The 57,671-nt window shown below is 47.1% G+C and carries 47 protein-coding genes, 1 tRNA gene, 1 rRNA gene and 2 other annotated features; of the genes, 47 read left to right on the top strand and 2 right to left on the bottom strand.

The features are described 5' to 3' along the window. Nucleotides 1-38 precede the first annotated feature (38 nt). The gene (locus tag BUA17_RS25690; RefSeq protein WP_072735423.1) at nucleotides 39-4,028 is read left to right on the top strand and encodes a S8 family serine peptidase; all 3,990 of its coding nucleotides are present in this window, start codon (nucleotides 39-41) and stop codon (nucleotides 4,026-4,028) included. A 239-nt stretch (nucleotides 4,029-4,267) separates the two neighbouring features. Here BUA17_RS25690 and BUA17_RS25685 read toward each other — a convergent pair whose 3' ends face one another. Both BUA17_RS25685 and BUA17_RS25680 read right to left on the bottom strand, forming a co-directional pair. Further along, a complete protein-coding gene (locus BUA17_RS25685) occupies nucleotides 4,268-5,500 on the bottom strand; it encodes a CynX/NimT family MFS transporter (protein ID WP_072735422.1) in 1,233 nt (410 codons plus the stop codon). A gap of 293 nt (nucleotides 5,501-5,793) precedes the next feature. Next, nucleotides 5,794-5,867: transfer RNA gene (locus BUA17_RS25680), tRNA-Arg, on the bottom strand. A gap of 325 nt (nucleotides 5,868-6,192) precedes the next feature. Here BUA17_RS25680 and BUA17_RS25675 point away from each other — a divergent pair. From BUA17_RS25675 to BUA17_RS25450, 46 genes are all read left to right on the top strand, one after another. Next, nucleotides 6,193-7,035: a hypothetical protein gene (locus BUA17_RS25675; protein WP_063566739.1), complete on the top strand. Its 843-nt coding sequence runs from the start codon at nucleotides 6,193-6,195 to the stop codon at nucleotides 7,033-7,035. 135 nt (nucleotides 7,036-7,170) lie between these two features. After that, a complete protein-coding gene (gene tig, locus BUA17_RS25670; protein WP_063566712.1) occupies nucleotides 7,171-8,511 on the top strand; it encodes a trigger factor in 1,341 nt (446 codons plus the stop codon). Nucleotides 8,512-8,888: 377 nt separating this feature from the next. Further along, nucleotides 8,889-9,479, top strand: coding sequence for an ATP-dependent Clp endopeptidase proteolytic subunit ClpP (gene clpP / locus BUA17_RS25665; RefSeq protein WP_024633993.1), 591 nt, complete (start codon nucleotides 8,889-8,891; stop codon nucleotides 9,477-9,479). Between the two features lie 12 nt (nucleotides 9,480-9,491). After that, entirely contained in the window at nucleotides 9,492-10,745 is a 1,254-nt protein-coding gene (gene clpX, locus BUA17_RS25660) for an ATP-dependent protease ATP-binding subunit ClpX (protein WP_063566713.1), read from the top strand. 123 nt (nucleotides 10,746-10,868) lie between these two features. After that, entirely contained in the window at nucleotides 10,869-11,966 is a 1,098-nt protein-coding gene (gene ispG, locus BUA17_RS25655) for a flavodoxin-dependent (E)-4-hydroxy-3-methylbut-2-enyl-diphosphate synthase (RefSeq protein WP_063566714.1), read from the top strand. Between the two features lie 169 nt (nucleotides 11,967-12,135). Next, nucleotides 12,136-13,890: an ATP-dependent protease LonB gene (lonB, locus tag BUA17_RS25650; protein WP_063566715.1), complete on the top strand. Its 1,755-nt coding sequence runs from the start codon at nucleotides 12,136-12,138 to the stop codon at nucleotides 13,888-13,890. 86 nt (nucleotides 13,891-13,976) lie between these two features. Continuing rightward, entirely contained in the window at nucleotides 13,977-16,316 is a 2,340-nt protein-coding gene (gene lon / locus BUA17_RS25645) for an endopeptidase La (RefSeq protein WP_072735421.1), read from the top strand. A 155-nt stretch (nucleotides 16,317-16,471) separates the two neighbouring features. Then, nucleotides 16,472-17,125, top strand: coding sequence for a ribosome biogenesis GTP-binding protein YihA/YsxC (yihA, locus tag BUA17_RS25640; RefSeq protein WP_063566717.1), 654 nt, complete (start codon nucleotides 16,472-16,474; stop codon nucleotides 17,123-17,125). 273 nt (nucleotides 17,126-17,398) lie between these two features. Then, nucleotides 17,399-17,989 carry a hypothetical protein gene (locus tag BUA17_RS25635; RefSeq protein WP_063566718.1) on the top strand — a complete coding sequence of 197 codons (591 nt, stop codon included), beginning with the start codon at nucleotides 17,399-17,401 and terminating at the stop codon, nucleotides 17,987-17,989. A gap of 570 nt (nucleotides 17,990-18,559) precedes the next feature. Then, a complete protein-coding gene (gene hemA, locus BUA17_RS25630; RefSeq protein WP_063566719.1) occupies nucleotides 18,560-19,948 on the top strand; it encodes a glutamyl-tRNA reductase in 1,389 nt (462 codons plus the stop codon). A 53-nt stretch (nucleotides 19,949-20,001) separates the two neighbouring features. After that, complete coding sequence (ccsA, locus tag BUA17_RS25625; RefSeq protein WP_063566740.1) at nucleotides 20,002-20,790, top strand: cytochrome c biogenesis protein CcsA; 789 nt, start codon at nucleotides 20,002-20,004, stop codon at nucleotides 20,788-20,790. A gap of 4 nt (nucleotides 20,791-20,794) precedes the next feature. After that, nucleotides 20,795-21,445, top strand: coding sequence for a precorrin-2 dehydrogenase/sirohydrochlorin ferrochelatase family protein (locus BUA17_RS25620; RefSeq protein ID WP_072735420.1), 651 nt, complete (start codon nucleotides 20,795-20,797; stop codon nucleotides 21,443-21,445). 2 nt (nucleotides 21,446-21,447) lie between these two features. Next, the gene (gene hemC, locus BUA17_RS25615; protein ID WP_072735419.1) at nucleotides 21,448-22,404 is read left to right on the top strand and encodes a hydroxymethylbilane synthase; all 957 of its coding nucleotides are present in this window, start codon (nucleotides 21,448-21,450) and stop codon (nucleotides 22,402-22,404) included. A 4-nt stretch (nucleotides 22,405-22,408) separates the two neighbouring features. Next, complete coding sequence (cobA, locus tag BUA17_RS25610) at nucleotides 22,409-23,971, top strand: uroporphyrinogen-III C-methyltransferase (RefSeq protein WP_072735418.1); 1,563 nt, start codon at nucleotides 22,409-22,411, stop codon at nucleotides 23,969-23,971. A 107-nt stretch (nucleotides 23,972-24,078) separates the two neighbouring features. Continuing rightward, a complete protein-coding gene (gene hemB, locus BUA17_RS25605) occupies nucleotides 24,079-25,080 on the top strand; it encodes a porphobilinogen synthase (protein ID WP_072735417.1) in 1,002 nt (333 codons plus the stop codon). Between the two features lie 22 nt (nucleotides 25,081-25,102). Continuing rightward, nucleotides 25,103-26,407 carry a glutamate-1-semialdehyde 2,1-aminomutase gene (hemL, locus tag BUA17_RS25600; RefSeq protein WP_072735416.1) on the top strand — a complete coding sequence of 435 codons (1,305 nt, stop codon included), beginning with the start codon at nucleotides 25,103-25,105 and terminating at the stop codon, nucleotides 26,405-26,407. After that, nucleotides 26,404-27,312, top strand: coding sequence for an RluA family pseudouridine synthase (locus BUA17_RS25595; RefSeq protein ID WP_072735415.1), 909 nt, complete (start codon nucleotides 26,404-26,406; stop codon nucleotides 27,310-27,312). The genes hemL and BUA17_RS25595 overlap by 4 nt, the downstream gene beginning before the upstream one ends. A 136-nt stretch (nucleotides 27,313-27,448) precedes the next feature. Next, nucleotides 27,449-28,921 carry a LysM peptidoglycan-binding domain-containing protein gene (locus tag BUA17_RS25590; RefSeq protein ID WP_072735414.1) on the top strand — a complete coding sequence of 491 codons (1,473 nt, stop codon included), beginning with the start codon at nucleotides 27,449-27,451 and terminating at the stop codon, nucleotides 28,919-28,921. 158 nt (nucleotides 28,922-29,079) lie between these two features. Beyond that, nucleotides 29,080-29,359 (top strand) — a binding site (T-box leader). Nucleotides 29,360-29,417: 58 nt separating this feature from the next. Further along, nucleotides 29,418-32,084, top strand: coding sequence for a valine--tRNA ligase (locus tag BUA17_RS25585; protein WP_063568110.1), 2,667 nt, complete (start codon nucleotides 29,418-29,420; stop codon nucleotides 32,082-32,084). Nucleotides 32,085-32,161: 77 nt separating this feature from the next. Beyond that, nucleotides 32,162-33,538: a bifunctional folylpolyglutamate synthase/dihydrofolate synthase gene (locus BUA17_RS25580; protein WP_072735413.1), complete on the top strand. Its 1,377-nt coding sequence runs from the start codon at nucleotides 32,162-32,164 to the stop codon at nucleotides 33,536-33,538. A gap of 56 nt (nucleotides 33,539-33,594) precedes the next feature. After that, nucleotides 33,595-34,914 (top strand): UDP-N-acetylmuramate--L-alanine ligase, encoded by a 1,320-nt coding sequence (gene murC, locus BUA17_RS25575; protein ID WP_244552233.1) that lies wholly within the window; start codon nucleotides 33,595-33,597, stop codon nucleotides 34,912-34,914. Between the two features lie 120 nt (nucleotides 34,915-35,034). Then, a complete protein-coding gene (locus BUA17_RS25570; protein ID WP_072735411.1) occupies nucleotides 35,035-36,234 on the top strand; it encodes an SPOR domain-containing protein in 1,200 nt (399 codons plus the stop codon). Nucleotides 36,235-36,379: 145 nt separating this feature from the next. Beyond that, nucleotides 36,380-36,622, top strand: coding sequence for a DUF4321 domain-containing protein (locus BUA17_RS25565; protein ID WP_024633972.1), 243 nt, complete (start codon nucleotides 36,380-36,382; stop codon nucleotides 36,620-36,622). A 93-nt stretch (nucleotides 36,623-36,715) separates the two neighbouring features. After that, entirely contained in the window at nucleotides 36,716-37,327 is a 612-nt protein-coding gene (locus tag BUA17_RS25560; protein WP_063568114.1) for a Maf family protein, read from the top strand. 35 nt (nucleotides 37,328-37,362) lie between these two features. Further along, the gene (gene radC, locus BUA17_RS25555; protein WP_063568115.1) at nucleotides 37,363-38,052 is read left to right on the top strand and encodes a RadC family protein; all 690 of its coding nucleotides are present in this window, start codon (nucleotides 37,363-37,365) and stop codon (nucleotides 38,050-38,052) included. A 194-nt stretch (nucleotides 38,053-38,246) separates the two neighbouring features. After that, nucleotides 38,247-39,281, top strand: coding sequence for a rod shape-determining protein (locus BUA17_RS25550; protein WP_063568116.1), 1,035 nt, complete (start codon nucleotides 38,247-38,249; stop codon nucleotides 39,279-39,281). 188 nt (nucleotides 39,282-39,469) lie between these two features. Further along, on the top strand, nucleotides 39,470-40,342 hold the full coding sequence (mreC, locus tag BUA17_RS25545; protein WP_072735410.1) for a rod shape-determining protein MreC: 873 nt from the start codon (nucleotides 39,470-39,472) through the stop codon (nucleotides 40,340-40,342). Next, on the top strand, nucleotides 40,342-40,875 hold the full coding sequence (gene mreD / locus BUA17_RS25540) for a rod shape-determining protein MreD (protein WP_063568118.1): 534 nt from the start codon (nucleotides 40,342-40,344) through the stop codon (nucleotides 40,873-40,875). The genes mreC and mreD overlap by 1 nt, the downstream gene beginning before the upstream one ends. A 74-nt stretch (nucleotides 40,876-40,949) precedes the next feature. Next, nucleotides 40,950-41,612 carry a septum site-determining protein MinC gene (gene minC, locus BUA17_RS25535; protein WP_063568119.1) on the top strand — a complete coding sequence of 221 codons (663 nt, stop codon included), beginning with the start codon at nucleotides 40,950-40,952 and terminating at the stop codon, nucleotides 41,610-41,612. Between the two features lie 3 nt (nucleotides 41,613-41,615). Continuing rightward, nucleotides 41,616-42,410, top strand: coding sequence for a septum site-determining protein MinD (gene minD, locus BUA17_RS25530; RefSeq protein ID WP_063568120.1), 795 nt, complete (start codon nucleotides 41,616-41,618; stop codon nucleotides 42,408-42,410). A 226-nt stretch (nucleotides 42,411-42,636) separates the two neighbouring features. Continuing rightward, complete coding sequence (locus BUA17_RS25525; RefSeq protein ID WP_072735409.1) at nucleotides 42,637-43,521, top strand: M23 family metallopeptidase; 885 nt, start codon at nucleotides 42,637-42,639, stop codon at nucleotides 43,519-43,521. Beyond that, nucleotides 43,514-44,374 carry a M50 family metallopeptidase gene (locus tag BUA17_RS25520; RefSeq protein ID WP_072735408.1) on the top strand — a complete coding sequence of 287 codons (861 nt, stop codon included), beginning with the start codon at nucleotides 43,514-43,516 and terminating at the stop codon, nucleotides 44,372-44,374. The genes BUA17_RS25525 and BUA17_RS25520 overlap by 8 nt, the downstream gene beginning before the upstream one ends. A 104-nt stretch (nucleotides 44,375-44,478) precedes the next feature. Continuing rightward, a complete protein-coding gene (locus tag BUA17_RS25515; RefSeq protein ID WP_072735407.1) occupies nucleotides 44,479-45,729 on the top strand; it encodes an Rne/Rng family ribonuclease in 1,251 nt (416 codons plus the stop codon). Nucleotides 45,730-45,785: 56 nt separating this feature from the next. Continuing rightward, nucleotides 45,786-45,870, top strand: a sequence feature (ribosomal protein L21 leader region). A 14-nt stretch (nucleotides 45,871-45,884) separates the two neighbouring features. Then, nucleotides 45,885-46,196: a 50S ribosomal protein L21 gene (gene rplU / locus BUA17_RS25510; protein WP_062328098.1), complete on the top strand. Its 312-nt coding sequence runs from the start codon at nucleotides 45,885-45,887 to the stop codon at nucleotides 46,194-46,196. A 13-nt stretch (nucleotides 46,197-46,209) separates the two neighbouring features. Beyond that, complete coding sequence (locus BUA17_RS25505; RefSeq protein ID WP_063568124.1) at nucleotides 46,210-46,539, top strand: ribosomal-processing cysteine protease Prp; 330 nt, start codon at nucleotides 46,210-46,212, stop codon at nucleotides 46,537-46,539. A 23-nt stretch (nucleotides 46,540-46,562) separates the two neighbouring features. Beyond that, nucleotides 46,563-46,874: a 50S ribosomal protein L27 gene (gene rpmA, locus BUA17_RS25500; protein WP_024633959.1), complete on the top strand. Its 312-nt coding sequence runs from the start codon at nucleotides 46,563-46,565 to the stop codon at nucleotides 46,872-46,874. A gap of 151 nt (nucleotides 46,875-47,025) precedes the next feature. Further along, entirely contained in the window at nucleotides 47,026-47,763 is a 738-nt protein-coding gene (locus BUA17_RS25495) for a Spo0B domain-containing protein (RefSeq protein WP_063568125.1), read from the top strand. Nucleotides 47,764-47,780: 17 nt separating this feature from the next. After that, nucleotides 47,781-49,091: a GTPase ObgE gene (gene obgE / locus BUA17_RS25490; protein WP_072735406.1), complete on the top strand. Its 1,311-nt coding sequence runs from the start codon at nucleotides 47,781-47,783 to the stop codon at nucleotides 49,089-49,091. Between the two features lie 229 nt (nucleotides 49,092-49,320). Continuing rightward, entirely contained in the window at nucleotides 49,321-49,758 is a 438-nt protein-coding gene (locus BUA17_RS25485) for an ACT domain-containing protein (RefSeq protein ID WP_024633956.1), read from the top strand. 93 nt (nucleotides 49,759-49,851) lie between these two features. Continuing rightward, a complete protein-coding gene (locus BUA17_RS25480; RefSeq protein WP_064635831.1) occupies nucleotides 49,852-51,138 on the top strand; it encodes a homoserine dehydrogenase in 1,287 nt (428 codons plus the stop codon). 119 nt (nucleotides 51,139-51,257) lie between these two features. Beyond that, a complete protein-coding gene (thrC, locus tag BUA17_RS25475) occupies nucleotides 51,258-52,328 on the top strand; it encodes a threonine synthase (protein WP_064635832.1) in 1,071 nt (356 codons plus the stop codon). Then, nucleotides 52,325-53,293, top strand: coding sequence for a homoserine kinase (gene thrB / locus BUA17_RS25470; protein WP_072735405.1), 969 nt, complete (start codon nucleotides 52,325-52,327; stop codon nucleotides 53,291-53,293). The genes thrC and thrB overlap by 4 nt, the downstream gene beginning before the upstream one ends. Further along, complete coding sequence (gene pheA, locus BUA17_RS25465) at nucleotides 53,290-54,171, top strand: prephenate dehydratase (protein ID WP_072735404.1); 882 nt, start codon at nucleotides 53,290-53,292, stop codon at nucleotides 54,169-54,171. Before thrB ends, pheA begins: the two co-directional genes overlap by 4 nt. 138 nt (nucleotides 54,172-54,309) lie before the next feature. Then, nucleotides 54,310-55,194 carry a branched-chain-amino-acid transaminase gene (ilvE, locus tag BUA17_RS25460; RefSeq protein WP_072735522.1) on the top strand — a complete coding sequence of 295 codons (885 nt, stop codon included), beginning with the start codon at nucleotides 54,310-54,312 and terminating at the stop codon, nucleotides 55,192-55,194. Between the two features lie 194 nt (nucleotides 55,195-55,388). After that, entirely contained in the window at nucleotides 55,389-57,014 is a 1,626-nt protein-coding gene (locus BUA17_RS25455) for a LysM peptidoglycan-binding domain-containing protein (RefSeq protein ID WP_072735403.1), read from the top strand. Between the two features lie 502 nt (nucleotides 57,015-57,516). Then, nucleotides 57,517-57,671: ribosomal RNA gene (locus tag BUA17_RS25450) — 16S ribosomal RNA — on the top strand; the annotation flags it as partial.

Genomic DNA, 57,671 nt, shown 5'->3' with positions numbered 1-57,671 from the left:
GGTGAGGTACTTTCATATTGAGAAGGAGGGGCATAGCCTTGAATAAACGATTGATATCCATATTGTTAAGTATCCTAATGACTTTTTCTATCATCATGCCAGCGGCCGGAGCCGCTCCTGTAGGTGTTCAGCTTGAGAACTCGCTAAGCAAGGGCGAAGCCACACAATGGAGAGAGATTCTTGCCCAGCGGGAAGGAAAGATTGCAGCAGATCCATTTTTGGACAAGAGCCTAGAAGGTCTTGGGGGAGAGAAAACAAGAGTAATTGTTGAGCTCTCCAATAAACCAGTTGCTGTTGCGCAAGGCGAATCTACCCTCTCAGGAAAATCTTTTACCTCCTCTATGGAAACAAAGGCTGTGACTCAAGTCGAGCAACAACAACAGTCATTTGTACATAGCCTCACTCAGAATAAAATCAAACACGAAGTATTGGAAAACTACGCATATGCCCTGAATGGTGTAGCCATTGAACTTAAGGGTAACCAATTGGGACAGTTGCTTCGCATACCGGGCGTTGTCAGTGTATACCCTGACCTTGAAATTACCATATCCCCGGAAACAGATGAAGTGAATCCTTATATGAAAGATACCGCACCATTTATTGGCGCCCCTGAAGTATGGAATCTGGGATACAAAGGAAAAGGTGTCAAAGTTGGTGTTATTGATACAGGAATCGATTATGAGCATCCTAATTTGCAAGACGCCTACAAAGGTGGATGGGATTTCGTAGGAAATGACAATGATCCTTACGAAACAACACATGAAGAATGGAAAGTGTCTGGGGCACCTGAGTTTAATGCCAATGGAAGCGCCTATTACACATCCCACGGTACTCACGTAGCCGGTACCATTGCTGCTCGAGAAGCAGGGGACTACGGCATTGTCGGCGTTGCACCCGAAGCTGATATCTATGCCTATCGTGTTCTTGGACCCTATGGTAGTGGACAAACCTCATGGGTATTAGGGGGAATTGATCGTTCCGTTGCCGATGGTATGGACGTAATCAATCTCTCGTTGGGTAACGCTGCCAATGATCCAAGTTACATTACTTCGGTTGCTCTTAACAATGCCATGCTGTCTGGCGTGACTGCAGTTGTGGCAAGTGGTAATGATGGCCCGAATCGTTATACATTAGGTTCTCCAGGAGCATCGGCTATGGCAATCACTGTAGGTAACTCCACAGGGCCTAGCCAAAGCATTACAGCCAACACTCATTTCTGGATTGGTGAGGAAGGTAAAGGTACGCTTCCAGAAGAACAGCCTGTCCCTGAAGTTGAGCCATCTCCTGAACTGGGAACAGCACCGGGAACGGAAACTCCTGAAGTTCCGGCTCAAGGTGAACCATCAACAACACCGGAAGGTGCAACAGGCGAAGAAGCTTCATCAACAAACGAAGCGGCATTATCTGGAACAGCGTCTGCTGATGTTACAGCTCTAGATGTGGAAGCGAGCCAATCCGAAGAGGGTGTTCAGCCAGCCTCGCCTTCGGCACCAGTCGAAACCTCTCCAGAGGTTGCACCTGTGAAAGAAGAGCCTGCGATTGCTCCAACTGAAACGGAGCAAAATCCATTGGCTGTTACTGAGTCGGTGTACCGACTTGATGTAATGGGCTGGAGCCTCTCAGCAGATCCGGAATCTGTTTTGACGAATCAATATGATCTTTTATTCGCAGGGTTGGGTAAACCGACCGACTTTGAAGGCAAGGATTTTACAGGCAAAGTGGCTTTTGTACAGCGCGGTGAGCTGGCATTTGTAGAGAAAGTAGCCAATGCCAAAGCTGCTGGTGCAGTTGCTATTATCGTATATAACAATATTCCAGGCCCGATCGGGGTGAGTTTGGGAGATAATTTTGAACTTATTCCAACCTTGAGCATGTCGAAGGAAGATGGAGAAAGTATCAAGGCTGAGCTGGATGCCGGTCAAAGCGTTGAAGTGAGCTTTAGTGACTTCGTTAAAGGTCAAACGGCTGGCGATGAAATGAATCCATCCAGCTCCCGCGGACCAGCCAAGGTGACTCTGGATATCAAACCGGATATAGTTGCACCGGGTACCAGCATTCTGTCTACTGTTCCTGCCTATGGCAAGGACGAACCTGGAGCTGATTATTCACAGGCTTACGATCGTAAATCAGGTACAAGTATGGCCACACCTCATGTTGCCGGACTGGTTGCCCTGTTGATTGAGAAGCACAGTGACTGGACACCATTTGATATTAAAGTTGCACTCATGAACAATGGTAAAGTGCTCGACACGACCAAATACGATGTGTTTGATCAAGGTGCAGGTCGTATTCAAGCGGTGAAAACGATTGATCCTGCTGCATTTGTTAAAGTATTGGATGTAACGAAATACACAGAGAATGGCGTGGCTGTCGAGAAACCAAATGTTACAGGTAGTGTGAATTTTGGTAACTTCCTCAGCACGGACGAAAAAACCGTCAGCAAAACGATCAAAGTGGAGTCGCTGAATGGCAGCGGTGGAAACTACACTGTAAGCGTGAATCCAACTCGTACAATTCCTGGTGTATCCGTTGCGGTGGATAAGAGCTCTTTTACACTGAATGGTGAGGAAGAGTTACAGGTTACTATTACAGTTCCAAAAGGTGTTACTGCGGTAACAGAAGCGCAAGGCTACCTTCAGTTGTCTAATGGAACGGACACATTTAGTGTTCCATATGTCGCACATTTCAACCTTACATTGGCAGGCGTTAAATACATTGAGACTGTGAAAGGTACAGAGAAGAACCCGTTCCATTATCCATTGAAGCCTGATGGTACGCTGGATACACTCAATGTAGCTATGGAATTCTACAATCCCATGAATTTTGCCCTTATTGAGATCTTCGATGGCCTTAACCCGGATGGGGGCTATTATGGAGATGGATATATTGGATCTATTTTTGGAAACTACTATAGTTTCGCTGCCAACACAAGATATACTCTGGCTTGGGATGGACAGTATGCAGACTACACTACCGACGAGGTAACGACTATTCCAGATGGTCTTTACACGGTTGATATCACTGCAATCGGTGTTGATGGAAAAACGTATATCGAAGATACTTCTCCATTTTTGGTGAAAAAAGCAGCTCCGGTTGTAACAGCACCAGAAAATCTGGAATTCAAGCAAGATGAATCTGCTGTCATTAACGGCAGCGTGGATGATTTATACTTCCGTGTCGCTCCTGCACTTAAAGAGAACTGGAGCATTGAGTTTGACCCGGCTGCTGCCTTGAAAGCAACATACGTTCTGAAAAAAGAGGATGGTTCGACTTACAAGGAGGGTGTATTTGAAGTAAAACCTGATGGTAGCTTCACTCTTCCTTTAGAAGGCATCCAAGCGGGTGAATATGCCGTTGAACTTACGGTAAAAGACCAACAAGGGCTTTCTGGTAAAGCCACTACGGCACTGAGTCTGAAATCCAAGGAGACTGAGCCGGAAACTCCAGCTGTCAAAGCGCCTGGAACACCTGTGTTGTCTCATAATAATTGGGTTGGTAATGGTCTGAGCGAAGGCTCATACGTCGTTACCATGAACCTGTGGTGGGGCGAAAACGCCACCAGCTACAAGCTTTATGAGGACGGGGTTTTGATCGATACGCAGAAGTTGACCTACAATGCGCCTCTGGCACAGTTTGCCCAAACGAAGATCACAGGCAAAGCCAATGGCACGTATACGTACGTAGCCGAGCTGACGAACGACAAAGGAACCACGCGGAGTCAGACACTGACAGTTAAGGTTACTAACGCATCGCCAGGCAAAGCAGTTCTCTCTCAAGATAACTGGGACGGCGACGGCAATTATAAAGTTACTATGAACTTATGGTGGGGAACCAATGCCACTGAGTACCGCCTCTACGAAAATGATAAGTTGATCGACACCCAAGCACTCAATGCGGTTACGCCTAATGCGCAAAGCGCTGTTACTTCGCTGACTGGACGCACTTCGGGCACGTATACGTACCGGGCTGAGTTAATCAACGCAGCTGGTGTAACCAGTACTGACAAGATCACGGTAAAAGTGAAATAAACACTTCAGCACTTATTTATTGAAGCATTTGTTTTTCGCATAAGCGGTCTTCATCCTGATCTCGCGGGATGGAGGCCGTTTTATTTTGTTTTTTCTCTGCTGCGTGAATGGATAACTACTCGTTGTCCTGTTAGTTGTAAATTGAATATAGTTCGCATGAAAGTCTGTTAATAATAAAATGCTCCCCTCATGGGGACAGGTTTTGTTAGCCTGTCACTCATGAGGGGAGTTTAATTAATCTAACCGATCACTCGGTTCTTGCTGGCATTTATACCTGCGATCAGTAATACAATGGCAAGGAGAACCTGTACCAGCAATGGAAGAGTCCATCCTTGTGTCCAATCATGAAGCACACCGAACAGCAACGGTCCGACGGCTGCCAGCATATACCCAAAGGATTGAGCCATACCCGAAAGTCCCGCAGCCTGTCTTGCATCGGATGTACGCAGTACAAAAAACATGGTTACAAGTCCGAACGAAGCCCCGGCTCCAACGCCAGCCAAAGCAACACCGACGGTTACGAGAGAGGAAATACCACTTAAAAGGAATGCGTATCCCAGAATCAGACATGAACCTGTAATTGCTGTCAGCCAACGTTGATCTTTCATTCGTCCAGCCAGAATGGGGACGATGAACGTTACCGGAACACTAACCATTTGCATCAAAGACAACATCCAGCCGGCTGAAGAGGAACTGAAACCCTGATCAGATAGAACCTCTGGCAGCCAGGTAATTGTAGTGTAAAAAATTAAAGATTGCAGTCCCATGAACAATGTGACATACCAGGCTAAGGGAGATGTAATAAGACGAACGGGCTTCGCTTCCGTTCTCGAAGCCACGTAAACTTCGCCGCGACGTCCAGAACGGACGTGAGGCAGCCAGAGAATCAGGGCTAGAATGGACAGTATAGCCCACATGCCCAGTGAAGCATGCCAACCCATGGAGGTTAAGCCTGCCGTGGGAACGCTGATTCCTGAGGCGATAGCGCCCCATATATTCATGGACACGGAATAGAGACCGGTAACGAGACCCACTCGCAATGGGAAATCCCTTTTGATCAGACTGGGCAGCAATACGTTGCTCAGGGCAATACCACATCCAAGGATTGCTGTTCCTGTAAAAAGAACGGGAACAGAGGGCATAAACCGGAGGGATACGCCTATGGTCACAAGAATTATGGCAGTTAACAGAGCGGTTTCTAGTCCGAATCTTCGCGCCAATTGTGGAGCGAACGGAGAGATTGCTGCGAAGGCAAGCAAAGGAAGAGAGGTAAGCAAGCCTGCCAATGTATGACTTATTCCTGTATCTGTACGAATCAGTTCCACAATCGGACCTGTTGCCGTAATAGGTGAACGCATTGTTGCAGCGATAACGATAATGCCTGCCAGCAAGAGTCCAAGTTTCATGGATGCTGACGATGAATTATCGACTGCAGAATGGTCAGGTGAGTTTTGATGTAAAGAGGATGGCATGGTAAATCTCCTATAGTTTATTTGTCTAATATGTATACTTTGATACATACATATACATAAACAAGCATAACATCCCGTGTCAACATCAGCCGATTAACGTATTCAATCATCCCCAGAACGCAAAAAAAAGCTTCCCGAAGGAAACTTTTCTTTATTACGTCCCAGGAGGGATACTCTCCTTGCAGTCGAGACTGCGAAGTAATCCTACCGAAGCTTATGCTCCGACGAACCATTGGGGTTCTCATCCCCAGAACGCAAAAAAAAGCTTCCCGAAGGAAACTTTTCTTTAATTACGTCCCAGGAGGGATTCGAACCCCCGACCGACGCCTTAGAAGGGCGTTGCTCTATCCAGCTGAGCTACTGAGACATGAAATTTTTCAAGCAAAATTGATTTTATCATAAATAATGATGAATATCAAACATTTTATTATAATATATTTTTCGTATATGATATTTGGCGGCAGTAACGTTTTTTTCATTATAATTAAGGTTATGTTAGAATATCAGAAGAACTCAAAAAATAGATCGACTTTCGTTTAATATACATCTATTTATGGTTGATTGCGACTGGAGATTCAGGATACAGAGGAGGTGCTCCTATTAAGGAATCCACGACCCCGGAAACCGAGCACAGTAACAATATTGTGCTGTTTCCTAAGACGCTGGACTATTACCAGATTCAATTGACGGTTATGCTAGAAAATGAACGATATGGTGAAGCGATGGACCTGCTTCGCTTTTTGCTGCAATGCCAAGGGCAGGAAGAACGGCATTACGACGAATGGCGAGCCTTGCTCGAATGGCTTGAAGCTGCGTTTCCTCATTACGGGGAAGATTTACCCGAGGTTCGTGAAGAGCGTGAGGAAGAGGAAATTAGTGAAGAGGACATGGCACGCCAACATGCCCGATCCAAGCTTGAGCAGGATGATGGCTATGCGGATAAACTTCTTCGTACCGTAATGGAGGAGCCTTTATCTGAACAAACAATGCTGGCGCTGGAGCAGCTTGCTTATCTCGATCGGCCAGAAATTGATGATTCGCTTATCGGTTGGCTCAAAGACAAGACGCTGCATCCTTTACTTCAGTTCCGCGTGCTTCAGACATTACGTCGCCGAGGTGTTCAAGGCATTATTGCGTTTACTCGTGGGGAAGAACCAGTTGAAGTGGAGATTGATACCGTTCCGCTTAGACCTGAGGATTTCCCGATTCAGATCGTTCAGATTCTTGAAAGAGTGGCAGATCAGACGGAGGTTCATGAACCTACGCTCTTTTATTTTGCACAAGAACTGTGGATTCAATATGTCATGGCTGTGTACGGAACCCGTGATTACATGTCCATGCTGGAAGAAAATGATTCCATGACAGATATATGGGGAGCTGCTCTACATATGACCGTTGCAGACAGTCTGGGCGGTTCGCATGACGAGGAAGATACTCGCTCAATGTATGCTGTGACAGGGGCGATGCGCTTTCGTCTGGAGCAAGCATATCGATCAATGAAGCAGTTTGTTTCTGCCGGTTTGGATGGTCAATAGGACCCGGAAACGTTTTCCTCAAACCGTATCAAGGGATTCCCCTTGAAAAAGAATCTAATCTTGTTTATACTAAAATGGTTATTTTGTACGTGATTGCCTACGTGAACATGCGAATTTTGGAGGGGAAAGTATACAATGAAAGCAACTTGGGAAAAGATAGAGAAGAACCTTGGGGTTCTTGAGGTTGAAGTGGGTGCAGATCGTGTAACTGCAGCACTCGACAAAGCTTTTAATAAAGTAGTTAAACAAGCAAATGTACCTGGATTCCGTAAAGGTAAAGTTCCACGTTCGATCTTTGAAGCTCGTTTCGGTGTAGAAAGCCTGTATCAAGAAGCAATTGATATTTTGCTTCCTGAAGCTTACACAGAAGCAATCGACCAAACGGATATCTTCCCGGTTGATCGTCCTGACGTAGATGTCGAGCAATTCGCTAAAGGACAAGTATTCAAGTTCAAAGCGAAAGTAACAGTTAAACCTGAAGTTACACTGGGTGACTACAAAGGCGTTGAAGTTGCTGTAGCCAAACATGAAGTAACGGATGTAGAAGTGACTGAAGAGCTCGAGCGTCTTCAACAACGTCACGCAGAACTCGTTGTTATCGACGAAGGTTCCGCACAAAACGGCGACGTTGCTGTAATCGACTTTGACGGTTCCGTTGATGGTGTACCGTTCGAAGGTGGACAAGCTGAGGGGTATTCCCTGGAACTTGGTTCCAACACATTCATCCCAGGATTTGAAGAGCAGGTTGTGGGTCTTTCCACAGGCGACTTCAAAGACGTTGAAGTAACTTTCCCTGAGAGCTACCATGCAGCTGAACTGGCTGGCAAAAAAGCGGTATTTAAAGTGAAAGTACATGAAATCAAACGTAAACAACTTCCTGAACTGGATGACGAGTTTGCAAAAGATGTTAGCGAATTCGATACGCTTGAAGAGTACAAAGCTGATCTGAAAACGCAATTGGAATCCCGCAAAGCAGATGAAGCCAAAGCAGCTCAAGAAAATGCTGTTGTAGAAAAAGTGGCTGAAAATGCTGAAGTGGATATTCCTGCTGCGATGGTTGAGAGCGAAGTACAAAACATGATGCGTGATTTCGACAACCGTCTGCGCAACCAAGGTATGAACCTGGAAATGTTCCTGAGCTTCTCTGGTCAAACACAAGCTGACCTGAGAGGACAAATGCAGGAAGATGCTTCCAAACGTGTTCGCAACAACTTGGTTCTTGAAGCCGTTGGTAAAGCGGAAAACATCGAAGTGTCTGACGAAGAAGTTAACCAAGAACTCGAAAAAATGGCTGAGTCTTACAAGCGTCCTGCTGAAGAGATTCGTGGCATTCTCGAGGGTAATGGTTCCCTGGACAGCCTTCGTGACGAAGTGAAACTGCGTAAAACGATCGATGTTCTCGTTGAGAACAGCAAAGTCGTTGAAGCTGTTGAAGCTCCAGCTGAAGAAGTTGCTGCAGAAGCTGACGAAAAATAAGACAAGCTGTTACGTAATGAACAGCTGAATAAACGATAAGGCACGTGAATCATTGCGTGCCTTATTTTTAAATTATGGCATCCATTTTATAGAGGATTCAGTAATAATATGGATGGAATTCGTTGTGGCATTGGTTATGCACAATCAACGTCCTATGGTTCTCCTGCAAATAAAAAAAAGGTGAAACGGCATAGGATTGCTCCGATTTGCACATACATAGAAAACATGGTTAAATATGATCAGGCAAAAAAGTAAACTTACTCCGTCTTTACACCACTTGTGAAAAATGACATTGTCACAGGAACGTGTTAGAATGAATTTGGGTTTGCTTTACAGGTAGCCTATGTCTAATTACATGTAGAAAAGAGGTTGGTCTCATGAGTCTGGTGCCAATGGTTGTTGAACAAACCAATCGAGGCGAGCGGTCTTACGATATATATTCGCGTTTGCTGAAGGATCGCATTATCTTTTTAACCAGTGCGATTGATGACGATGTAGCCAATCTTGTCATAGCGCAGCTTTTGTTTTTGGCAGCCGACGATCCTGAGAAGGATATAAGTTTGTACATTAATTCACCTGGTGGTTCTGTCACCGCAGGGATGGGTATATACGATACGATGCAATATATCAAGCCGGATGTATCGACCATTTGCGTAGGTATGGCAGCAAGCATGGGCTCGTTATTGCTGACAGCCGGAGCTCCTGGTAAACGATATGCGCTGACTAACAGCGAAGTGATGATTCATCAGCCGCTTGGCGGCGTTCAAGGACAGGCTGCGGATATCAAAATTCACGCAGAATGGATTATTAAAACACGTCAGAAACTGAATCAAATATACGTCGATCGTACAGGTCAACCCCTTGAGAAAATCGAGCGGGACACAGACCGTGACTTTTTCATGAGTGCTGAAGAAGCCAAAACGTACGGCATTATTGACCAGGTGCTCAGCAGACCGATCAATTCCTAAAGGGGTGGTTTCATGTTTAAATTTAACGATGAGAAAGGGCAGTTGAAATGCTCTTTTTGCGGTAAATCTCAGGAACAGGTGCGCAAGCTGGTCGCTGGACCGGGCGTTTACATTTGTGATGAATGTATCGAACTGTGCACTGAAATCGTAGAGGAAGAGCTCGGTCATGACGAAGAACTGGACCTCAAAGATATTCCAAAACCGAAAGAAATCCGCGACATTCTTGACCAGTACGTCATTGGTCAGGATCAGGCGAAGAAATCTTTGTCTGTAGCGGTTTACAATCACTATAAACGGATCAACACACAAAGTAAGATTGAGGATGTTGAATTGCAAAAAAGTAATATTTTGCTGTTAGGACCTACGGGTTCTGGTAAAACGTTGCTTGCGCAAACGATGGCCAAAATCCTTAATGTTCCTTTTGCTATTGCTGATGCAACTTCATTGACGGAAGCAGGTTATGTCGGCGAAGATGTAGAGAACATTCTGCTCAAGCTGATTCAAGCTGCTGATTATGATGTGGAAAAAGCAGAGCGCGGCATTATTTATATCGATGAAATTGATAAAGTAGCGCGTAAATCCGAGAACCCATCCATTACTCGTGATGTATCGGGTGAAGGTGTTCAACAAGCGCTCTTGAAAATCCTGGAAGGAACTGTAGCTTCTGTACCACCACAAGGTGGTCGTAAGCATCCACATCAGGAATTCATCCAGATTGATACCACCAACATCTTGTTCATTTGTGGCGGTGCCTTTGATGGTCTCGAGCAAATGATTAAACGCCGGATCGGTAAAAAAGTCATCGGCTTTAATACCGTTGCGGAACAAAAAGATCTTAAACCAGGTGAATATCTGGGTATGGTATTGCCGGAAGACTTGCTGAAATTCGGTCTGATTCCGGAATTTGTAGGCCGTTTGCCAGTTATCTCCACTTTGGAGCCGCTGGACGAAGACACATTGGTACGGATTCTTTCCGAGCCAAAAAATGCGCTTACGAAACAGTACCAAAAACTGCTTGAGCTGGATAATGTGAATCTGGTGTTCGAACCAGGAGCATTGCTGGCGATTGCGAAGGAAGCCATTAAACGTAACACGGGTGCACGTGGACTACGTGCAATCATCGAGGGCATTATGCTTGAGATTATGTACGAAGTGCCTTCCCGTGATGATGTTACGAACTGTGTCATTACCGAAGAGGTCGTTGAGAAGAGAGTCGTGCCTGAACTGAGCCAATCCAAGGACGACAAGCAGGAAGAAAGTGCCTAACTAAAGGCGAATATTCCGTTTCAACACTGAAATATAGACTTGTCAGTTCTCCACTCCTGGCAGAAGGCGAATTCATGTCTCTGTCAGGGTGGAGCTTTGACGTTGTGGGGAGAGAAATCACTCATGTTTTTAAGACAAGATACACGACCCGTAAAAGTGGGTAACTTAACGATTGGTGGCAGCAACGAAGTCATCATCCAGAGCATGTGTACAACGAAAACGGCAGACGTTGAGGCAACCGTGGCAGAGATTTTGCGTTTGGAAGAAGCAGGCTGCCAAGTGGTGCGTGTAACGGTGAACAATGAGGAAGCTGCAGCAGCCATCAAGGAAATCAAAAAACGGATTAATATTCCGCTCGTAGCGGATATCCATTTTAATTATAAACTGGCGCTCCTTGCGATTGAGAATGGCATCGATAAAGTACGGATTAATCCCGGCAATATCGGTAAACGTTCCAAAGTAGAGGAAGTCGTCAAAGCTTGTAAAGAGAAGGGTATTCCGATTCGGATCGGGGTAAACGCAGGTTCTCTGGAGAACCATTTGCTCGAAAAATATGGTTATCCAACAGCTGATGCTATGGTAGAAAGTGCACTTTATCACATTGGCATTCTAGAAGAATTGGATTTTCACGATATTATCGTGTCTCTCAAAGCATCGGATGTGCCGATGGCGATTGAGGCTTATTCCAAAGCGGCTGAGATCATCAAGTATCCGTTGCATTTGGGCATTACCGAGGCGGGTACATTGTTCTCTGGTACAATCAAAAGTTCTGCCGGTATGGGTGCCTTGTTATCCATGGGCATTGGTTCGACGATGCGGATATCGCTTAGTGCGGACCCGGTTGAAGAGATTAAGGTTGCTCGTGACCTGCTCAAAACCTTTGGTCTGATTTCAAATGCAGCTACGCTGATTTCCTGTCCTACCTGTGGCCGTTTGGATATCGATCTGTTCTCCATTGCGAATGAAGTGGAAGAGTATATCTCCAAACTTAAGGTGCCGATCAAAGTATCGGTGCTGGGTTGTGCTGTTAACGGTCCGGGTGAAGCCAAGGAAGCGGATATCGGTATTGCCGGTGCACGCGGAGAAGGCTTGTTATTCCGTCATGGTAAAATGATCCGTAAAGTGCCAGAAGAGATCATGGTTGAGGAATTGAAAAAAGAGATCGACAAAATCGTGGAGTCTTATGAAGCGACAGGCGTTATTCCTGGCCGCTCGCACTGATTGATTTATATATCGTTTTGTAACAGTCCGTCAGCATTGACGGGCTGTTTTTTGTTCTCAAACATACAATTTCCTGATCACCCGTTTACGTCTCGGTGAAAAGGCTATACTACCAAGTATTAGCATGATCTCGTATGAGAATAGGGATAGAACAGGAGGATGTTGAGACATGGAATTTGGTATGGTCATAATGATGATTCAGTTATTTTTTGGTGTGGTGATCGGTTTGTATTTCTGGAATTTACTTCGAGGGCAGAAAACGAATCGCGGTGCGGTGGAGCGTGAATCCCGCAAGGAACTGGAGAAGCTGCGGAAGTTGCGCTCCATTTCACTCACCAAGCCCCTATCAGAGAAGACACGTCCGGCAACCATTAATGACATTGTAGGGCAAAAAGACGGACTTCGCGCCCTTAAAGCCGCGCTATGCAGTGCTAACCCACAGCATGTCATTATATATGGACCTCCAGGGGTAGGTAAAACAGCTGCTGCAAGGGTGGTTTTGGAAGAAGCCAAAAAGAATCCGTCATCTCCCTTCAAGGCCGATGCCAAATTCACGGAACTTGACGCCACGACGGCGCGTTTTGATGAACGGGGTATTGCTGACCCTTTGATTGGTTCAGTGCATGATCCGATCTATCAGGGAGCAGGAGCGATGGGCGTAGCAGGCATTCCACAGCCGAAACCCGGTGCCGTTACCAAAGCGCATGGAGGGATGCTTTTTATTGATGAGATCGGTGAACTGCATTCCATTCAGATGAATAAACTGCTGAAAGTATTGGAGGACCGCAAGGTGTTTTTGGAAAGTGCGTACTATAACTCGGAAGACACGCATACTCCTGCTTATATCCACGATATTTTTCAAAATGGTCTGCCAGCCGATTTTCGTCTTGTCGGAGCGACGACTCGATCGTCCCATGAACTGCCTCCAGCCTTGCGCTCGCGGTGCATGGAGGTCTATTTCCGTCCATTGCTGCCGGAAGAAATCGGGCAAATTGCGGAAGACGCTGTACAGAAAATCGGATTCAGTCCATGTCCAGAGGCAGTTGATGTGGTTAAGCGCTATGCAACCAATGGCCGTGAAGCGGTCAATATCATTCAACTCGCTGCTGGGCTGGCTTTGACTGAAAAACGTGAAACGCTGCAGGCGTCGGATGTGGAATGGGTCGCTGGCAGCAGCCAGATTCAGCCCCGGCCAGATCGCAAGGTGCCTATGCGGCCACAGATCGGTTTTGTGAATGGCTTGGCCGTATATGGACCGAATATGGGCACCATTCTGGAGATCGAAGTATCCGCTGTTCCGACTCTTCGAGATCAGGGACGAATTAACATCACGGGAGTTGTGGATGAAGAAGAGATTGGAGGCGGTTCGCGCACACTCCGGCGAAAAAGCATGGCTAGAGGCTCGGTTGAAAATGTGATAACCGTATTAAAGGCCATGGGCATTCGTCCTAACGACTATGATTTACACGTCAACTTCCCAGGTGGAACACCAATTGATGGCCCATCTGCGGGGATTGCCATGGCGACAGCCATTACATCAGCCATCCAGGGGCGTCCGATTGACCATGAGACAGCGATGACTGGCGAGATCAGTATTCATGGCCGGGTAAAACCGATCGGCGGTGTACTCGCCAAAGTGGAGGCTGCATTCCAGGCGGGCGCCAAAACGGTCATTATTCCGGCAGAGAACTGGCAGTCCATCTTTGAAAATCTGGATGGCTTACGAGTTATCCCGGTCGATACCGTTGAAGACGTATTCCGAGAAGTATTTGACTGGGTGCCTAATGAGGAGCAAGCCAAACAAATCAACCTTGCGGAGGAGACAGCAACACCTGCACCGGAGATTTTCCCGCCGGCATCCGCATCCTATTTACGTGCTGACTTGCCCCGTCCAGGACAGGTTACAGATTCGGGAAGCTGCTAAGCGCTTCCCTTCATTGGTTTTTTATGTGAACATTTGATAGAATAATGAATGACTACAACCTGAGAGCCATTGGAGGTGCGAAAGCGATGGGACCGAGCAAAGCGAAAGGTCGTCGTTTTCCTTTACTGCCTTTAAGAGGACTTCTCGTCTACCCGAGTATGGTACTGCATCTCGATGTGGGCCGGGAGAAATCGGTCAAGGCTTTAGAAAAAGCGATGGTAGAAGAACATTTGATTCTCCTATGTTCCCAAGCCGAGGTAAATATTGAAGAACCAACACAAGAGGATATTTTCAGAATCGGAACGGTTGCCAAGGTCAGACAGATGCTGAAGCTTCCAAACGGGACGATTCGTGTACTTGTGGAAGGCTTGGAACGGGCTGAAATCATTGAATATACGGACAACGAGGAATACTATGAGGTTCTGGCACAAGAGCTTCCTGAAGAGGAGAACAGTCATCCGGAAACAGATGCGCTGATGCGTACAGTTCTGAACCAGTTCGAAAATTATATTAATCTGTCCAAAAAGGTTACACCTGAGACACTTGCGGCTGTGTCTGATATTGAAGAACCAGGTCGCTTGGCCGATGTCATCACCAGTCACCTGTCTTTGAAGATCAAGGACAAACAGGAGATTTTGGAGACCATCGACGTTCGTGAACGGCTGGAGAAGTTGCTGGACATCCTGAACAATGAGCGGGAAGTACTGGAGCTTGAACGCAAAATCAGCCAGCGCGTGAAGAAACAGATGGAGAAAACCCAGAAAGAGTACTATCTGCGTGAGCAGATGAAGGCGATTCAAAAAGAGCTGGGTGAGAAAGAAGGCCGTGCCGGGGAGGTTGAGGAACTCCGAAATCAAATGGAGGCTCTTGGCTTGCCGGACAAGGTGAAGGAAAAGGTTGAGAAAGAAATTGATCGGCTGGAGAAAATGCCATCAAGTTCTGCCGAAGGTGGCGTTATCCGCAACTATGTGGATTGGCTGCTGGGACTGCCTTGGACGCAGCTGACAGCTGACGATCTGGATATTCAAAAGGCTGAAGATGTGTTAAATGCAGATCACTACGGTTTGGAAAAACCGAAAGAACGTGTGCTTGAATATCTGGCTGTTCAGAAGCTGGTGAAAAAGCTTAAAGGACCGATCCTCTGTCTGGTTGGACCTCCAGGGGTCGGGAAAACGTCGCTTGCCCGCTCTATCGCCAGATCCCTTGGACGTGAATTCGTCAGAATATCGTTGGGTGGCGTGCGAGATGAAGCGGAAATTCGCGGTCATCGACGTACCTATGTGGGTGCAATGCCAGGTCGTATCATTCAGGGCATGAAGACAGCGGGTTCACTCAATCCGGTATTCCTGCTGGACGAGATCGATAAAATGGCTTCAGACTTCCGCGGAGACCCTTCCGCAGCGTTGCTCGAAGTACTTGATCCTGAACAGAACAACACATTCAGTGATCACTTTGTAGAGTTGCCGTTTGACTTATCTAACGTTATGTTTATTACAACTGCCAACACAGTGCATAACATTCCACGTCCGCTTCTGGACCGGATGGAGATGCTCAATATTCCGGGGTATACCGAGCTGGAGAAGCTGCAAATTGCCAAAAACTATTTGCTGCCGAAACAGAAACAGGATCATGGTCTGGAAGAAGATCAGCTGAATATCGGGGATGACAGCATGTTGCGTGTCATTCGTGAATATACACGAGAGTCCGGCGTGCGGAATCTGGAACAGCAGATGGCTTCGTTGTGTCGGAAAGCGGCCAAAAACATCGTGTCTGGTGTGGAAGGTCAGATTAACATTACAGCAGATGAAGTGAAGGATTACCTTGGTCCGGGTAAATTCCGCTACGGTATGGCCGAACTGGAAGATCAGATTGGTACTGTGACGGGACTGGCGTGGACTGAAGTGGGTGGAGATACCCTCGTGATCGAGGTTACCGTTGTACCTGGTACAGGCAAGCTGACGCTGACAGGTAAACTGGGCGATGTCATGAAGGAATCGGCTCAGGCGGCATTCAGCTACACCCGATCCAAAGCTGCACAGCTTGGTATTCCGTCTGACTTCCATGAGAAGAACGATATCCATATCCACGTTCCAGAAGGTGCCATTCCGAAGGATGGACCATCTGCTGGGATTACGATGGCGACTGCGTTGATCTCTGCTCTGACGAACAAACATGTCTCCAAGGACATTGCTATGACGGGCGAAATAACGCTTCGTGGCCGTGTGTTGCCGATCGGCGGACTTAAGGAAAAATCACTGGCGGCCCACCGTGCCGGTTACAAAAAAATATTATTGCCCAAGGATAACGAACGGGACCTGCGGGATATTCCGGACAGCATCAAAGAAGATGTGGAATTTGTTCCTGTAGCCCATATGGATCAGGTGCTGCAACATGCGCTTGTGGAACAGGCAGGAATACACCTGTAGTCCGTTAAACGAGGGATCGTATGAAGAGTAAACCGTTCTGCGGAAGCTTTGGCGTCCGCTGGAACGGTTTTTTTGGTATGATAGAACAATCCATGGCATAATACCAACAGCAGCTCTAATTAAGAGCACAGGATTCAAGAGAGGACAGATACATTATGAAAGTAAATCAATCCGAATTTATTATCAGTGCCGTTCGGCCTGAACAATACCCCGAGGACGGCCTGCCCGAGATTGCCTTGGCGGGACGATCAAATGTAGGGAAATCATCTTTGATCAACCGTTTGATTAATCGTAAAAACTTGGCACGGACGAGTTCTACCCCTGGTAAGACACAGCAACTGAACTATTATAAGATCAATCAGGATCTCTACTTCGTCGATTTCCCGGGATATGGCTACGCTAAAGTTTCCAAAGAGCAACGCTTTGCCTGGGGCAAAATGATGGAGAAGTACTTGTTGGGACGCGAAGAATTGAAACTGGTCATGCAGATGGTGGATATGAGACATGAACCGTCCAAGGATGACATGATGATGAATGAGTGGCTCCGCCATCATGGCTTGCCTCTGGTAGTTGTTGCGACGAAGATGGACAAGATTCCAAAAACGCGTAGAGCCAAACATATTAAAGTCATCAAGGAAGCTTTGGATCTTCGCCCGGGTGATCTGTTTGTACCGTTTTCATCGGAAGAAGGTTTAGGAAAAGAAGAATTATGGGAGATCATTACCCGCTTTGCCGGAATCGGTCAAGCTTCAGCGGAAGAAGAGTCACAGGCTGAGGAAAATCACGCAGACCACGAAATTAACGGATAACCGGGGATTACGCCATTTTGATGCAGGAAAGCGAGCAACTGGGGTGGATCTTTGATCTTTGATGCAATCAAGGATTAATCCATATTTTATGGATTTTCGTGAACATTCATTGTTTTATTTTGGGGCGAAATAGCTATACGGTAGTGTATAATGAGTATAGGTGCATTTGCGCCAACAGTACCAAAGTAGCGGCCTTGCCGACCTGAAGAATTTTGAGATCACTGCCACATGTGCAGGAAGACAAAACAATCGGGAAAGAATTGAGGAGATTTTATGGCTCAGCGATTAGCCACAGAGTATGTTAAAGCCACTTTGAAATTGTCAGAACCCCAGATGCATCAGTTTTTACGCATGACAGAAGATGGCCGGATTCATCAACGAGTGAAGGTGATGGAGAATGGCTGCCAGGAAATTGTGCTCGTAGATGTGAGTGGAGAAGAAGTTCATTTCCCTTTTGATCGTAGGGAAGGGTTTTACATCTGTGAGTTATCTTGCCGCCTGGTAAACCATTATCTGACGAACGTAGTCCGGAAGCTCTTTATGACTTTTAAGGGTGATGGCGTTGTTCATCGCATTTATGAGGAGTTTACCATGACGTATGTTTATACGCAGGGCGTTGTCCGTAAAATTGTGGAGCAGATCGGCGAGAATACCCGTGTCATCTACGAATACAAAAATACGTTGCTTGAATTGCAGCGTGTGTTTCAGGCTCGAGATATTGAACGCGAGATAAACCGGTTATACGCCGAGGTTGATTCGTTACTTGATACAAGAATGGATGCTTCTACTTCTGATCAACTCCAGCAGATTGATAAAAAGCTTGCGCGCCACCAGAAACGGCTGTTTGAGCTTGAAGCCTACTGACCCAAAAGAGTGAATTATACAAGTATTTAACTAACCATCCCCTAATGCTCTGATCTGGTACATTCCAGGTAGAAGCGAAAGGGGATTTCTTGATTTCGGGAGTTTGATGGATACGAATCTTTTATTTTTTGATCTTCCTAAAGGGGTTGCATTCCCTTTGGATAGATGTTATTTTTAATCTCATTGAAATGAAAAGAATAAAGGAACCAAGTACGCAAAGAAACGCGATTGAATAACGACAGCATGAATAATGTTCACATATCGGGATGGAACGAAGATCATCCCAAACCTGAATAGTCATGGAGCCATCCATGGCTATTTGTTTTATATGGGATTTTCATGAATCTTTATCATTAAAACAAGTATTTAACGCATAACGGTGAAGATTGGTGAGACACTACAATAAATGACAATGCATAAGATGATTTACATGGGGATTTCATAAACATTTCATAAAAATGGCCCGGTCATACTATGGATGTGTGATATAATTAACCATGTCAATCATAAATGGATGAACATATGTAGAAAACACTTTGATTGGAAATTTATTAGGCAGGTGAACTTGCAATGCACATCGTTGTCGTTGGTTTGAATTATCGCACGGCGCCTGTAGAGGTTAGGGAACGATTCACATTTGCAGAAAAGGACTTGTCTGAAGCGCTGCAGCAGCTCAAGCTGACCAAGAGTGTATTGGAAGGTGTAATCGTAGCCACATGTAACCGTACCGAGTTGTATGTTGTGGTAGACCGTCTTCACATGTGTGGTTATTTTATTCGGACGTTCATGGAACAATGGTTTAATGTTCCGCGGGAAGAATTTACGCAACACTTATATATATATGAAGATGATCAAGCCATGCGCCATTTGTTCCGTGTCATTTGTGGGCTGGATTCCATGGTTATTGGTGAGACTCAGATTCTTGGACAGGTGAAACAGGCTTTCTTCAAAGCACAGGAAGAGAAAGCTACTGGGACCTGGTTTAACATGCTGTTCAAACAGGCTGTTACATTGGGCAAACGGGCACATTCAGAGACTTCGATCGGAGAGAGTGCGGTATCTGTAAGTTATGCTGCTGTAGAACTAGGCAAGCGTATCTTTGGTATGTTCACGGATAAGAAGGTGCTGATTCTGGGTGCCGGCAAAATGAGTGAACTTACAGTAAAACATCTGTATACCAATGGAGCCTCCGAAGTCATTGTGGCGAATCGGACACTTGCGCGAGCTGAGGAATTGGCAGCGAAGTTTCGGGGGACCCCTTGTACGATGGAACAGGCACTAGAGCGACTGAACGAGGTTGATATTGTCATTAGTTCGACGGGGGCCGAAAGATATGTACTGGATGCCACTGTGGTTCGAGAGAGCATGAAGCGTCGTCAATCGCGTCCACTGTTCCTGATTGATATTGCTGTTCCGCGGGATATCGATCCGGCGATCGGCGAGTTATCCAATGTATTCCTTTATGATATTGATGATTTGGAAGGAATCGTGGAGAGCAATCTGGAGATGCGTAAGGTGGAAGCTGCCAAGATCGAGAAAATGATTGAACTTGAGATGGAAGATTATTATCAATGGCTCAAAACCTTGGGCGTTCGTCCTGTCATTCGGGCATTGCAGGAAAAAGGTGCTTCCATTCATGAAGAAACGATGGATAGTCTGTTTAATAAATTGCCTGAACTGGATGAACATCAGCGTAAAGTTATCCGCCGTCTGACGAAAAGCATCGTGAATCAAATGACGACAGATCCGATTAACCGGATTAAGGAAATGGCTGGTACCAAGCATGGTGATGAAGCGCTGCGCATGTTTACTCAGATCTTTGCTCTGGAGGATGCCGTAGAGGGGGCCGCTGAGAAAGTAAATCAGAGCGATGCCACGGCTCTGCGCAAACCGGATGCCGTTCATCTTAACGATTCCCGGCAAGACCCTGTGCCGGCTTATGCTCCGGCAGGCGTATAAGGCGGGTGGGCAGCTTGACCCTAGCTGAACAAATCTATGAAGCTTTAATCTATATGTATGCCCTGAGCCTACTGTTCTATTTCTCGGACTGCATTCGACGCAATGCGGGGGCGAAGCGGACAGGCACAGGGTTTCTTGTTGTTGTATGGGCACTTCAGGTGTTCCATGTCATTTTACGTATGTTAACCGAAGGGCATTTTCCAATCTACACGACGTTTGATTTTTTGTTTATATTTTCATTTAGCATCGTACTAATGTCTCTAGTGATGACTCGTATCCAACGTTCCGAATTTGTCATTTTGTTGCTGAACGTGGTTGGTTTCTCGGTTACAGTGTTGAACCGGTTGTGGTTTACAGCAGGTGAGATATCTCTGCATAACTGGCAGACAGTGCATGGATTGCTTATTATGCATATCACCTTGGCCAATCTTGGTTTTGCGGCTTTGACGGTGGGTGCTGTATTTGCCATGTTATATCTGTTTTTGCACCGCAAGCTGAAGAATAAGAAATGGAACGATACCGTACGTCGTCTGCCGAGTCTCGAAGTGATCGGCAAATATATGGATGGGGCTACACTGATTGGCACACCTCTCCTTGGTGTTTCTATCATGCTCGCGGTATTGTCCATTGTAGCCGAAACGCGCTGGAGCCTGCTCTTGGATCTCAAGGTTATTGCAACGGGGCTTGCCATAGCGATCTATGTGGGGTACTTCGTCTTTAAGAGAAGAAAACAGTTCTCCACAGTTATTATGGCGAGATGGACGCTGATCGGATACGGCTTTGTCATTATCAGTTTTTTATCCAATGCGTATTCAGCGTTTCATCGTTGGACGGGAGAGTGAAGGGATGGAACGGTACACGCCAATATTTGTGGATATATCAGGGAAATCCTGCTGCGTGGTTGGAGGCGGACGTGTTGCTGAACGTAAAATAAAAGGTTTGCTTCATGCGGAAGCGCAAATTAAGGTGATTAGTCCGGAAGTTACGCCAACGTTACAACAATTGCATCATGATTCCCGAATTCAATGGCTGGCCCGGTCCTACCGCAATGGAGATTTGCGGGGGGCCTTTCTCGTATATGCAGCAACGGACCATAGTGAAGTGAACACAGCTGTTGTCCAAGAAGCTGAAGATGCGGGTATACTGGTTAATGACGCCATATCTTCTGAGCGAAGTACCTTTATTACACCAAGTGTGGTCAGGCGTGGAAGACTGAGCATTGCGATATCGACCGCTGGAGCAGGGCCTGTGGCCGCAGCAGAAATTCGTGACACATTGGAACAGCAATTCGGAGATGAGTACGAGACATATATTGAATTTTTGTATCAGATGAGGATGGAAGTAAAGGCACGTGTATCTTCACCAGGTGTCAGAGCTAAATTACTCCGTTGTTTAACCGAAATGAATGTACTGGAAAAGATCCGTGCAGGTCAGTTTAAGTGGTGGACCGAAGAACAAATTGGGGACTGGATATCCCATAATCAGGAGGACATGTAGACATGCGGACAATTAAAGTGGGAAGCAGACAAAGCGCACTTGCTTTGACCCAGACAGGCCATGTAATTCAAGATTTACGTGATATTTGTGAACGGGAAGGATTAGCTTTTGATTTTGAATTACATAAAATTGTTACAAAAGGAGATTTAATTCTCGATGTAACCCTGTCCAAAGTCGGAGGCAAAGGACTGTTTGTCAAAGAGATTGAACAGGCGATGATGGATCGTACGATTGATATGGCTGTTCATAGCATGAAGGATATGCCTTCCGAGTTGCCCGAAGGGTTGACGAACGGTGCTGTTCCGCGCCGTGCGGATCCACGTGATGCACTAATTTCGAATGGTGGACTCACATTGGATCAATTGCCAGAAGGTGCAAGAGTGGGGACGAGCAGTCTGCGTCGATCCAGTCAACTGAAAGCATACCGTCCGGATTTACAACTCGAATCGCTTCGTGGCAATATTGATTCCCGTCTGCGCAAGCTGGAGACAGAGGGTTTGGATGCTATTATTTTGGCTGCCGCTGGACTGTATCGAATGGGCTGGCAGGATCGGATTACGGAATATCTGTCAGAGGAAGCTTGTCTTCCCGCAGTAGGTCAGGGTGCGCTTGGCATTGAATGCCGTGAAGACGATGCGGAACTGCTCCATCTGTTGCAGTTGTACAACGATCCGGAAACCGCATTTCCTGTGTTGGCTGAACGTCGCTTCCTTAGTGTATTAAATGGGGGCTGTCAGGTTCCGATTGGAGCTCATGCCGTATGGGTGAAACAGCAAGATGCAGATTCCCCGAATGGACAAAACACGTTACAATTAACAGGTATGGTCGGTACGCCGGACGGTGGACTGATTCTTAAAGAAGCAATGACGGGCAAAGATCCGGTTCGTCTTGGGGAAGAAGTGGCTTGGAGATTGATTGAACGGGGAGCAGAGCAGATACTGGCAGAAGTTAGGGGATGAAGACATGGTGGGGAAGGTCTTTTTGGTTGGTGCAGGTCCAGGGGACGCCAAGCTGATTACGGTAAAAGGCTGGGAATCGATCGGTCGAGCGGATGCTGTTGTTTACGATCGGTTGGCTAGTCCAAGATTACTCAAACAAATGAAGCCCGGCGCGGTTAAGATATATGTGGGTAAACGGCCGGATCGACATACGATGAAGCAGGAAGAAATCAACCAGCTGTTGGTTGATCTCGCACTGGAAGGCAAGGTTGTGGTCCGGCTTAAAGGGGGAGACCCGACGATATTCGGACGCGTAGGTGAAGAGGCTGATCTGCTGCGCAAAAACGACGTTCCTTTTGAAATCGTACCTGGTGTAACCTCAGCAATAAGTGTACCTGCTTACGCTGGAATACCTGTGACCCACCGCGACTATGCTTCCTCTATTTCCATCATTACGGGGCATGAGAGTCCGGACAAGCTTGATCGCAGTATTCATTGGGATAAAGTGACGAATGCAACAGGCACACTGGTATTTATGATGGGAGTCTCCAAAATTGGATATATCAGCGAACAGTTGATTCGCCACGGACGCCCTGCGCAAACACCAGTGGCATTGATTCGATGGGGAACAAGAGCAGAGCAGGATACGATCACAGGTACGCTTGAAGATATTGAAGCAAAAGTCATCGCTGCGAATTTTCAACCACCCGCTGTCATTGTTGTTGGTGAGGTGGTGAACCAGCGCGAACAATTGAAATGGGCGGAAGCACTGCCGCTGTTTGGCAAACGCATTTTGGTGACGCGAGCACGCAGTCAGGCTAGTGAATTGGTCAACCGGATCGAGGAACTTGGCGGTGAACCTTATGAATTTCCGGTAATTGAGACCGTGATGCCATCAGGGGAGTCGGCACAGGAAAGTGTCAAACGGGCGTTTGGTGCGTTAAATACGTTTGACTGGGTATTTTTCACGAGTGTAAACGGGGTGGAATTCTTTTTCCGTCATTTGCAGCAGCAGGGAAAAGATATTCGCTCCATTCATCAAGCGAGAATTGCGGCGGTAGGGCCTTCCACTGGGGAAGCTTTGCGTAGGTATGGCATCGTGGCGGAAGTCATCCAAGGACCATTTCAGGCCGAAGGTATGCTTGAAGCTTTTGAAAGTGAACTGAAGGAAGGGCAGAGGGTTCTTTTACCGCATGGAGATCTCGCACGCTCCTGGTTGCCTGAACAGTTGAGGGAGCGGGGACTTCTGGTCACCGAGGCGATTATCTATGACACCATTCTGGCTGGCGAGGATGACGATGAACTGCTGAAGCTGCTTGAAGAGGGCGGCATTCATGCGATGACCTTCACGAGTTCTTCCACAGTCACCAATTTCATGAGTATTCTGAAACGAATGGGATTGCAGGACCCCTTATCTTTTTTGGAAAATGTAGAGGTTGCATGTATCGGGCCTGTTACAGCGAAGACGGCAGAAGCAGCAGGCTTGAAGGTCACAATGATGGCTGAAGAAGCAACCATTGAGAGTCTGATTTCTGTGTTGTCTGAGTGGAAACGAAAGCCTGCTACAGAAGCTGTATTTCCCCGTTAAACCTATAAATTGAACCGCAATCGATAGATGAAGCGTGCTGAATTCGTTACGATACCGGCGCGCTTCGCTTTTTGCTCCACATTACTATTCAGGGAGGTTTCACACGTATGAGTTTTCCAATTGTGCGGCATCGCCGTTTACGTCAATCCACAGGTATTCGCAATATGGTGAGAGAGACCCATTTGACTGTGGATGACTTTATCCAACCCATCTATGTTACTTATGGTGAAAATGTAAAATCCGAAATCAAATCCATGCCGGGCGTATTCCGCTTCTCGCTGGATCGTCTGCAGGAAGAAGTGAAGGAGATTGCCGATCTGGGTATTCCGGCTGTGCTCTTATTCGGTATTCCTGAAACCAAAGACAGTGTTGGTTCGTCTGGATTTGCTGAAGATGGCATTGTACAGGAAGCAACGAAGCTGATTAAGTCCTTGTATCCTGAGCTGCTGGTTGTTGCTGATACCTGTCTGTGCGAATTCACCGATCATGGTCATTGTGGCATGGTGCACACCGTGGAAGTGGACGGTCACATTTGCGGAGATGTTCTCAATGACGAATCATTGGAGCTGCTCGTGAAAACAGCGGTATCCCAGGCTAAAGCTGGAGCGGACATCATTGCACCATCCAACATGATGGATGGATTTGTCCAAGCGATTCGTGCCGGACTGGATGAGAATGGCTTCAGTCACATTCCAATCATGTCCTACTCCGTAAAATATGCTTCAGCATTCTATGGTCCATTCCGCGAAGCTGCGGATTCCACGCCACAATTCGGAGATCGAAAGTCGTATCAGATGGACCCGGCAAACGCGCGTGAAGCATTGCGTGAAGCCGAAACCGATGTGCTCGAAGGCGCGGATATGTTGATGGTGAAACCTTCATTGTCCTATCTGGATGTCATGCGTACAATCAAGGACAATTTTGATCTGCCACTGGTTGCTTACAACGTAAGTGGAGAGTATGCCATGGTGAAGGCAGCGGCGATTCAAGGGTGGATTGATGAGAAGAAAGTGGCCATGGAAATTCTGCTGAGTATGAAACGTGCGGGGGCAGATATGATTATTACGTACTACGGAAAAGACGCTTCACGCTGGTTGGCCGAGAAATAAATTTATATTAAGGAGGATGTTCATGACTGCACAACAAGGAACTCGTCGCAATGATGAGCGCTCACGCAGCGCATTTGAAGAAGCCAAGCAGTACATACCTGGGGGTGTGAACAGTCCCGTTCGGGCGTTCAAATCGGTGGGGCTTACCCCGATCTATGCAGAGCGCGGAGAAGGCTCCAAAATCTATGATATTGATGGCAATGTTTTTATTGATTATGTGGGATCCTGGGGTCCGCTTATTATGGGACATGCGCATCCTGACGTTGTGGAAGCTTTGCGTGAGACAGCCCTTAAAGGAACAAGCTTTGGTGCGCCAACACTGCTGGAGACCGAGATGGCAAAACTCGTCTGTGACCGTGTGCCTTCGATCGATATCGTACGAATGGTGAATTCCGGTACGGAAGCAACCATGAGTGCAATTCGGCTGGCACGTGGTGTAACCGGACGCAGTAAAATTTTGAAGTTTGAAGGATCATATCACGGGCATGCCGATAGCTTGCTGATCAAAGCAGGATCTGGTGTAGCAACACTGGGTCTGCCTGACAGCCCTGGTGTTCCTGAAGGTGTGGCTATGAATACGATTACGGTTCCATACAATGACCTGGAGTCAGTGAAGCTTGCTTTTGAACGTTATGGTGAAGAACTGGCCGCCGTCATTGTGGAACCTGTTGCAGGTAATATGGGAGTTGTGCCACCCGTTTCAGGTTTCCTTGAAGGCCTGCGCAATTTGACGTCTCAATACGGCAGTCTGCTCATTTTTGACGAAGTCATGACCGGTTTCCGTGTAGGGTTGAACTGTGCACAGGGACGATATGGCGTTACACCTGACCTGACTTGTCTGGGTAAAGTAATCGGTGGCGGGCTTCCGGTGGGCGCTTATGGCGGCAGACGTGATCTGATGGAACAGATTGCTCCGACCGGACCGATCTATCAGGCAGGTACACTGAGCGGTAATCCACTGGCTATGGTAGCAGGTTATACGACACTCAAATTGTTGACACCGGAGGTCTATGATCGTCTGGAGACACTGTCTGCACGCTTGCAGGCTGGGTTTGAGAAGAATGCAGCAGAGACGGGTGTAGCCATAACGATTAACCGTGTTGGTTCGATGGTATGTCCATTTTTCAGTGCTGTTCCGGTTACGAATTATGATATTGCTAAAGAAAGCAATCTCGATCAATTCCGTCGTTACTTTGCGGCCATGATTGATCAGGGTGTAAGTGTTGCACCTTCCCAATACGAAGGCATGTTTGTTTCTGGCATGCATACGGAGCAGGATATTGACGATACGATCGAGGCAAACCGTAAGGCTCTTCAATCATTATGACCATTAAAAGTTGGAGACGTCGTGGGGAATGGCTTGAGCTAATGCCAGGCAAAGCGGTGACAGGCAGTTCAGACAGGCAAACGGCTGCAGAGCAATGGCTCTTGTCTGAGCTTCAGTTACCAGAGAAAATGTTGCGTCAGCTAAAGACGAACCAAGGCATACAACTCGCAGGGGACCGGCTTCGGCTGGCCCTTTTTGCGTCTCAGCCGATCGATGTTGAACCGCGTTGGGCGGATATCGATGTTCTGTATGAGGATGACTTCTGTCTGGTCGTGCATAAACCGGCCGGAATGAAGCTTCATCCCGATGGGAGCCGGGCGGATCAAGCGATTACACTGGATCATGCGGTTGCGTCTTATTACGAAATGAATGGAATTCAGACGAATGTACGCCATGTTCACCGTCTGGACGAGGACACAACTGGACCTGTTTTATATGCCAAAAATGCTTTTGCCCTCGCGAAACTGGATGAAGCGATGCGCCGTAAAGACATTGGACGCCATTACGTCGCCATTGCAGGCGGTCAGATATCCATGGAGCTGAATACAATTGATGCTCCGATTGGGAAGGACAGGCATCACAAGCAACGCAGACGTATCTCTGAAGGTGGGCAGGACGCTGTAACTCACGTGGAGATCGTGGAGGTATGGGATAGGGCGACCCTTGTCCGGCTGACACTGGATACAGGACGCACACACCAGATTCGGGTGCATTTAAGTTATGCAGGACATCCCCTCGTTGGAGATGAGTTATATGAAGGCAGAAGGGATTCTATTGGTCGACAAGCGCTTCATGGTGAGACACTGAGTTTTGCTCATCCACTAACAGGTGCACGAATTGAAGTGGCAGACCCTTGGCCGCAGGATTTTGAACAACTGGCACAACGGGAAGGCAAGGACCAATAAACTGGGAAGGTTTACACAAAAGGTGGCATGCTCATCTCATTCAAGGCATATAGATGGGGTAACGAAGGATTTGGACCATGGATCAGTCCCATGAGAAGGATCATGGTGAACATATGCCGAAAGGAGGACGCCACCTTTGTTGAATCAACCTTATGGTTTACGGTTCGATATTTATGAGCGCGTTCATTTGTCAGAGGGAGTTCCTGCAATTGAGGAACTGGAGGAAATTGAGTTATATCCCCGCATTCAGGTGATAGGTCAGGATGATCATGCAACATTGCGAGGCCATCTTTTGCTAACAGGTGCGTATCGGGGAGAGAACGAGATCTCGGAGGAACTCAAACATTTTATTCCGGTGGAGATCACGGTACCCCTGAACCGGGTAAGATCGCTTGAGGATATTTCCATTGAGATCGAAAATTTTGATGTCGATTTGTTATCCAACCGAAGTCTGAACATTACTGGCGTATTGTCGCTTCGCGGTATCGAGGGCTTTCCGGTGGAGGAACCGCAGGTCTGGTCAGCAGATGAGTTTACCGTTGTACATTCGCCCGACCCTAAGCAGGGCGACCGTTCTGCTGAAACAGAGCAGATAGGCAGCTATCCCAATGTGTTTGCTCAGGAGTATCTGCTTCAACGGAGCGAAGAGGAGTTACAGCAGGAACATCTATTTCAAGCTGCTTCCGAACCGTTTCAATCCTGGCAGCAAGGGGATGGGAATGCGGAGCAAAGCAAAATAGCTGAAAACGAAGAGTCCTCGTCCTTGAGGGACAAGGAGGATGAAGCGCAAGCGGATGTGTTGTCCGATACGCCTTCTCCCGTTTCGTCTTTTTTAGCGGAGACAGCCGACAGGTTGGCTTCTTACCCTGAATCTGAGCCTTTGCTTCCTCTGGCTGAAGAGTCGTCTGTCTGGTCCGAGCCTTCCGTCGAGACCTTACATACGAACCTAAGGAATTCGGAGCAGACCGATTCCAAACTGGATCTGCAGCCTTCGGATGAACAGGCAGCGCCGGACGTATGGCATTTTGAATCTGCCCGATCTGAACCAAAGCAGGAGGATCAGACGGTTGCAAATGTTCCGGCAGGTTCGCAGTCAGAGAACTGGCAGGATGTCTTCGCAGCATCTGAACCGGAAATTTCGGAGGAAAACACACCTCCTCTTGAAGCGGTGGAGACGAATGAGCCTGCTGAAAAAGAATCTTTTATCCCTGAACCTGTGGCTGAGACGGAAGACAAGCCGGAGCTTAAGGTTGCTTTTGGCAGCAAGAGAGAATCCGCACCCAAACAGGAAGAGGGCGTAGGCATCTCCTCCTTGTTATCCTCTGGCAGGGTGACACGGGAGGCGGAGGCTGAACGGGAGCAAGAGGCACTTGCTGGAGTCCAGCAGCAAGAAGCATACCCGCCTGATGATGTAGAGTGGAAGAACCTGTTTCTCGGCACCATTGTCGATCAGACCCCGTTCCGTAAGGTGAAGTTATGCATTGTACAGCGTGAAGAGACGCTCGATACCATTGCAGACCGATATCAGTTAAGTACCCGAGAGCTCCAGTTGTATAATCGTTTGTCCGAACAGGTTGTGGAAGAAGGACAGATTCTATATATCCCTTAACCTGTAGGCTGGTTTAATGACCATTTCGACCCGTGATCCCTTGAGGATGGCGGGTTTTTGCTTTGTCAGCCCTCAACCTGCATTGCAGCGCGCTTTTTCCGCTGTTGTCAGGTTGACTATCGGGCACGGGCAGGGTATGATGTGTTTAGGTTTTTTGAAGAACAACGTGGATCGGGAGTAGTAGACAGTATGACCTTTCAGAGAGCGGGATTGTAGCGCTGGGAAATTCCGTAGGAACCAACTGATCGAAGTCGCCCGGGAGTTGCCTGTTTGAATACAAGGGATGAGTAACTTTAGTATCATTCATTCCTAAGGTAGGATGGGCCGGTCGCAGCCGTTATCTGCTTGAAGTGTCACGTAAGTTCAGAGGGGGTAGTCTACCTTTCTATCTGCGTGAAACAAAGGTGGTACCGCGAAAGCTAACCTTTCGTCCTTTGATGGATGAAAGGTTTTTTTGTTTTTTGGCGATGATGAATAAGTAACGGAGGAATGACACATGTCTGAACAAAAAAATTCAGCTGCAACAGAAATGCCAACCACATATGATCCGAAAGCTGCGGAACAAAAATGGTATTCCACTTGGATGGAAAATGGATATTTCAAAGCAGGCCAGCGTAAAGATGCTGAACCTTATACGATTGTAATCCCACCCCCGAACGTAACCGGAATGCTCCATATCGGGCATGCGCTCGATTTCACACTGCAGGACATTCTGATTCGTACCAAGCGGATGCAGGGCTATGATGCACTGTGGCTGCCGGGTTCTGACCATGCAGGTATTGCTACCCAAACCAAAGTAGAGCAGAAATTGCGTGAAGAAGGTCAGACTCGTTATGATCTGGGACGCGAAAAGTTCTTGGAGAAGGTATGGGACTGGAAAGAGCAATACGCAACGACCATTCGTCAGCAATGGGGCAAGATGGGCTTGTCGCTCGATTACTCGCGTGAACGTTTTACACTGGATGAAGGTCTATCCCAGGCTGTGCGTAAAGTGTTTGTTCAACTGTATGAAAAAGGCCTCATTTATCGAGGCAAACGAATTATTAACTGGGACCCGGTGAATCGGACTGCACTGTCCGACATCGAGGTTGAATATAAAGAAGTTCAGGGTCACTTGTACCATCTGCGTTATCCGCTCAAAGACGGAAGTGGGTATGTCACAGTAGCGACTACTCGCCCGGAAACGATGTTGGGAGATACGGCAGTTGCAGTTCATCCTAAGGATGAGCGTTACGCAGACATGATTGGCAAGGTGCTTGTTCTGCCTATTATCGGACGGGAAATTCCGGTTATTGCAGATGAGTACGTAGATAAAGATTTCGGAAGCGGCGCCGTGAAAATAACGCCTGCTCATGATCCGAATGACTTCGAAGTGGGCCTTCGTCATGATCTGCCACAGATTACGGTGATGGATGAGACGGGTACGATGAATGCCGAAGCAGGCAAATATCAGGGACTGGATCGCAGTGACTGCCGTAAGCAGATTGTTGCAGACCTGCAAGAACAGGGCGTATTGATCAACATCGAGGATCATACGCATCAGGTTGGACACAGCGAACGTACAGGAGCTGTTGTTGAGCCGTATTTGTCCACACAGTGGTTTGTTGAGATGAAGCCGCTCGCGGAGAAAGCGATTGAGAAGCAACAAAGCGGTGAAGGGGTTCATTTTGTTCCGGATCGTTTTGAGAAAACGTATCTGAACTGGATCGAGAATGTTCGTGACTGGTGTATCTCTCGTCAATTGTGGTGGGGTCATCGTATTCCTGCCTGGTACGACGAGGAGACTGGAGAAGTTATTGTATCTGCTGAAGATCCGACAACATTGCCAGAATACGCTGGACGCAAGCTGAGACAGGATGAAGATGTTCTGGATACATGGTTCAGCTCCGCATTATGGCCGTTCTCTACTTTAGGCTGGCCGGAAGACACGGAAGATCTGAAACGTTATTACCCGACAAGTGTACTCGTAACAGGGTATGACATTATTTATTTCTGGGTGGCGCGTATGATCTTTACCGCTCTGGAGTTCACGGAAGAGGTTCCGTTCAAGGATGTGCTGATGCACGGTCTTGTTCGTGATGCAGACGGACGCAAGATGTCCAAATCGCTAGGCAATGGTGTTGATCCGTTGGATGTGATTGAGAAATATGGTGCGGATGCAATGCGTTACATGATCTCTACAAGTAGTACTCCGGGTCAGGATCTCCGTTTCCGCTGGGAGCGGGTTGAACAGGCTCGTAACTTTGCCAATAAAATCTGGAATGCATCGCGCTTCGCTTTGATGAATCTGGAAGGGTTCACCTATGAAGATCGTGATATTAGTGGAGACCTTGGAACAGCGGATTACTGGATTTTGCACCGCCTGAACGAAACTTCTCGTGATATTACGCGTCTAATCGAAGCATATGAATTTGGAGAAACAGGCCGTTTGCTGTATAACTTTATTTGGGATGACCTGTGTGACTGGTATATTGAATTTGCGAAGTTGTCCTTCTATGGGGAAGATCCGGTTGCCAAGAAGAAAACACAATCGGTTCTTGCTTATGTGCTGGATCAGACTATGCGCCTGATTCATCCGTTCATGCCGTACATTTCGGAAGAGATCTGGCAGCATCTGCCGCATGAAGGCGAAACGATTACGTTGGCTTCCTGGCCTGTGTATGACCCTGCACTGGAGAACCCAGAAGCGGTTGCCGAGATGAACCTGCTTATGGATACCATTCGTGCAGTACGAAACATCCGTGCAGAAGTAAACGTACCAATGAGCAAGAAAATTGAATTGATGGTGAAAGCGAACAACGCAGAGACATCCAGCATCATTGAACGCAACAGCCATTACATCAAACGTTTCTGTAATACGTCCGAGTTCGACAGCGGCTTGGATCTGAGTTCACCGGATAAAGCAATGACTGCAGTCATTACTGGGGCTGAGCTGTACTTGCCGCTGGCGGGTCTTATTGATATTGATCAGGAAGTGGCTCGTCTGGAGAAAGAGTTGCAGAACCTTGAGGGCGAAGTACTCCGTGTGGAGAAAAAGCTGGCGAACGAAGGCTTTGTTGCCAAGGCTCCTGCCAAGGTTATTGAGGAAGAGCGCGCCAAGCAAGCTGATTATTCCGATAAACGGGATAAGGTGATTGCACGAATCAAGGAACTGAAAGGTTAATATATTCGGGTCGGATGGAGTGCTTCTGCGCCATCCGGCCGCTTTTTTCAACCAAACTCAAACCAAAGGTGAATCATATGACGGAACTTAACGGGACAGAAGTAGCATCTCCTTTACTTACCTATGACGAGGCCGTGAACTGGATCAATGGCCTTATTCCTTTTGGCATCCGACCTGGATTGGAACGAATCGAGGGATTGATGTCATTGCTGGGTAATCCTCACCAGCGTCTCAAATTTATTCATGTCGCGGGAACGAACGGCAAAGGTTCGACTTGCGCTTTTTTGACGTCAGTGCTTCTTCAGGCGGGATATGATGTTGGAACGTTTACGTCCCCTTATATCACCAAATTCACAAACCGTTTTCAGTACAACGGTAAGGATATCCCGGAAGAAACTTTGCTCAAAATCTCAAACCGCCTGTATCCATTGGTTCAAGAGATGGCTTCAACTCCCTTTGGATCACCTACGATGTTTGAGGTATCTACAGCAATCGCCCTTCTGTATTATGCGGAAGAGTGCTACCCTGACATTGTAGTATGGGAGACAGGGCTCGGGGGAAGGATGGACGTAACGAATATTGTTACACCCGTGGTATCGGTCATTACCAATATCGGTATGGACCATACGGATGTACTGGGAGATACGATTGAGGCGATTGCTGGAGAGAAGGCGGGTATTATTAAGGCGGGGGTACCCGTTGTTACCTGTGCCACGCAGCCAGAGGCTGTGAAGGTGATCCAGGAGACGGCAGAGCGGCTGCGTTCAACCGTGTATCTGGCGGGAGATCGTTTCTCCTATCATAGACTGGACAGTGATGAGAACGGACAATCTTTTCATTTTACAGGACCGTTCCGTGATCTGGACGCTCGTATTCGCATGCAGGGCGTACATCAATGCGACAATGCAGCGGGCGCACTTATGGTACTAGAGTTGCTTCGCCAATACATGGCATTTATGCTGGATGATGAAGATATTGCACTTGGACTGGAACATGCCTTCTGGGCAGGACGGTTCGAGAAGGTGGTTGATCAGCCCCGCATTGTTCTGGATGGAGCGCATAATCCGGAGGGGGCCGAATCGCTGGCCAAGAGCATTATCGACGTATATCCTCACAACAAGTTAATTTTGATGATGGGCATGCTGGCGAATAAGCATCACGAAGCGTATTTGCAGCATATACTGCCACTAGTGGATACGCTGATCCTGACCGAGCCAGATTTCCGACGCAAAATGGATGCAGCCGAATTGCTGCAGATCGTCGAACGGGTACGTCCCGCCATTGCGAAACCGGAACTGGAAATCATCGTCGAGCCCGAATGGGTAAAGGCACTTGATCTATTGAAGTCACGGACGGAAGCGGAAGATCTGGGGGTGGTGTCCGGCACATTGTACCTGATTGCAGATGTGCGGGCAGCCCTTTTGCATCAAACCGATTCTGAAAAAGGTTGGTGAAAGTTTTGTTAAATACATCGGAACACGTTCATTTTATAGGGATTGGCGGATATGGCATGAGTGCCATCGCGAGAGTTATGCTTGAGATGGGATACACCGTTACCGGATCGGATGTCGCTTCACAGGAGTTGACCGAGAAGCTGGCAGCCAAGGGAGCGAAAATATATATCGGACATACGGCAGAGCATGTAAACGGGGCAGACCTGGTTGTCTACTCCACGGCAGCTCCAGCTGATAATGTGGAACGGGTGGCAGCTGAAAAGCTGAACATCCCGATTCTGCATCGCGCCCAGATGCTCGCACGTTTGCTGAACGAGCGCAAAGGTGTGGCTGTAGCCGGGGCTCATGGCAAAACAACTACGTCATCCATGATTGCACTCGTTATGGATAAATGTGATACAGACCCGACATACATCATTGGCGGGGAAATCATGAACGTGGGGACCAACGCCAAGGCAGGCCAAGGCGACTGGGTTGTTGCAGAGGCGGACGAGAGCGACGGTTCATTTTTGCAGTATCACCCTTGGCTCGGTATTGTGACTAATATTGAAGCGGATCACCTTGAGAACTACAACAGTGATTTTGAAGAACTCAAAAAGGCTTATGTGCAGTTCCTGAGTCAGATTCGTCCAGAAGGCACGGCCATTGTATGTGCTGACGACGAGAATGTTCAAGCCATTTTACCGGAGCTGAAATCACGGGTGACCACATACGGCATTGATTATGCTGCTGATTATACAGCATCAGATATCGTGCTTGGCGACCGCCGAATTTCCTTTACGATGAGCCATCAGGGCAATGTGTTGGGTAAGGTGGAGTTGTCAGTTCCAGGTAAACATAACGTTTATAATGCGATGGCTACGGTTATTACCTGTCTGGAAGCAGGTATTCCATTTGAGAAAATTACAGCCGCCATTATCCAGTTCCATGGAGCGAAACGCAGATTCCAGGTGCTGGGTGAGGCGCGTGATATGCTGATTATTGATGATTATGCTCATCACCCGACCGAGATTGAGGCTACAATCAGTGCGGCCAAAGCAACAGGGAAACGTATCATTGCGGTATTCCAACCACAGCGTTACACACGTACGTTCTTCCTGCTTGATGCGTTCAGTCGTGCCTTTGCAGAAGCAGATGAGGTTCTCATTACCGATATCTATTCCCCTGCGGGCGAAAAACAGATTGAAGGTGTTCACTCGGCTAGGCTGGTTGAACTCATTGTTCAAAACAGTAATGCTTCTGCGCGTTATCTTCCGACAAAGGAAGAAGTTGTTGCAGATCTGCAGAACCGTCTTCAGCCAGGCGATCTTGTGCTCACGATGGGTGCAGGTGATATCTGGAAAGTTGGCGATACACTTGCCAAAGGGTTGAAATAATTACAATCATAAAACCGTCTGACTTCATTTCGAAGCAGGCGGTTTTTTTGCATGAAATGGAATGTTTCTAATTCTCTCCGCATATAGCTGTTATAAATGGGACAAAGGAGAGGGTACGGGGTGAGCAATGCTAGAATGACGTTTCGCTTTGGGGATAACGAGTCGGACAAGCCTGAAAACAAGGGGATACCCACATCCAGCACATTTGTAGCTTTGAGTGAAGAAATTCCGCACAGTCCAACGCCAACACCAACGCGGTTGAATTCAACGCCTTCATGGACACCAGAGGATATTCCCGGTGACTGGGGAGAGACGATACTGACAGGCTCCACTGTACCTGAACCTTACCAAAGAACGGACAAGGATTCGAAACTCGATGAGCCTGGATATAATTATAATCATCTTACTGCGTATCCGGGAGATGAGGACGAGAACAGATCGGACGAGAATTATGGAGGTCATGATTGGCTTGCAGATAGTGAAAACTACTCTTATAAGCGAAATCGTCCCCCAAGGGGCTGGAAAATGATTGGTTCAGTAACGGGTGCACTTGTAACCGGTGCCCTCTTCGGCATGGTAATTCTTTCTTTTTTTAACCGTGAAGGTGCCGTAGATCCTGGGAGCAAGATCCCTGCCAATCAGGCGGTATCGGCCGTAACAGGTCAGCAGGGAGTGGCAGGTTCGGAACAGCAGCTCCAGGCAACGACTACAGGTGGCAGCTATTATGCCCTGCAATATGGTGTGTTCAGTTCTCCTGAACGCGCTGAACAGGCGAAGGTGGAACTGTCCCAGGCAGGCATTGCCGCAGGCTCCGACCCGGAGGATGGTAATCGGGTGTATGCTGGCATTTCGGCTGACCGTGAGGAGGCCAAGCTGCTCAGCTCAAGGCTTAAGGCCGAAGGTGTGGAGCTGTACGTCAAGGAAATCGTCAACCCAGAAGTGAACCCGGCAGTATTTGGCGGAAAAGCAGAGGATGTGCAGCAATTCTTCGCAAGTGGATCTGCTTTGGTTGAACAACTGTCTACCCTCTCGATCCAGCAACTTGGTCAGTCTGTTCCAGAAGCCGTCTCAACTGAAACGATGACCTCATTACAGAACCAGCATCAGCTCTGGCTGACCGGTTTGAATAGTATTGCACCAGGCCTGAGTGCAGACGTGCAACCCTATGTATCGGCGATGGAAAAATCGATGGCCAGTGCGGTAACAGCAATTGCCGAATACAACAAAAATCCGGCTAATGTGCATATGTGGTCTGTACAGTCCGATCTGATGGAATATGTATTACAACAAAAAAAATGGCTTGAAGCGATAAAACAGTAATCACCGCTTTCCCATAACACAGCCTTGAAATACCTATCCGGCAAGGAACTGGAAATAGTTCCCCTTGCCGGATTTGTGTTTGTATTGACGTACAAAACCCCGTATAATAATGTGGGTGTCAAAAAATGGCGAGGGAAGATCACCGATGAAAAAAAACTTCGGCATGTTATTGCTGTTTCTGCTGCTCGGCTGGCTAGCCGGTGCGTGGATCGCCAAGGCACTGCAGCCTGTAAAGGCCGTTGCCTTTCTAACGAAAGCCACGACCATTCGTTGGTCGCCGCAGGCTGATCTGGATATTATCAGTTATGATATTTCACTTCAATTTCAAATGAGCCTCCTGAGTCTGATCGGTATTATTGCTGCTGTATGGCTGTATCGCAGGTTATAGGAGAATGACGAATTTTGACGAAGAAACTAAAAAAAATGATATCTACTAGCGTGATCCGACAGGATGTCGCCGTAGCTTAAGGGGCCGGTTATTTTGGATAAAACACAACAGCGTCGTATTATTCTGGCTTCCACTTCGCCGCGGCGTAAAGAACTGATCGCATCACTCCATCTAGCTTTTGAAGTAATACCAAGTCACGCCGATGAAGATACACCGCCGGAATGGACTCCTGAACAGACGGTACAGGAGCTTGCGATGCGTAAGGCGCTTGCCGTTTATCGCGGGCTGGAAGGTCGCGAACAGGATGCTGTTATTGTTGGTAGTGACACTGTTGTCGTTCTGGATGGTGATATTCTTGGTAAACCCGTAGACGAAGCGGACGCTGAACGAATGTTATCTCGTCTACAGGGGCGTGTACACCGTGTTTTCACGGGAGTAGCTTGTATCGATGCAAGTAATGGACAATCCATGGTTCAATATCGACAGACTAATGTAACGATGAAGGAACTGTCTGAAGCTACGATTCGTGCGTATGTTCAGACTGGAGAGCCTTCGGACAAGGCGGGATCATATGCCATTCAGGGCATTGGTGCTTCATTGATAGAACGTGTTGAAGGATGTTATTTCAATGTGGTGGGCCTACCGTTGTCCTTGCTAAGCGACATGCTGGATGGATTCGGCGTACATGTATTGCCACGTACATGAAATTCCGCAATTGACGATCTGAAAAGAGGGAACATATGGAGTCGCCTCAATATATGATGCGCGACATCCCCCAGGAAGAACGCCCGAGAGAACGCATGATGGAATATGGGGCGGGCGCCTTAAGCCATGCTGAATTGCTGGCGATCTTACTTCGAACAGGTACAAGACAGGAATCCGCAGTGCATATGGCACAGCGGATTCTGACTGAAGCGGGTGGAATTCGCTCGTTGATGGATTTGAGCCTGGAAGAACTGACTGCGATGAAGGGTATCGGCATGGCCAAGGCTGTACAGCTGAAAGCTAGCATTGAGCTTGGTCATCGAATTGCGAAGAGCAGACTTACACAGTCAACTTCAATTCGTACCCCACGTGATGCGGCCGATATCCTTACCGAACAATTGCGTTACTTGCAGAAAGAACACTTTGTGTGTCTTTTCCTGAATAGCAAAAACCACATTATTGCCCAGGAAACACTCTCCATGGGTAGCCTTAACGCTTCGATTGTTCATCCGCGTGAAGTGTTCCGGGCTGCCATCAAATGCAGCAGCGCCTCTATTGTGTGCGCACACAACCATCCCAGTGGTGATCCTACGCCTAGTCCAGAGGACATCCAAATAACCAAAAGACTGATCGAAGCCGGCGAAATTGTAGGCATAGACGTGCTGGATCACATTATTATCGGAGATGGAACGTACGTAAGTTTGAAGGAGAAGGGCTTAGTATAATATAATGGTTGGCGTTGATGTTTTCCTATGAATGTTGACGGCGTTGTCCGTAGAAGATAGGTTCACTTTACAAATGCAAAACAATGCAACACAAAACAAATGCGAATATTAGCTCCACCATTATGGTGGTAATGAAAATGAAATGCTCTTGATTCACTGGGGCGGCTATATGAGGCAGAAAAGGAGATTACGTCATGTTTGGTGGTTTTACGAAAGATTTGGGTATTGATTTGGGGACAGCGAATACGCTGGTTTATGTACGTGGAAAAGGAATTGTGGTGCGCGAACCTTCGGTTGTCGCTATACGGACAGATACAAAAACTATCGAGGCAGTAGGTGAAGCCGCCAAAAAAATGATTGGACGTACACCAGGTAACATTCGTGCCATTCGTCCAATGAAAGATGGCGTTATTGCCGATTTCGATACAACGGCAACGATGATCAAATATTTCATCCGTGAGGCGCAGAAACAACGCTCCATGTTCCAACGTCATCCGAACGTGATGGTATGTGTACCATCCGGGATTACTGCAGTAGAACAACGCGCGGTTGAAGATGCAACCAAACAGGCTGGAGCACGTGAAGCCTATACAATTGAAGAGCCTTTTGCAGCTGCCATTGGTGCAGATCTGCCTGTATGGGAACCAACGGGTAGTATGGTTGTCGATATTGGTGGCGGTACAACGGAAGTGGCTGTCATCTCTCTTGGCGGTATTGTAACAAGTCGTTCGGTTCGTGTAGCGGGTGACGAGATGGACGAATCCGTGATTCAATACATTAAACGCCAGTATAATCTGATGATCGGTGAACGTACATCGGAGCAGTTGAAAATGGATATCGGATCAGCTATGCCGCTTGAGCAAGTGGAAACAATGGAAATTCGTGGACGCGACCTCGTTACAGGCCTGCCGAAGACGATTACGATTACTTCGGATGAAATCAGCGAAGCTCTGGCGGATACGGTGAATGCCATTGTTGAAGCTGTAAAAGTAACATTGGAGAAATGTCCTCCTGAGTTGGCAGCAGATATTATGGACCGTGGTATTGTTCTCACAGGTGGCGGCGCATTGCTTCGCAATCTGGACAAGCTGCTTGCTGGTGAGACAGGAATGCCTGTTATCGTAGCGGAGAACCCGCTCGATTGCGTTGCAATCGGAACAGGTAAAGCGCTTGAGAATATTCATTTGTTCAAGAGCAGAAGCAGTTCGGCAGTTCGTTCCAAACGTTAATTGATATATGCTATGCTTGGCTCGTTTATCGACCAAAGGGCATGATATCAACGAAGAGGACCCGGTTAACCCCGGGAGAGCTATTACCCGCATACCCGGGGAGAATCGACTGATATTCTCGATGGGACTATAAGTCTGACAGTCTCCCCGCCGGGCATGGCTCGGAAGAGAATAATGGATGTTAGAGGGTGGTCGAACTGTTTAAACTGCTGGGTAACAAAAGACTTTTTGTTTTGCTGGTGGGCCTTGTTACATTTATCGCGTTAATGGGCTTTACGCTCGGTCCGCGAACCGCTCTATCCTGGCCGGAGAAATTCCTGAAGGATTCAGTCGGATTTGTACAATACGTATTTTACAAGCCCGCTTCTTCTGTAGCGGGCTTTTTCAAAGATTTGGCGAACATGCGTACGGTATATCAAGAAAATGAAGAGCTTCGCATTGCAATGGGTCACTATACCCGAGATCGGCTGAAATACAATGATATGGAGCAGGTGAATGAACAGCTCCAGAAAGCTCTCAATTTTACAGAGGAACAAAAAAATCGGTATAACTACGGTTCACGAATTGCTCAAGTCATCAGTGCTAACTCTGACCCGAACAGCAGAACGATTAATATCGATATTGGTGAAAATGCGGGAATCAAGGCTGGAATGGCTGTTACTTCGCAAGAGGGGCTGGTTGGGGTTGTCAGTCATGTCAGTTCATATACGTCAACGGTTAATCTGTTAACATCCATGGACGCCAATGATCCAACATCCAACGCCATTGCAGCTACAGCGGTTGGTAAAGAAAAAGTGTTTGGTATGATCGAGAGTTATGATCCAAAATCCGGCATGCTCAAAATGACCAAGATCTCGGAAGATTCAGATATCAAAAAGGGTGATGAAATCATCTCCTCCGGGATTATCAACAATTTTCCGAAGTACATGCGTATCGGAGAAGTGGAGAAGGTTGAAAAAAGCGAATATGGTTTAACACAAACTGCTACAATTAAGCCCTATGCAAGCTTTTTGGACTGGAAAGAGCTGATTGTGATTATTCCACCTGAGGTAAAAGAATAATGGTAACGCGCAAGCAAGTCTTATTCCTGTTACTGTTCGTTTTGTTCATTGTTGAGGGAACGATCCTTCCGCTGCTCATTCCTTCGGCCTGGCAAATGCGTATTTCTGCCAACCTGGTCTACATCGTGATTTTGTTTATTGCTGTATATCATCATCGGCACACGGCGTTGGTGCTTGGCATATTATTTGGACTCTTGCACGATGTCGTATTCTACGGCGAAATGATTGGACCATACGGATTCTCGATGGGATTATCGGCATATATGATGGGACTTATTTTTCAAGCGCCGCGTGCACCACTGCCGGTTATGGTTTCCGTCGTCCTTTTGGGAAGTCTGCTGAATGACACCATGTTATTCTTTCTGTACAAGCTCTTCCAACTCAATCATGTGACATTTGACTGGGCATTGCTTGAATACATGATTCCCAATTTGTTCATTCATTTTGTGTTCGCGCTGATCATTTATGTTCCTCTTCGGAAACAACTGGAGCGGATTGGTAAGAGAAAGAGCAAAGCACAAGAAGCTTCTTGATACATTTTATGGAGTGAGAAGCAGGAACTTGGGGACCCGGGCACGAAATGTAATGAGATGGGAGGGACAGGCTTATGACGGTAAAATCGAATCACGTAACGATTAAAGGCATCCGAGACGGCCTGGTTTTCCTGTTGGACGATCAATGTGAATTCGAGGAATTGCTCTACGAGCTCCGCTATAAGCTGGAACACAGCCATCAAAATATTTTAACCGGACCGATTGTTCATGTGGATATCAAACTGGGCAGCCGCGAAGTGACGGAGGACCAGAAAGAAGCAGTTCTTGATATATTGAAACAAAAAGGGAATTTGCTCATTCGTTCCATTGACTCACCGGCCCTTAAACCAGAGGTTAAAGGGCCGCCGCCGATTGTAACCATGTGTGGTATGGTACGTTCGGGTCAGGTGCTTCATCATGAAGGGAATCTACTGTTTCTTGGTGATATCAATCCGGGGGGCACAGTAACGTGTACCGGAGATATATATGTTTTGGGTTCACTCAGAGGCATGGCTCACGCTGGAATTGGTGGGGACGAAGACTCGATCATTGCTGCTTCGGTGTTTGCACCAACGCAGCTGCGGATCGCTGACATCATCAGCCGTCCTCCCGATGAGTGGGAGAGCCGAGAGACCGGAATGGAATTTGCTTATTTACAGGACAATCAGATGCAGATCGACAAGATGAGCAATATCGTTCGGTTGCGCCGAGATTTTAATGTGTTTAAAGGAGTGTAGCTCATGGGAGAGGCGATCGTGATCACTTCGGGTAAAGGCGGCGTGGGTAAAACAACCACCTCGGCAAACATCGGGACAGCGCTGGCGCTGCTCGGCAAAAAGGTTTGTCTGGTAGATACCGATATCGGCCTTCGCAATCTGGATGTCGTGATGGGACTCGAAAACCGGATCATTTATGATCTGTGCGACGTTGCAGACGGCCGCTGCCGACTGAATCAGGCTTTGGTCAAAGATAAACGTTTTGAAGAATTATATATGCTGCCTGCAGCACAAACGAGAGATAAGAACTCTGTGTCACCAGAACAGGTGAAGGATATTATTCTCGAACTAAAAAAAGATTTTGAATACGTCATTATTGATTGTCCAGCCGGAATTGAGCAGGGGTTCAAAAATGCGGTTGCAGGAGCTGACCAGGCCATTGTGGTCACTACACCAGAAAATGCGGCTGTGCGTGATGCGGACCGTGTCATTGGTTTGCTGGAGAGTTCGCACATTAAATCGCCAAAATTGGTTGTGAACCGTATCCGTAACAATATGGTCAAATCAGGCGACATGCTCGACATTGACGGCATTTTGCAAGTGCTTAATATTGATCTGATCGGGATCGTTCCTGATGATGAACTTGTCATCAAGGCAGCCAACTCGGGAGAGCCCACAGTAATGAATCCGGATTCACTTGCGGCCATTGCCTATCGAAATATTGCCCGTCGTATTCTGGGAGATACCGTTCCTCTGATGCAATTGGAGCAAAAAAAGGGTGCTTTCACACGTTTTAAGAAGTTTTTTGGAATGGGTTAACTGGCTCTTCCTTATCACATTTATGTATGACAGCCGTGGCCCTCAAGCCCGGCTTTTTGATTATTATGGAGCCTTTGATTAAAGGCGACTTGTATAGAACAGGATATGTACTTCACAGGAGGACTCCACGGTGTGGGGTTATTTTTGCTTCCAGCCGAAGCTTGTTCATATTATGAACGAGCCCCTCATAAGATGTAGTAAACAAGCCTCGGCGGGAGGACATTCCATGAATACGAAACTCAGAATCAAGCAGAGAAGAGAAGAGCGCATTCGGCGGTTAATGGATGGTGCTACGGAAGAAATTATGCAGCAGCGAGAATCGGGCTCGGTATCCGATAAGCGTTCATCTGCGCAACGTAATCCTTTCTCGTCTATGGATATACAAGAAAATCTACGAACGGCAAGATCTTCGTTGGCGGAACAGGAAAGAGATCCGGAGTGGCTGTGGAAAAAAGAGAATGGGCATTATGGTCCTGGCGGCCATCCACGCTTTAATCTGATGAAGTCATTCGTGGGACGAACGGTGGTTAGCATTTTATTATTCGGCGGTGTCTGGGGATTGTTTCAGTTGAACACCTCATGGACGACACCTGCCAAAACCGTAATCGCCGATGTGCTGCATCGGGATATGGATTTTGCTTATGCTGCTGCTTGGTACGAACGGCATTTTGGTGGAACGCCGTCATTCCTGCCTGTTCTTGGACATACCACCGATCCTGTGAACGGCTCGGGAATTCGACATCTGCTCGGCAAACCGATCTCGGGAACTGTCGTTCAGCCTTTTGCTCTGAGCATGAAAGGCATTGAGATTGTTCCTGAAGCTGGCGGTACGGGACTTATTCAAGTAGTTAGTTCAGATGCCGGACGAGTACTTCAAGTATTGGATGATCCGGAAAATGGGACAACGGTTGTAATCCAGCACTCGGGTCAAGTCACAGCGATATACGGACGCTTGAACGAGAGTGAAGTCCAGGTGAATGATTGGGTAGAAGCGGGTGACGCGGTCGGCAGCCTAAAGGAGACTGGAAATGATCAACCTGCCACATTGTATTTCGCTGTAAAAGAGGGCGAGCAGTACGTAGACCCTGCGGAAGTGGTTGCCCTTGATTAGGTTGTGGGGTGTACGTATCTCGTTTCATCCTTTTTTTGTGATTATCATGATGGCTTCCCTGTTGACTGGCAACTTTATTGAACTCATCACGCTGTTTGCCATCGTTTTTATTCATGAATGTGGACATGCTGCAGCGGCAGCCCTTCTGGGCTGCCGTGTCCTTTCGATACAGATGCTTCCTTTTGGCGGCGTCGCCGTTATTGAGGATGCCGGAAATATTACAGCCCGGCGGGAGATCATTATCGCTTTGGCAGGTCCTTTTCAAAATATGCTCATGGTTGGAATCGTTTTGATGCTGAAGTATGGGAACCTGGGAGACCCGCTTTTTTTGGATTATATTATACAGGGGAATCTGCTGATTGCCCTATTTAACCTGCTACCCGTGTTGCCGCTGGATGGCGGTAAAATTGTACAGGCACTCGTTAGTCTTGCTGCTCCCTACTATACGACATTGATGTGGACTTACAGAATCAGCATTCTGTGTAGCGCAGGGGTTATCTTGGTTGCCATCGGTCGCTGGTTTACCGGTGATTACGGGCTGCCGTTAAATATCCTGTTGATCGGAATTTTTCTGTTCTATTCCAATGTGACCGATTACCGTAATATTCCCTACCGGTTTATCCGATTTCTGATGAATCGTGAAAGTGCATTCACCCGTCATGCGTCTACAGGCAGTTTGGCGCAGCCGATAATCTCATTTCCGGCGAAACCTTTGGAGACTATTTTGCGTCTATTAAAGAGAGAAAGATACCATATGATATATGTGATGAATAGACAGGGAAGAATCATGGCCGTTTTGCCTGAGCAGCGAATCATCGGTTCTTATTTCAAACAAGACACGGATAAGTTGTAGCATCTTGGTGGATCTGTCCTGAATTGGGTTAATACATGTACAATGAGTATGCAAAGATACAGAATGGATGTGGATGAATTGAATTGTCTTCTAGAGGTGAAGCCATGAAACAAATGATTGTACATAATGAACATAACCTCATGCAAATGGCGCTTCTGGAAGAAGGCAAAGCTGTAGAATTCATGGCAGAGCGTACACGCGAGCGTGGACTGCTGGGTTCGTATTTCAAAGGACGGGTAGTGAACGTGTTACCAGGTATGCAAGCTGCTTTTGTGGATATCGGTCAGAAAAAGAATGCTTTTCTGTATGTGGACGATGTATTGCATCCCAATCTGGAGAAACAACCCAAAGTGAAGCCTTCAATTTCGGAGCTGCTTCGTCCAGGTCAGGATGTAATCGTCCAGGTCCTGAAGGAGCCAGTAGGAAGCAAGGGAGCCCGGGTGACGACTCATTATTCGCTGCCGGGCCGCTGGCTTGTCTACATGCCTTTAGCGGACTATGTAGCCGTCTCCAAGAAAATTGCCCGTGAGGGCGATCGTTCCCGCCTCAAAACGCTGGGTGAACAACTGAGACGGGACGAAGAGGGGCTTATCATACGAACCGTATCCGCAGAGGAACAGAGGGAAGCCATTCAGGCCGACTTGGAAACATTACGTGAGCAGTGGCGTCTGATTCGTGAAAAAGCGGATAGTTTGCCTTCACCAAGCCTGCTGCATCGAGATCAGAGTATGGTTCAGCGGATCATTCGTGATGTGTATACGCCTGGTAGCGATGAAGTCATTACGGATAATGAAGCACAAGCCCGTGAATTGAGTGCTTTGCTGGAGGAGATCTGTCCAGGCCATCAACCTAAAGTACAGGTGTACAGGGGAGAAGAATCAATTTTTGCTGCTTATCGTGTGCAGGAGCAGTTGAACAGGGATTTCGCCCGCAAGACATGGCTGCCTGGAGGCGGATATATTGTCCTTGATCATACCGAAGCGCTCACTGTAGTCGATGTCAATACAGGCAAGTACACGGGAGCAGGCGGCGACAGTCTGGAAGAGACCGTAACGGAGACGAACATGCAGGCAGCGGTTGAGATCGCCCGTTTAATGCGTCTTCGGGATATCGGTGGCATGATTATTGTGGACTTCATTGATATGGAGGAAGCGATGAATCGGCATGAAGTTGCGGCAACGCTGGAAAATGAACTCAAGAAGGATCGAACCAAGGCTTTTGTAATGGGTTGGACCAAGCTGGGATTGCTCGAACTTACCCGTAAGAAGGTACGGGAAGAGAGCACGCTCCCTTACGTGGAGCCGTGTTCTTCCTGTCATGGGACAGGCAAAAGATATATTTCGCCGTTGCATTGATTTTTAGTATAGTTGGTGGTATAATCATCAGGTATGTGTTTAGCCTATTGGTCTTGCACATGCTGTAACCGCACTGGCCGGGTACAAGAACAGTTCCGCAAGGACACTGTCACCTGAGACCGGGCGAGTCTGAGACATGAGGAGGTGCAAGGCAAATGTACGCAATTATTGAAACAGGTGGCAAACAGTACAAAGTCCAAGAGGGCGATGTTCTGTTCATCGAGAAATTGACTGCGAACGATGGCGAAAGCGTAACGTTCGACCGTGTCCTGGCTGTATCTAACGATCAAGGTTTGACAGCAGGTACACCATTGGTTTCCGGAGCAACTGTAACGGCTAAAGTGGAGAAACATGGCAAAGGACAAAAGGTTGTTGTATACAAATACAAACCTAAAAAGAACTACCATGTGAAGCAAGGTCACCGTCAACCGTATACAAAAGTAACTATCGAAGCAATCAAAGCGTAAGAAGGTGCGATAAGTGATTATCGTTCAAATCTTTCGTAATGATGACGGGAGCATCGATCGTTTCTCCATCAAAGGGCATGCTAATTTTGCCAAGCGAGGAGAAGACATCGTATGTGCCGGGGTATCCGCTGTTACAGTGGGTACGGTGAACTCGATTGAAACACTGACTGGTGTCGAAATGGACGCCAAGATGAAGAATGGCTTTTTAAGCGCTTCTTTACCGGTGCTGGAGAAAGACGGAACTTGGTCCCAGGTACAATTGCTACTCGAATCCATGGTGCTTATGCTCACTGATATTGCAGAGTCATACGGAAAGTATATTCAGATAGAGCAAGTCAAATAATCAAAGAAGGAGGACAACCAATCATGTTGAAATTAAATCTTCAGTTATTCGCATCGAAAAAAGGTGTAGGTTCCACGAAGAATGGTCGTGACAGTAACGCACAACGCCTTGGCGTTAAACGTGCTGACGGACAAACAGTAACTGGTGGTAGCATTCTCGTTCGCCAACGCGGAACGAAAATTCACCCAGGTACTAACGTGGGTATCGGTAAAGATGACACTTTGTTTGCGAAAGTTGACGGCGTTGTGAAATTCGAACGTTGGGGACGCGATCGTAAAAAAGTAAGCATCTACCCTGTGAATGTTGCTCCAGTAGCAGCTGCAGTAGAAGCATAATATCGGCATTCCGCCTAAGGAGCCTTCGGCATTTTTGCCGGAGGCTTTTTGTATTTATAGGTTATTCGATAATGAACTGGCAGAAAAGACATGTTATACTTGGTTACGGTGGGGTTTAAACCAACCGAGTTTTGTAGAACGGGGAGAAGCCATGAAATCTTGGAAAAGAGTGCCTTGGATTGCGGCATGTTCACTTCTGATTCCTTTGGTTTTCGTTATGCTGTATCCAGTGATTATTTCAATAGCTGTATACGCATTGTGGTCCGTCGCGGTGCTTTTTGTTTCTGTGAATGTGATGAAGAGACAAGCAGAGGCGGAACGCAGAACCATCATACAATCTATGGAAAAGACAGCAATTGCATCATTAAATCATCATAGGCATGATTGGATGAACGATCTTCAGGTATTGTATGGATATCTTAGACTGGGCAAACTTGATAAATCAGTGCAATGTGTGGAAAGAATAGTAGAGCGGGTTAACGAAGAAAGCCGAATCTCCAGATTGGGTATTCCTTCACTCGTATTTTATCTTCAATCTTTCCGGACCAGTGGAGTCGCTCTGGAATTGCATGTGGTCGTAGAGGAAGAGTTGCAGCTTAGTGCTCTGGTCTCTCCCGAGGATGGCGAGTCGCTTACGGGGGCGATTGCCGATGCGATTCGAGCCTATCAATATGGCGGCGGCCGGTCGTCTTGGGGAGAGGTTCGCAAACTGACCTTGAACTTCGGACAGGATCACGGAGATGTGGTTGTCCGGCTGGATGGGGATCAAACACCCGATCCGGAAACATTGCGGCAGCTCAATGCCGTACTCAAAGGAAAAAAAGTCAGAACGGAGCAGCTTCCGTCTGAGGATACGTTTATACAATTCAGAATGCCTTGCGGAATATAGGAAGAAGGGGTTAACCAATGTTTGTAGATAAAGCGAAGATTTATGTGAAAGCCGGAGACGGAGGGGACGGAATTATTTCGTTTCGTCGTGAGAAGTATGTACCGAACGGCGGACCTGCCGGAGGTGATGGAGGCAGAGGAGCTGACATCATTTTCCGTGTGGATGAAGGTCTGCGTACGTTGATGGATTTCCGTTACCAGCGTCACTTCAAGGCCCCTCGTGGTGAGAAGGGACGTAATAAAAGTCAGCATGGCGCGAACGCTGAGAACATGATTGTACGTATTCCACCTGGAACCGTGATTTTGGATGAAGACAGTGGAGAAGTACTGGCTGATTTGACACGTCATGGTCAACAGGTTGTTGTTGCTCGTGGCGGACGAGGCGGACGGGGAAACATTCGTTTTGCCACGCCTAACAATCCAGCGCCAGAACTGGCCGAAAATGGCGAAGAAGGTCAAGAACGTTACATCGTACTTGAGCTTAAGGTCATGGCAGATGTCGGTTTGGTTGGTTTCCCAAGTGTCGGAAAATCCACGCTGTTGTCTGTTGTTTCGGCAGCCAAGCCAAAGATTGGAGCATATCATTTTACAACCATTACACCTAACCTGGGTGTTGTAGGTGTGGGTGAAGGCCGTAGCTTTGTTATGGCCGACTTGCCGGGCCTGATTGAAGGTGCTCACGAAGGTATTGGGCTTGGACATGAGTTCTTGCGTCACGTAGAACGTACACGCATTATCGTTCATGTCGTTGATATGTCTGGTTCAGAAGGACGTGATCCGTTCGAAGACTGGCAGAAAATCAACGAGGAACTCAAATTGTACAATCCTATCCTCGCTGAGAGACCACAAGTTGTAGCAGCCAATAAAATGGACATGCCGGATTCCGAAGCTAATCTCGAAGAGTTTTTGCAGAAGGTTCGTGAAGTTCAACCGGATATTGAAGTTATGCCTATTTCGTCCCTGACACGGAAAGGGATTCAAGAGCTCCTGTATCGTGCGGCTGATCTGCTGGATCAAATTCCGGACGAGCCAGTGGTCGAAGAAGTTGCTGACTTATCCGAACGCAAAGTGTACAGCTTAGACAAAAAAGAGGACGATGGTTTCCGTATTGTACGGGAGAATGAAATCTTTGTAGTCGAAAGTGCCAAGATTGAACGTATGATGAAACGGATGCAGCTGAATTCGCATGAAGCGATTCTCAAACTGGCGCGTACATTGCGCTATATGGGTGTGGATGCGGAACTGCGTAAACGCGGAGCTGAAGAAGGCACCATTGTGCGCATTGGCGAGTTTGAATTCGAATTTGTGGAAGGTAGCAGCTACTATTAAGATAGTGCAACCCTTACGAATATAAAGGATTGAAACATATACGCAGAGTAGTGGGAGATTACCCGCTGCTCTGCGTTTTTTTATTTTTCCTTACCTGCACATGGGATAAACTTGTATACTGTTAGGAATAGTTTTTCAAAAATAGACATGTGAGGTATTGCCCTTTTGAGACAGATCCTATATAATGTCCACTATATGAATACATGAGTCTTTGAGGAGAGGACGTTCTGTGAATGAACGCTATTACTTAGTACGGGAAGACATTTTGCCAGAGGCTGTGGTGAAGACCATGCAGGTAAAAGAACTGCTAGCTTCCGGGGATGTCAAAACAGTTCATGAGGCGGTTGAACAGGTTGGATTAAGCCGAAGTGCTTTTTATAAATACAAGGATGGCATCCATTTGATCAATCAGCTTGAACGGGAGCGAATTGTAACGATCTCCATTGATTTGGAGCATCAGTCAGGAATATTGTCTCGTGTGCTCGGACATGTAGCTGGTTATGGAGCCAACGTGCTAACTATTAATCAAAGTATTCCGCTCCAGGGGAGAGCCAATGTTGTCATTTCAGTGGAGACATCACACCTCCATGGGGAAATCGGAGAAATGCTCGATCGGATGCAGGATATGCCCGGGGTTCGACGCACGCGCATTGTAGGCCAAGGTTAATTAGACGTTATCGTAAAACGTTTAGGAATAAGTTGTATGTATGGTTAAATCGTACAGGGGTGAAGGAGAAAAGACATTGGGGGTAGATCGTTAGTGAAACCGGTAAAAGTGGGATTGTTGGGTCTGGGTACGGTGGGGACTGGGGTCGTTCGCATCGTGGAAGGAAATCAGGAGGATCTGAGCAGTCAGGTTGGATCACCGATTGTTATAGAGAAGATTGCAGTGAAGAATACGGAAAAAGATCGTGTCATTGCTGTAGACCGTGCGAAGCTCACTGAAGATCCTTGGGAAGTCATTCGTCACCCGGATATTGATGTTATCGTGGAAGTTATGGGCGGCATTGATCAGACCAAAGAGTACATTCTTGAAGCACTGGAGCGGGGTAAGCATATTGTAACCGCGAACAAGGATTTAATGGCTCTGCACGGTTCCGAGATTTTGGCCAAGGCACAGGAAAAGCAATGTGATGTATTCTACGAAGCGAGTGTGGCTGGGGGCATTCCGATCATCAGAACGCTGATTGAAGGTTTCTCATCCGACCGGATTACCCGCATTATGGGGATTGTGAACGGAACAACGAACTTTATTTTGACCAAAATGAGCCAGGAAGGCGCCTCATATGAAGAGGTTCTGGCCGAGGCTCAAGCACTCGGATACGCAGAAACCGATCCAACTTCGGATGTCGAAGGACTCGATGCAGCTCGCAAAATGGCGATTCTGGGCACTTTGGGCTTCCGTACCAATGTGGAACTGAAAGACGTAACCGTTAAGGGGATTACATCCGTGACCCGTGAAGATATTACGTATGCCAAAAGACTTGGCTATGAGATGAAGCTACTAGGTATCGCAGATCGTCGGGATGATGAGATCACCATTAGTGTTCAGCCAACGATGGTAAGACAGAATCATCCGATTGCATCCGTCAATGGGGTGTTCAACGCTGTGTATGTACATGGCGAAGCTGTAGGTGAGACGATGTTCTACGGTGCGGGTGCAGGTGAGCTTCCGACGGCAACTTCTGTAGTAGCGGATATCGTGGCTGTGATCAAAAACCTGAAGCTGGGTGTGAATGGCCTTAAAGCGATTGTGCCTTATAAACAGAAGCGCCTGCAAAGTGACGAGCACATTATGTCGAAAAACTTTATTTTGCTGCATGTAGATGACAAGGCAGGGGTACTGGCGCAGATTACACAAATCTTCGCTGAATACGAAGTCAGCCTGGCTTCAGTCGTGCAACAGCCGAACGAGCACAACCCGGATGCTGAGATCATCATTGTTACGCATAACGCCAGCAAGGCAAGCATGGATAAAGTGTTGAAACACTTTGAATCCCTTGCCGTCATTCGTCGAATTAAGAGTGTATACCGGGTAGAAGGATAATTTGTCCCCAAATTCCGGTTTGAATTTTCAGATCTAAATCCAAGTTTAAGGTACACGTTTAACCATATAGATGTATGCAATCATATTCCTATTATTAACGACAAAGGAGTTTACCCACAATGAGATATCAAGGATTACTGCAAACGTATAGAGAGCACCTTCCGGTTAATGAAAACACGCCACTGCTTACGCTTCATGAAGGAAACACACCCCTGGTTCATGCGGAGAATCTGTCCGAGGAACTCGGATTGAATTTATATTTCAAATATGAAGGTCTGAATCCGACTGGTTCATTTAAAGACCGCGGAATGGTTATGGCTGTTGCTAAAGCGATGGAAGAAGGCAGTCGCACGATCATGTGTGCATCGACAGGTAACACTTCGGCGGCAGCAGCAGCCTATGCGGCTCGTGCTGGTCTGAATTGTATCGTATTGATCCCGAATAATAACATTGCGCTGGGTAAACTGGCCCAAGCTATGATCTATGGAGCAAAGGTAATTGCGATTAATGGCAACTTTGACCGTGCATTGGAAATTGTGCGTGAGATTACAGCCAAACATCCAATTACGCTCGTGAACTCCGTGAATCCGTTCCGAATTGAAGGACAGAAAACGGCTGCATTTGAAGTGATTGAACAGCTTGGTCAAGCACCTGATGTACTCGCAATCCCGGTGGGTAACGCAGGGAACATCTCGGCTTACTGGAAAGGATTCAAGGAGTATAAAGAAGCAGGCAAATCGAATTCCCTGCCACGTATGGTCGGTTTTGAAGCGGAAGGCGCGATGGCGATTGTCAAAGGTGAACCGATCCTTGAGCCTGAAACCGTAGCAACGGCTATTCGAATCGGTAATCCAGCAAGTTGGAAAACTGCTGTAGCTGCAGCTGAAGAGTCTGGTGGACAAATTAATTATGTAACTGACGAAGAAATTCTGACAGCATATCGTACGATCGCCGCTCGTGAAGGGATTTTTGCTGAACCTGCATCCGCTGCTTCCGTTGCTGGTGTATACAAACTGAAGAGTGAAGGGTACTTTAAAGGCGGGGAAACTGTGGTCTGTGTACTGACAGGACATGGTCTAAAAGATCCTAATATTGCAATCAAAACGGTAGCGACTGAACCGCTTGTTGTGGAAGATTCCGAAGAAGCGGTTATGGCGGCAATTGCACAATTGGAGCAACAATCCGTATGAGTTTGCAGCAAAGGGTAACTGTTAAGGTACCTGCAAGTACAGCCAATCTGGGTCCAGGGTTTGATACCCTGGGCATGGCATTGTCTCTGTATGCATGGCTTGAGATGAAACCGGCTGAGCAGACAACATTTCATTTACATGGAGATCATCTGACGGGTTTGCCAACAGATAAATCCAACTTGATATATGAAGTTGCACAGATGGTGTTCAACGAAGCTGGAATCTCCGTGCCGGAGTTGGAGATTTCCATGTATTCCGATATTCCGCTTACTCGGGGACTGGGAAGCAGTGCATCTGCAATTGTGGGTGCGTTGGCTGCTGCTAATGCTTTAATTGGTACTACGTTATCTGATGCCAAGCTTCTGGACATGGCTACGTCGCTGGAGAAACATCCGGATAATGTAGGAGCCTCGCTATATGGAGGTATCATTACAGCAGCATGGGATGGCAGTCGGGTAGACCATATTCGCATTGAGCCGCATCAGGATTTGCAGACGTTGGTCATCGTACCGGACTTCGAGTTGTCCACTTCGAAAGCAAGAAATGTAATTCCACAGCAGTTTGACAAGTCTGATGTCATTCACAACATAAGCAGATCATCCTTACTCGTTGCAGCTTTGGCAAGTGGGAGATTGGACATGATTCAAAAGGCGATGTCTGACCGGATTCATCAACCCTACAGGGCATCTTTGGTACCCGGTATGGCTGAAATCCTTGAACATGCGGTCAATCATGGAGCCCTGGGGGCTGCTTTGAGTGGAGCCGGACCTACCGTTTTGACGTTGGTAGATCGTCATGACACTCGTAAGCTCGAACTGGAGCAATATTTGATAGACACAATGAGCCGTGAAGGTATCACTGCTTCTGCATTGTGGTTGGATCCGGATCTGGACGGTGTTACCGTGCTGCCTGATCAAGATGAAAGTCCTTTTATGGACAGAGTTAAAGGGGAAGTTAACGCATGAAACGAATTGCAGTATTACCTGAAGGTTCAGTTTCTCATGAAGCAGTAGATTTTCTGTTTAATGGGGAGTCTTTGGAATTGCTTCATTCCAAACTGATTTCTGATGTTTTCCGGGCTACGGATAGTGGAAAGTCCCAGTATAGTGTCATACCTATTGAGAATACGATTGAAGGCTCCGTTAGTTTGCATATGGACTGGCTGGTTAACGAAGTGGATATTCCGATGCAAGCAGAATGGGTTTATCCATCCATCCAAAATGTCATTGGGCATGGCTCTGAGTTCAGGACAGAGAGTGGTGAATATGATTTCGGGAAAATTACGAAGATCATGTCCCATCCTGTAGCGATTCCACAGTGCCAGAATTTTATTCGCCTGCATTCACCTGGAGCAGACCTTGAAGGTGTAAACAGTACAGCGGAAGCTGTGGAGATTGTTAAAAAAAATCCTGGCAAAGGCTGGGTCGCGATTGGTACAAGGCTGGCTGCACAGAAGCATGGTTTGGACATTATGGCTGAACGGGTTACCGATCATGACAACAACTATACTCGTTTTGTGTTGATAGGCCATGAGCCTGTTCAGATACCACGAGAGCCTGATCATGTGAAAACCAGTTTGCTGGTTACATTGCCTGAAGATGCACCGGGTGCATTGCATCAGGTGCTTTCGGCTTTTGCCTGGCGGAAGCTGAACTTGACCCGATTGGAATCTCGTCCAACGAAGAAGAGGTTGGGGAGTTATTATTTTTACATTGATGTTGAAGAAAGTGCAGATTCGGTATTGCTTACCGCAGCCATGGCTGAGATTGAGGCTTTGAATTGTCAGGTACGTGTTCTTGGCAGCTATCCGTGTTATACATATCTTTCTTTAAAAACGACCTGAATCAGGACGTACATTGGTGAAGGTTGTCATAAGACTGGGTAATGTGTGCAAGAATAGCTTGTCATTTGTTGTCCAATGAACGAGATAAATGTATCTTCGGAATCAGGGGATGGAAATTTTATGGAGGTGCAGTCATCGGTGTCAGAACAATGGATTTACTTGGATGGTCGATATGTGACCAAGGAGAATGCAACCGTTTCGGTATATGATCACGGATTTTTGTATGGAGACGGTATTTTCGAAGGTATTCGGATTTATAACGGTAACATTTTCAGATGCAAAGCGCATTTGGATCGTTTGTACGATTCAGCTAAATCCATCAGTCTGAACATTCCGTTGTCTTATGATGAGATGCTGGAAGTGATGGCTGAAACGGTACGTCGCAATGATATGCGTAACGGTTATATTCGTCTGATCGTTTCACGTGGACCTGGTAACTTGGGTCTTGATCCGCTGCGCTGCCCTAAAGCGTCTGTTATTATCATTGTTGAGCAACTCGCGATCTATCCGGAGGAAGCGTATCTTACTGGGCTGAAAGCCGTGTCTGTATCGCAGCGCCGCAACATTCCTGATGCACTTAATCCAAAAATTAAATCATTGAACTATCTGAACAACATTCTTGTTAAAATTCAGTCTAACTATTCAGGTGCCGGTGAAGCGATTATGCTGAATTCCCAAGGTTACGTTACTGAGGGTTCGAGTGATAACATCTTCATCATCAAAAATGGTGTAGTTTATACGCCACCTTGTTATCTTGGTGCATTAGAGGGAATTACACGGCAGGCCATTATCGATCTGTGCGGTGAGCTGGGTCTTGAATTAAAAGAAGTGCCATTTACGCTACATGATGTGTACATTGCCGACGAAGTCTTCTTCACGGGAACAGCCGCAGAAGTTATTGCTGCATATGAGGTGGACGGCAGAACGATTGGAACGGGTGTTGCAGGTCCTGTAACCTTGAGATTGCTGGAAGCGTTCCGTCAAATTGTCGACAAAGACGGTTACAAAGTTTGGGAAGATTAAAAGGAACGAACTGAATAGGGAAGCAGGAAATCCTTCTTGTCTCAGAAAATCAGCATACCTGGAGTATGCGGTTTTTGGGGCGGGAAGGATTTTTTTTGCTTAGTTGATGTCATTGGCCCAATTTCTGCATAGGATGTAGTAACGGTATGGGCGAATGCACTGCCCAAGTATCACGTCTAGGAGGTTAGTTCCAAGTGAAAATACACATGGTGAAAAAAGGCGACACATTATATCTGCTGTCCCAAAAATATAATGTAGCGTTGGACAAAATTATCGCAGCTAATCCGCAAATTTCAAATCCTGACAAGTTGGAGATCGGCATGAAGGTCAAAATCCCTGCGGAGCCTGTAACACCAAAGCCAGAAGGCGTGTTGCACAGTCATAAAGTCCAGCAAGGAGATTCGTTGTGGAAGTTGTCACAGGCTTGGGGAGTTCCGTTGAAAGATATGATCAATGCGAACCCGCAATTGAAAAATCCTAATGCTCTTCTTGTAGGGGAGACCGTGTACATTCCATCAGCGAATGCACCGGGGAATGCGGCTTCAGAGAATGGTGCCTCATCCAATGTTGCTCATGAGAAGCTGTCTCCTGAAGGGAAGGAATACACGGGAGTTAAAGAAGAAACGGCTCCAGTCGTACCAGTAGTCCCAGTACCTGAACCAGCTCCTGTACCGGAAGTCTCCAATGTGGTTCCGGCTCCTGTACCTGCAAATCCGGTCGTACCTAATATCAAGCCAGAAGTGGAAGTGTTACCTCAGTTACCTGAAATTCCTGAAGAGAAACCGCAGAAGGAAGCTCAGAAGAAAGAAAATACCAAATCTGAAGTGCAATTAAAACCGATAACTGAAGCGCCGACGTATACGATGCCTAATATCTCACCTGAAGTCCTGCCTTTACCTGTAATACCTAACAACACGAAATGGCCTACAGAAGTAGCTCCTGCGACCAAAGCTCCATGTGGTTGCGGCAGTAAAATGCTGCATGCTCCTGCCGAGCATCCCTATGCCCAAGTTCCTGTACCTGCACAAGAGGTATACACTGCTCCACAAAACATGTATACGGCTGGGGCGAACGACAATGCTACATTCCCAGGTATACCTGAAGTGAGTCCTTACTCCATAGGTAATACATCCAACACGCCTTGGAGCGGCGCGGAGTATAATCATAACAACGTTATGCCAAACGTATCTGCTGAGATGCAGAACAACTCGTATCCGATCGCTCCATCAGGTCAAGTGAACAGCCCATACCCTCCATTTGCGGCCAATGAGCATATGAACCACCAACCGCCTCATATTTCTCCTTACTCTATGCTTCCGTACCCGCCATGCGGATGTGGCAACCATCATATGCCTAACCATCAATACGCACATCCCTCACATAACTACCAGAACCCAGCGTGGGGCACATACAATCCTTATGGGATGCAACCCGAAATGACCACATCCATGATGCCTAATCAGCCATTGGAGTATGCCTATCAAAATCCATACCCTACTCAGAACATGGTGCCGCCGTCTCCATTGGGTGCATTTGGTGAACTGTATCCTCCACAAGGTAAGGGGGGAGGCAAAAAGGGTGGACGTGACGAGGCTAACTTAAGCCAGTCCTCTACAGAGAGTGAGGCTGAGTTTAATCTTGAAGCAAAGCCTAAACAATCAGCCAAAACAGGAACTGCGAAACGCAGAACAGCCAAACCTGCTGCTAAATCTAAATCTAAAGTATCTGTATCCGGGAAACAAGCAAGAGAGCGCACAGGGATAACCACTAAACGTAGTTCTAACAATAAAAAGCGTAGAAATCCCTGGATACAGCAATAACACTGTAAAGTAAACGGAAAACCGTTAATCCTCAAAAGGCCGACTCTGAGAAGAGTCGGCCTTTTGAGTTTGTATGGAGAGCATGGTAATCCTACTATAGTATGGAAGTGTCACGTTTGTAGAATTCTTTAGCAGTTATCAAGAAAATCCATGAATGTGGACGGGATTGTTAGGGGAATAGAGCCTTATATTCGCTATAGTTTTATTGGGGGCTTTGGGGACTTAGAATCTATTAAATGTTTTTTTGAAAAAACTATTGCATTGGTTTCGTCAGTATGATATATTATTTAAGTCGCCGCTGAAACACAGCGCTGACAACGAAAAGAGTAACACAAACAAGTTTGATCTTTGAAAACTGAACAACGAGTGAGTAACGATCTTGCTTGCAAGATCGACGCTGAGAAATTGGTACACGTCTTCGGACTGTTTGATTTCAAAGCAAAATAAATGAGATTTTTAATCTCGTCAGTTTCAAAATGAGCTTATCGCTCTTTTCAATACTTTATTGGAGAGTTTGATCCTGGCTCAGGACGAACGCTGGCGGCATGCCTAATACATGCAAGTCGAGCGGACTTGAAGAGAAGCTTGCTTCTCTGATGGTTAGCGGCGGACGGGTGAGTAACACGTAGGCAACCTGCCCTCAAGTTTGGGACAACT

The sequence above is a fragment of the Paenibacillus sp. ov031 genome (assembly GCF_900143165.1).
GTDB lineage: Bacteria > Bacillota > Bacilli > Paenibacillales > Paenibacillaceae > Paenibacillus > Paenibacillus marchantiae.
Note: the sequence above shows the minus strand (reverse complement) of the source record. Positions and strands in the feature narration are given on the sequence as shown.

What these genes read in the sequence shown, in the direction of transcription:
- BUA17_RS25525 (WP_072735409.1), top strand. Translation starts at nt 42,637, where the DNA reads ATGAATACGAAACTCAGAATCAAGCAGAGAAGAGAAGAGCGCATTCGG.
- rpmA (WP_024633959.1), top strand. Translation starts at nt 46,563, where the DNA reads ATGTTGAAATTAAATCTTCAGTTATTCGCATCGAAAAAAGGTGTAGGT.
- BUA17_RS25580 (WP_072735413.1), top strand. Translation starts at nt 32,162, where the DNA reads ATGACGGAACTTAACGGGACAGAAGTAGCATCTCCTTTACTTACCTAT.
- clpX (WP_063566713.1), top strand. Translation starts at nt 9,492, where the DNA reads ATGTTTAAATTTAACGATGAGAAAGGGCAGTTGAAATGCTCTTTTTGC.
- mreD (WP_063568118.1), top strand. Translation starts at nt 40,342, where the DNA reads ATGGTAACGCGCAAGCAAGTCTTATTCCTGTTACTGTTCGTTTTGTTC.
- BUA17_RS25495 (WP_063568125.1), top strand. Translation starts at nt 47,026, where the DNA reads ATGAAATCTTGGAAAAGAGTGCCTTGGATTGCGGCATGTTCACTTCTG.
- ccsA (WP_063566740.1), top strand. Translation starts at nt 20,002, where the DNA reads ATGTATGCCCTGAGCCTACTGTTCTATTTCTCGGACTGCATTCGACGC.
- lonB (WP_063566715.1), top strand. Translation starts at nt 12,136, where the DNA reads ATGGAATTTGGTATGGTCATAATGATGATTCAGTTATTTTTTGGTGTG.
- hemL (WP_072735416.1), top strand. Translation starts at nt 25,103, where the DNA reads ATGACTGCACAACAAGGAACTCGTCGCAATGATGAGCGCTCACGCAGC.
- lon (WP_072735421.1), top strand. Translation starts at nt 13,977, where the DNA reads ATGGGACCGAGCAAAGCGAAAGGTCGTCGTTTTCCTTTACTGCCTTTA.
- hemA (WP_063566719.1), top strand. Translation starts at nt 18,560, where the DNA reads ATGCACATCGTTGTCGTTGGTTTGAATTATCGCACGGCGCCTGTAGAG.
- thrB (WP_072735405.1), top strand. Translation starts at nt 52,325, where the DNA reads ATGAGTTTGCAGCAAAGGGTAACTGTTAAGGTACCTGCAAGTACAGCC.
- minD (WP_063568120.1), top strand. Translation starts at nt 41,616, where the DNA reads ATGGGAGAGGCGATCGTGATCACTTCGGGTAAAGGCGGCGTGGGTAAA.
- BUA17_RS25550 (WP_063568116.1), top strand. Translation starts at nt 38,247, where the DNA reads ATGTTTGGTGGTTTTACGAAAGATTTGGGTATTGATTTGGGGACAGCG.
- minC (WP_063568119.1), top strand. Translation starts at nt 40,950, where the DNA reads ATGACGGTAAAATCGAATCACGTAACGATTAAAGGCATCCGAGACGGC.
- cobA (WP_072735418.1), top strand. Translation starts at nt 22,409, where the DNA reads ATGGTGGGGAAGGTCTTTTTGGTTGGTGCAGGTCCAGGGGACGCCAAG.
- radC (WP_063568115.1), top strand. Translation starts at nt 37,363, where the DNA reads ATGGAGTCGCCTCAATATATGATGCGCGACATCCCCCAGGAAGAACGC.
- tig (WP_063566712.1), top strand. Translation starts at nt 7,171, where the DNA reads ATGAAAGCAACTTGGGAAAAGATAGAGAAGAACCTTGGGGTTCTTGAG.
- BUA17_RS25595 (WP_072735415.1), top strand. Translation starts at nt 26,404, where the DNA reads ATGACCATTAAAAGTTGGAGACGTCGTGGGGAATGGCTTGAGCTAATG.
- BUA17_RS25620 (WP_072735420.1), top strand. Translation starts at nt 20,795, where the DNA reads ATGGAACGGTACACGCCAATATTTGTGGATATATCAGGGAAATCCTGC.
- yihA (WP_063566717.1), top strand. Translation starts at nt 16,472, where the DNA reads ATGAAAGTAAATCAATCCGAATTTATTATCAGTGCCGTTCGGCCTGAA.
- clpP (WP_024633993.1), top strand. Translation starts at nt 8,889, where the DNA reads ATGAGTCTGGTGCCAATGGTTGTTGAACAAACCAATCGAGGCGAGCGG.
- pheA (WP_072735404.1), top strand. Translation starts at nt 53,290, where the DNA reads ATGAAACGAATTGCAGTATTACCTGAAGGTTCAGTTTCTCATGAAGCA.
- thrC (WP_064635832.1), top strand. Translation starts at nt 51,258, where the DNA reads ATGAGATATCAAGGATTACTGCAAACGTATAGAGAGCACCTTCCGGTT.
- BUA17_RS25515 (WP_072735407.1), top strand. Translation starts at nt 44,479, where the DNA reads ATGAAACAAATGATTGTACATAATGAACATAACCTCATGCAAATGGCG.
- BUA17_RS25635 (WP_063566718.1), top strand. Translation starts at nt 17,399, where the DNA reads ATGGCTCAGCGATTAGCCACAGAGTATGTTAAAGCCACTTTGAAATTG.
- BUA17_RS25565 (WP_024633972.1), top strand. Translation starts at nt 36,380, where the DNA reads ATGAAAAAAAACTTCGGCATGTTATTGCTGTTTCTGCTGCTCGGCTGG.
- rplU (WP_062328098.1), top strand. Translation starts at nt 45,885, where the DNA reads ATGTACGCAATTATTGAAACAGGTGGCAAACAGTACAAAGTCCAAGAG.
- BUA17_RS25685 (WP_072735422.1), bottom strand. Translation starts at nt 5,500, where the DNA reads ATGCCATCCTCTTTACATCAAAACTCACCTGACCATTCTGCAGTCGAT.
- BUA17_RS25675 (WP_063566739.1), top strand. Translation starts at nt 6,193, where the DNA reads ATGCTAGAAAATGAACGATATGGTGAAGCGATGGACCTGCTTCGCTTT.
- hemC (WP_072735419.1), top strand. Translation starts at nt 21,448, where the DNA reads ATGCGGACAATTAAAGTGGGAAGCAGACAAAGCGCACTTGCTTTGACC.
- hemB (WP_072735417.1), top strand. Translation starts at nt 24,079, where the DNA reads ATGAGTTTTCCAATTGTGCGGCATCGCCGTTTACGTCAATCCACAGGT.
- ispG (WP_063566714.1), top strand. Translation starts at nt 10,869, where the DNA reads ATGTTTTTAAGACAAGATACACGACCCGTAAAAGTGGGTAACTTAACG.
- obgE (WP_072735406.1), top strand. Translation starts at nt 47,781, where the DNA reads ATGTTTGTAGATAAAGCGAAGATTTATGTGAAAGCCGGAGACGGAGGG.
- murC (WP_244552233.1), top strand. Translation starts at nt 33,595, where the DNA reads ATGAGTGCCATCGCGAGAGTTATGCTTGAGATGGGATACACCGTTACC.
- BUA17_RS25585 (WP_063568110.1), top strand. Translation starts at nt 29,418, where the DNA reads ATGTCTGAACAAAAAAATTCAGCTGCAACAGAAATGCCAACCACATAT.